Raw genomic sequence first — 57,671 nt, forward strand, 5'->3', positions numbered from 1 at the left:
TCGTCGTCGCCAGCAGCGCCGCCGCCCTCGTTCAGTGAGCGGACTTATAAATCCACCCCACCAAACAAGTCAACACACACACCGTCAAAAAACTGACATTTTTATCAAGACATTGATATCACTACATAGTTTCGTGGTGCGCAACGGAAATGGGGGAAAGGACAGTCTTTATGTCGCGACTGGCCCTGTTCCAGGAAACATGCAATAGGAACGGACGAGAGTTTCAGAAGACTTGGGGCGTCTCACGTCCCCTTATAAAGCGAAGAATTGGAGAGCCCGTGCGCATTCTCGATGAAGCCGTCATTCCCGAGCTGCCGAATTACTACCGTGGCAAGGTGCGGGAAAACTACGATCTGCCGGACGGCAACCGTATCATCATATCCACCGACCGCCTCAGCGCCTTCGACCGTATTCTCACCTGCATACCTTATAAGGGACAGGTCCTGACCCAGACGGCCCGCTACTGGTTCGAAAAGACAAAGGACATCTGCCCCAATCATGTGGTCAGCTATCCTGACCCAAATGTCGTCATCGGCAAAAGACTTGAGATATTGCCGGTCGAGGTGGTGGTTCGCGGTTATCTGGCCGGCACGACAGGCACGTCGATCCTGACCCTTTATAAGAAGGGCGAGCGGCAGATGTACGGCATGAGCCTTCCTGACGGGATGCAGGACAACCAGATTCTGCCCGAACCGGTGATCACGCCCACAAGCAAGGCCTTCGATGGCGGCCACGACGAGCCGCTGACACCGACCGAGATTGTGGAGAAGAAACTCCTGACACAGGAGCAATGGAACACGCTTTCCCGTTACGCGCTGGCGCTGTTCAAGCGCGGGCAGGAAATTGCCGCAAAGCAGGGCCTCATTCTCGTCGACACCAAATATGAATTCGGAACGGATGAAAACGGCACCATCATCCTGGCCGACGAGATCCACACACCTGATAGCAGCCGCTACTGGATGGCTGGCAGCTATGAGGAAAGCTTTCGCAACGGCACCCGGCCGGCGAGCTTCGACAAGGATTTCGTGAGAGCCTGGGTTGCCGAACGCTGCGACCCTTATAAGGATGACGTTCCCGAAATTCCGCAGGATCTCGTCTTGCAGACCTCGAAGGTCTATATTGATGCTTACGAACGCATCACCGGACAGAGCTTCGTTCCCGACGATAGCGGCGAGACGCCGCTTGCAAGAGTACGCCGGAATCTGGAGCCGTTCTTCCCCGGAGTCTGACCGTGAGCAAAATGATCGAACAGGCGAGAAAGGGCGACAGGAAGAGTGACCGTCCTGTCAGGCGCCGGCCTCGCCGTTCCGCCGAGGAAACCCGGCGGGACATTCTCGCCAAAGCGGAAGAGCTTTTCCGGGAGCGTGGTTTCAATGCGGTGGCGATTGCCGATATCGCCTCAGCGCTTGGCATGTCTCCCGCCAATGTCTTCAAGAATTTCAGCTCGAAGAACGCGCTCGTCGACGCCCTTGGCTTCGAACAGATCGGCGCTTTCGAACGGCAGATCTGTCCACTCGACAAAAGCCATGCACCGCTTTCCAGATTGCGCCATCTAGCGCGCAACCTGATGGAGCAGCACCACCAGGATCTCAATAAGAATCCCTACGTCTTCGAAATGATCCTGATGACCGCCAAGCAGGACATGAAGTGCGGAGACTATTATAAATCCGTCATCGTTAAATTGCTGGCCGAAATCATTCAGGACGGCGTCGAGGCCGGAATCTACACCGCCACCGATATCCCTCCTCTGGCGGAGACCGTGCTCCACGCGCTGACCAGCGTCATCCACCCCGTCCTCATTGCGCGGGAAGATATCGGCAATTTGGCAACACGTTGCGATCAACTCGTCGATTTAATCGACGCGGGATTGCGCAATCCGCTTGCTAAGTGACGATTCCCAATTTACGTCACCTTCTCGCAATTGCTTGCGAAGCGCAAAAGCCTGCGCTTCTATGCGCGTGGCGGTCCGGACAAAATGAGCGAATCGGGTCCCTTCCAAGGCCTTCGCCTGTCGTGTCTGTTTCCGGACGCGCATCCGCCGAGCGACATTGCGCTTATAGTTAAATGCGAGCGATACGCAGGGAAGAACAATGAGCCGACGTATTTTACCCCTATTTGCTTCTCTGTGTGTAACCGCGCTTCTGGCGGGCTGCAGCGATGGCGGCGAGAGCAGCCAGACCGCCGGCCAGACTGCCGAGCGTCCGCCGTCTCCGGTCAGCGTCATCCTGATGAAGACCAGCGAATATCCCCTGACCACCGTTCTGCCCGGCCGCGCCAGCGCGTTCCAGACAGCCGAAATCCGGCCGCGCGTCACCGGCATCATCCGCGAAATTCCTTTCAAGGAAGGCAGCGAGGTCAAGCAGGGCGACGTTCTCTACCAGATCGAGGACAATACCTATCTGGCGGAAGTGGCGCAGGCCAAGGCTAACGTGGCGAAGGCGGAAGCAAGCATTCCGAGCGCCCAGGCGAACCTTGCCCGTTACGAACGCCTGGTCAACAGCGGTGCGACGCAGATCGAATATGAAAATGCCAAGGTGACGCTGCTGCAGGCGCAAGCCGACGTGGCACAGACCAAGGCAGCGCTGGAAACGGCCGAGATCAATCTCGATCTCACCAAGGTCCGCGCCCCCTTCGACGGCATTACCAGCGCGACCGCCTTCAGCATCGGTAACGTGGTGACGGCGAACCAGACGACGGCGTTGACAACGCTGCGCCGCATCGATCCGATCTATATCGACCTGATGGAATCCAGCATCAATCTCCTGCGTCTGAAAAAGGCGATCTCGTCGGGTCAGCTTGGCGGCGACACGAAGGAGACCGGCATTCACCTGACGCTGGAAGACGGCACCGAATACAAGCATGACGGCAAGATTGATATGTCGGACATGGCGGTGAGCGAAACGACGGGTACCTTCTCCATCCGCGCCCTCTTCGACAACCCTGACGATCTTCTGCTTCCCGGCACCTATGTTCGCGCCACGCTGACGATCGGCAAGGAAAAAGGCTTCCGCATTCCGCAGCGCGCAGCGAGCCGGAACGCCAATGGCGAACTGACCGCAAAATTCGTGACCGCGGAAAACAAGGTGGAAACCCGCACCTTCCCGTCCAGCCAGCAGTCGGGCAACGCCTGGCTGGTGACGGAAAATGTCAAGGATGGCGACAAGCTCATCGTCGACGGCTTCCAGTGGATTGCCGACGGTGCAACGGTTGCGCCAGTTGAAGTGACCATTGACGATCGCGGTATCGTCGTTCTGCCGCAGCAAGCTCCGCCTGCCGCCGCCCCCTCGAAATAAGCATGAGCACGAAACCCCTTGGTCGAAGCTCGTAAAAGGTAAGGCAGGACTGCCATGGCCCATTTCTTCATCAGGCGCCCCGTGTTTGCATGGGTTATCGCCATCGTCATCATGCTGGGCGGCGCCCTTGCGATCTGGACGCTTTCCATTTCGCAATATCCCGATATTGCGCCGACAACGGTGCGTGTCAGTGCGACCTATAACGGCGCCAGCGCCGAAACCGTCGAGAAATCGGTGACGACCATCATCGAGGACGGCATGACCGGCCTCGACGACCTCACCTATATGACCTCGTCGTCCTCGACCGGCAGCGCCGAAGTGACGCTGACCTTCGGCAACAGCATCCTGCCAGACATTGCGCAGGTTCAGGTGCAGAACAAGCTGCAGCTTGTCCAGTCGCAATTGCCCGATACCGTGCAGCAGCGGGGTATCCAGGTCAGCCGCTCGACATCGAGTATCCTGATGGTTGGCGCGCTGATCTCGACCGACGGCAAGCGCAATTCGGCCGATCTCGGCGACGTATTCTCCTCGCGTGTCGAAGACCAGATCAAGCGCCTCGAAGGCGTGGGCAGCATCAACGTGTTCGGCTCCGAATATGCGATGCGTATCTGGCTGGATCCGTTCAAGCTCAACAAATACCAGCTGACCACCGCCGACGTCACCAGCGCCATCGAAAGCCAGAATACCCAGGTTTCGGTCGGCTCGCTCGGCGCCGTGCCCGCGGTCAAGGGCCAGCAGCTCAATGTGACGGTGACGGCGCAGAGCCAGCTCACCACGGTTGCCGATTTCGAATCGGTCATCCTGAAAGTCGAAAAGGATGGCGCGACGGTTCGCCTCAGCGACGTGGCGCGCATCGAAATCGGCCAGGAAACCTATGGCGGCGATTCCCGATCCAACGGCCGTCCGTCCGCCGGTTTCGCAGTCAACCTTGCCACGGGTGCAAACGCGCTCGACACGGCGGCACGTGTGAAAGCGGCTCTGACAAATGTCGAGGGTTCGCTGCCCGAGGGCGTTTCGATTGAATATCCCTATGACACGACGCCGTTTGTGAAGCTGTCGATCGAGAAAGTGGTGCATACGCTGATCGAGGCGATCATCCTCGTCTTCGTCGTGCTTCTGGTGTTCCTGCAGAATCTTAGAGCCACCTTCATTCCGATGATCGCCGTTCCGGTCGTGCTTCTCGGCACCTTCGGCGTTCTCGCGCTCACCGGGTATTCCATCAATACGCTCACCATGTTCGCCATGGTTCTCGCCATCGGCCTCCTCGTCGACGACGCCATCGTCGTTGTCGAAAACGTCGAGCGCATCATGTCGGAAGAGGGCTTGTCACCGGTCGAGGCGACCGAAAAGTCGATGGGCGAGATCACCGGTGCGATCATCGGCATCGCGCTCGTGCTCACCGCCGTGTTCATTCCGATGGCTTTCTTCGGCGGATCGACGGGCATCATCTACCGCCAGTTCTCGATCACCATCGTTTCGGCCATGCTGCTTTCGGCCGTTGTCGCGATCGTGCTGACGCCCGCGCTTTGCGCCACCATGCTGAAGCCGATCGATCATCACAAGAAGCAGCGCGGACCGGGCGCGTGGTTCAACCGCGGCTTCGGCAAGACGACGGATGGCTACGTGTCCTCCATCGGTTATCTGCTGAAACGGCCCCTGCGCGTGATGATCATCTTCGCGATCGTGATCGGCGGCTGCGCCTGGTTCTTTTCAAAGCTGCCAAGCTCTTTCCTGCCGCAGGAAGACCAGGGCGTGCTGCTGACGATCATCCAGACGCCGACCGGGTCGAATATCGAGCGAACCAACGAGGTGGTGAAGCAGGTCGAAAACTACTTCCGCGAAAAAGAAGCCAACAATGTCGAATCTGTTTTCGGCGTGCTCGGCTTCAGTTTCAGCGGTTCGGGCCAGAACAACGCTATCGTCTTCACCAAGCTCAAGGATTTCGCCGAAAGAACCGCGCCCGATCAGCATGCCGGCGCCATCGTGCAGCGTGCGATGGGCACCTTCTTCGGCTTCCGCGATGCTCAGGTGTTCCCGCTTCTGCCGCCGGCCATTCAGGGCATGGGCACATCGAGCGGTTTCTCGATGTATCTCGTGGATAGCGGCCGCAACGGCACCGAGGCATTGACCGCCACGTCCAAAGAGCTGATCGCGCTCGCGACCAGCAATCCGAAGATCAGCTCGCTTCGAAGCGACAGCCAGGACAATGAAACGCAGATGAAGATCGTTCTCGATCAGGAAAAGATGGGAGCCATGGGGGTCGATCTCTCCTCCGTGAACCTCATGCTGTCGACGATCTTTGCCGGCCGGGATGTCAATGACTTCACTCTGAACGGCGAGTTGAAGCCCGTTTATGTCCAGGGTGACGCACCCTACCGCATGCAGCCGGACGACCTGAAATTCTGGTACGCCCGCAATACCAACGGCGAGATGGTGCCTTTCTCTTCCTTCAGCGAAGTGAAATGGATCAATGCGCCGCCGTCTCTCGCCCGCTTCAACGGTACAGGCGCGATCTCGCTCGAAGGCACCGCCGGCGCAGGCGTTGCATCCGGTGATGCGATGGACGAGATGGAACGCCTGACGGCAAGCATGCCGGGCGGTTACACGGTGGCATGGCAGGGCATCTCCTATCAGGAACGCCTTTCCGGTTCACAGGCGCCCATGCTGTACGCGCTGTCGGTTCTCATCGTGTTCCTTTGCCTTGCCGCCCTCTATGAAAGCTGGTCGATCCCGTTCTCGGTCATCCTGGCCGTTCCGGTGGGCGTCCTTGGCGCCTTGACCGCGGCCCATTTCTTCGGCCAGACGAACGACGTCTACTTCAAGGTGGGCCTGCTGACGACCATCGGCCTCGCCGCGAAAAACGCGATCCTGATCGTCGAATTCGCCAAGGAGAGGCAGGAGCACGGGTTAAGTCTGGTGGAAGCGGCACTGGAGGCAGCGAAGCTGCGCCTGCGTCCGATCATCATGACATCGCTCGCCTTCATCCTGGGTGTCGTGCCTCTTGCGATCGCAACCGGAGCGGGTTCCGCCGCGCAAAATGCAATCGGTATCGGGGTGCTGGGTGGTATGCTTTCTGCAACACTCCTCGGAATTTTCTTCGTTCCGTCCTTTTTCGTCATCATTCGTCGCCTTTCAAGGCGTTAACAAAACAAAAATGGGCTGTGCCAACCGTTAATACGCTGCTAGAAATGTTGCCGATTTGGCAAATGCACGTTTCTACGGCATATCGATCGCGCAGCCCATTTGTCAGCAAGCCGCGCTCGGTAAGCCAACCAGAGAATTGGGAAAATTACATGCTGTCTATTCGCGCTACTATTCCCCTGACAATGCTGCTGCTTTCAGGCTGTGTTGTTGGACCCGACCACAAGACGCCGGAAATCCAATTGCCGGGAAAGTTTGCGGAAGCCGGAAAAACCAGTAATGGCGACATCAGCAGCGTTGCATGGTGGACGGCCTTTAACGACAACCGCCTGAACGGTTACGTCTCCACCGGCCTCGCGCAGAACCTCACCGTGATGCAGGCGATCGAACGCATCAATCAGGCGCAGGCCCAGGTGATCGTTGACGGCGCTGGCGGCCTGCCGAGCCTGACAGGCAGCGGTAGCCACACGACCAGCCAGACCAAGGGCAGCTACCGTGACGTTCCCGTCACCAACGTATCCAGCGGCAGCCTCAGCGTTTCGTGGTTCCTCGACCTCTTCGGTCGCTACCGCCGGGCGACGGAAAGCGCGGATGCATCGCTCGATGCCGCTTACTCCACCGTCGACGTGCAGCGCCTGACGCTGATTTCGTCCGTCGCCGCCGCCTATATCGACGTGCGCTATTATCAGGAGCGCCTGGCGATTGCCCGCCAGAACCTGGGTTCACGCCGCGAAACGCTCGATCTGACCAAGCTGCAGCTCGAAGCGGGTGCGGCCTCGCGTCTCGATGTCGTCCAGTCCGAAGGTCTGGTCAATTCCACGCTGTCGCAGATACCCGGCCTCGAAACCAGCTTCCGCAAGGCAGCGCACCGCATCGCGACCCTGCTTGGCATGCCGGCCTCGTCGCTCATCGCCGAGCTGCAGAAGGGCGCACGCCAGCCTGTTGCGCGCGCAGTTCCCCGCACCGGTATCCCGGCCGACCTGATCCGCAACCGTCCGGACATCCGCGTCGCTGAACGCAATCTCGCCGCTGCGGTCGCCACGATCGGTGTAACCGAGGCGCAGCTTTATCCAAGCATCGAGCTTGGTGGAGCGATCACGCCGAGCTACAATTTCCTGAGTGGCGGCGGCAGGGGAACTGCCAATAGCTGGTCCTTCGGTCCGAGCCTCACGCTCCCGATCCTCGATGGCGGCAGACTCCGCGCCAATGTCGACATCGCCAACTCACAGGCACGCGAACAATATCTCGTCTGGAAGGCGACCGTTCTCAATGCGGTGGAAGAAGTCGAAAACGCCCTGGCCGCCATCAATCGCGACCAGCGTACCGTTGACGCGCTGAGAAAGACCGTTGCCTCCTACCAGGAAGCGCTGCAGCTCTCCACCGCCAGCTATCGTGATGGCGCCTCGTCTCTGCTCGATGTTCTGGATGCCCAGCGCTCGGTATCGGATGCGCAGGCAAACCTTGCCACGGCGATCCAGACGACCGCGCAGGATTATGTCTCGCTTAACGTGGCTCTCGGTGGCGGTTATGCCGTTGGCCAGCCTGCCCCGAAGAAGTCCGCCGGCCCGACCGTGGCCGCCGCGAAGGGCATGTAAGCACGGCCCAAAATAGCAAACAAAAAGCCCGCGTCTTTCGATGCGGGCTTTTTGTTATTCAAGGCACAAAAAAGCACCGGTCACCCGGTGCTTTTTTTTCAGCCCGTCATCAGGCTCAGTTCTTGGCGCGCTCGACGTAGGAATTGTCTTCCGTCGCGATGACCACGCGAATGCCGGCATCGATATGCGGCGGCACCATGGTGCGGATGCCGTTGGAGAGGATAGCCGGCTTGTAGGAGGAAGAAGCCGTCTGGCCCTTCACGACCGGTTCGGTCTCCGTGATCTCAAGCGTGACGTGACGCGGCAGTTCAACGGCCAGCGGATTGCCTTCATGGATGGAAAGAATGCAGGTCATGCCTTCCTGGAGATAGGCCTTCTGATCGCCCATCGTCTCGGCATCAACAACGACCTGGTCGTAGTTCTCAGGGTTCATGAAGTGGAAGCCTTCGCCATCTTCATAAAGGAACTGGAAGTTCAGGTCTTCAACGAAAGCGCGCTCGACCTGCTCGGTGGTGCGCCAGCGCTCGGAGACCTTCACGCCGTCAACGATGCGGCGCATGTCCACCTGCGTGACCGGCGTGCCCTTGCCGGGGTGAAAGTTCTGCGCGGTGAGAACGACGTAAAGCTTGCCGTCCACGTCGAGAACATTGCCCTTGCGGACGGATGAGGCGATAACCTTGACCATATGACTTCCTTGTAACTCGATGAAATGCGTCGTAAAGGACTGCGCGGCAGCACCGGCCCCGGCAGACGTTTTGTCTTTTTTCTGGGGCGCAACTACCTTAAATCCGCACGAATTGCCAGCCTTCTACAGCAATTCCCGGAAGAGTGCCTAGCGGTTTTCCGCCCGGAATTGCTTTAAATGACGCGATCAGGCGTTTTGCGGACCATTTCTCCGCAATTGAGCGCCGCAGAGAAGACGGAAAAGAACTGAGAATGCGTGCAAGCAACGAGACAATGTCGCCATGGTGGACGCCTGACGTCCACGCGGACCGCCGCGCGTTTCTCATCGGGCGCAATGCGATCCAGTCGGCTTTTCGCAGCTATTTCGCCAGCGCCGATTTTCTTGAGGTCGATACCGCGACATTGCAGATCTCCCCCGGCAATGAGGCGCATCTGCATGCTTTCGCCACGCAAGGCCTGACGCCGGCCGGCGACGCCGCGCCGCTTTATCTGCACACCTCGCCGGAATTTGCCTGCAAGAAGCTGCTCGCCGCCGGTGAAAAACGCATCACCTGTTTTGCGCATGTTTACAGAAACCGGGAGAGAGGCCCCCTGCACCACCCGGAATTCACCATGCTGGAATGGTACCGGGTCGGCGAAACCTATGAGAGCCTGATGAAGGATAGCGCCAATCTTCTGGCGCTGGCAGCTGAAACCGCAAAGACGAAGAATTTCACCTATCGCGGCCGCAGCGTCGATCCATTCCTGGAGCCGGAACGAGTGAGCGTCGCCGAAGCCTTCGAGCGATATGCTAATGTCGACCTCTTGGCCACTATCAGCCGAAACCGCGAAACCGACAGCCGCCATCTTGCCGCGAGCCTCACCAATGCCGGCATTCGCGTGGCCGCTGACGATACCTGGGCGGATATGTTCAGCCGCGTCATCGTGGAGCGGGTGGAACCGGAGCTGGGTTTCGGCAGGGCAACCATTCTCGACGAATATCCGACCTGCGAAGCAGCCCTTGCCCGCAAGTCCCCCGGGGATGCGCGGGTGGCGGAGCGTTTCGAACTTTATGCCTGCGGCGTTGAACTCGCCAATGCCTTCGGCGAATTGACCGACGCCGCCGAGCAGAGACGGCGTTTCGAAATGGAAATGGCCGAGAAGCAGCGCATTTACGGCGAAACCTATCCGCTGGACGAGGATTTTCTGGCCGCGCTGGCAATCATGCCGCCGGCAAGCGGCATAGCACTCGGTTTCGACCGGCTGGTGATGCTGGCAACCGGCGCACCGCGTATCGATCTCGTCATGTGGGCTCCAGTCGCGGAATATGGACGATGACAGGGCTCGAGACGATCAAGACACCCGAAGCGCTTCTCGAAGCGGGGCTGATTGAAGCCGAAGCGCTGGAGAACCTGCGCGCGGTGACGCAGCGTTACGCGCTCGCCATCACGCCGTCGATTGCCGGGCTGATCGATAGCCGCGACCCGCAGGATCCCATTGCCCGGCAATTCGTGCCGGATGCGGCCGAACTCGTTCACCTTCCCGAAGAACGGGACGACCCGATTGGCGACGACGCGCACAGCCCCGTCCACGGCATCGTTCACCGTTATCCCGACCGGGTTCTTTTAAAGGCAGTACATGTCTGCCCCGTCTATTGCCGCTTCTGTTTCCGCCGGGAAATGGTCGGACCGCAGGGCAATGGCATGATGAGCCCGGCGGAACTTGACGCCGCATTCGACTATATAAAAGCGAACCCCGCCATCTGGGAGGTCATCCTGACCGGTGGCGATCCGCTGGTGCTTTCCCCGCGGCGCCTGTCTGACCTGATGACGCGCCTGAAAGACATACAGCATGTGAAGATCGTCCGGTTCCATACCCGCGTGCCGGTGGTCGATCCCGACCGTATCGACGCATCATTGATCGATGCGCTGAAGGCCAGCGGCAAAACCACCTATGTGGCCCTGCACGCCAATCATTCCCGAGAACTCAGCGAAACCGCAAGGCACGCTTCGGCACGCCTGATTGATGCCGGCATCGCCATGGTCAGCCAGACCGTGCTTTTGAAAGGCATCAATGACGACCCGGCAGTTCTTGCCGAGTTGATGCGCGCCTTTGTCGAGACCCGTATCAAGCCCTATTACCTGCATCATCCCGATCTTGCGCCCGGCACCAGCCATTTCCGGCTAACGATCGAAGAGGGCCAGCGAATCGTTTCGGCGTTACGCGGAAATGTCTCCGGTCTTTGCCAGCCGACCTATGTTCTCGACATTCCCGGCGGTCACGGCAAGGCTGCTATCGGCCGAAATGCGGCCGAAAAGACCCGCGATGGCTGTTATTCCGTTTCCGATTTCAACGGAAACGATCATATTTACCCACCGCCAGCCACCGGCGACGATTAAAAAATACATAAAAAGCCTGCTACACCGGGCTTTTCGCGGCGGCCTTGAACGAAAACAAAAATTTCACAATTCCGCCCCTCTCCTGTCATCATAAAGAAAAATATTCTACCTATAACAATCAGCATTGATTTTAGTGCTGGTCTGGATTATCAGTGTGGAACTGGAGAACAAGTCTCCTGATTCTGGGCCAACACCAATACAGGGAGTGTGTCATGTCAAAACATATCAACATTAACGCAATCCTTGGTCTTGAGTCCTGGAATGCTGGATTTAAATCCACGTGTTCCCGCTGCTGTCGAATGTGACCTGACGGTCTCAATTTCCTGAAAATCAGTTCGACAACATGCTGTGTTTATTAGCCACAGCGGGAGTATATCTATGCAGAAGCAAGTTATTGAATTCGCTGGCGAACCCGTCGGCATCGTCATCCCGGATAACGACCGGTTGAAGTTCATCGCGGTGAAGTTCCACGTTCACGACCTGGACGAACAGAAGTTCGACAGCGCCGACGACGTGCGGATTGCGATCCGCGATCTCGTGCGCAACCGGAATCTGGCCGCGGTCGCCTGATGCGGGAAAACTTTCGACCGCTCACACAACCGTCAAAACCAGAGCGCGCCAAATATCGGACCCTCAAAACGCGGGCCGATGGCGCGCTTTTCCTTTGCCTGACAGTCCGCCAGCCTGCAGTCGCGCTGGCCATGCATTGCGTATCAGAGCGCTCTACGCGGAGCTGAACTCAAAAAAGCTCCGGATCCGAACGGAATACTGGACGCTAAACGCAATGCTTCCTCAAGCCGCTACGTCACCTCACCCTTGCGCTCGTCACAAGAACCCAGCCGGGCCAAGTCTTTGGACCGAAAAAGCTCTTCCTGCCGTGTGCACGCATCTCTACCCTATTGCGGGCAGCAGGCGTTTGAGGCCGGATGGACGACAATCTTCAAAAGCCTTCAGAATGCGGTAAAAGTCAGCGTCGTCAGAGAGCGCACGATTCCTGGAATATTGACAATGTTCTGGTTGATGAACTTGCCGATATCTTCTTCCTGCGGCAGGTAGACTTTCAGCAGCAGATCATATTCACCGCTGGTGGAATAAAGCTCGGAAACCAGTTCCGTTTTATAGATGGCATCGGCGACATCATAGGTCTTGCCGGGCTCACATTGAAGCTGAACAAAAATGGGCTTCACGGACATCTCCCGTATTTGAACTTTCGGTGCATGGCTGCTCGTGCCACGCGTCATGGCGCACTATTGGCTGAGCTGCGTCCGTCTTGCAAGACCGGTCACCGGATTACGCCGAAAACTCGCCCGTCCTGCCGTTCGTCCCAATTGCGGCCTCGGAAACGATCCACCGGCGAAAACTCTCGAGCGGTGCATAACCGGCGCGATCCGGCATGCAGGCGAGATAATAGGCTTCCTCGCTCTCCACTTCGCCCGCGACAGCCGCGACCAGGCGACCGCTTCGCAGCTCCTCCTCGATCATGAAAGAAGGAATGAGCGACGCCCCGACGCCGGCGCTCGCCGCCTCGGCAATCGTCGTGAACTGATCAAAAAGCATGCCATGCACATTGTCGAAACGAACCTCGTGGCCGCGAAACCATTGTTCCCAGGCATCCGGCCGGGTCGTCATGTGCAGCAACGGCACCTGCAGCAGATCGTCAGGCCTTGAAAGTCCGTGTCGCTCCTTGAAGGCCGGGCTGCATACCGGAATGACCTTTTCATGCATCAGGAAAACCAGCTCGGTTCCCGGCCAATGCGGCAATCCGAAATGGATGGCCGCATCAACAGTGTCAGTGCGGAAATCGAACAGCGATGATCGCGTCAGAAGATTGACCGAAACGCCCGGGTGTCTGGCAATGAAATCGGGAAGACGCGGCACCAGCCAGCGCGTGCCGAAACTCGGCAGAATCCCGAGATTGAGCGTGCCGCCATCGGGATTGGCGCGCAGGTTGAGCGAGGCCGTAGATATACGCCGCAAGGCCTCGCGGATTTCCCGCGCATAACCTTCTCCAGCCCTTGTCAGCCGTATCGTCTGCCGCTCGCGCAGGAATAGCGCGATGCCAAGCTGCTCTTCAAGCGCCAGAATTTGGCGGCTGACCGCACCCTGCGTCAGCCCCAGCTCCCTCGCCGCGGCGGTGACGCTACCCGTGCGCGAAGCGGCTTCGAAAGCCGCCAGCAGCGAGAGCGACGGCAGAAAACGGCGGGGCGGCAGAACCATATTCCCTCACGGAATGAACTCTTGACGATATGTCGATATTCAACAGGCGCGACCGCTTGTAAAGTCTCATAAACAAGGGCTTGTCACTCATACGAAAAACAAATGAACTGGCCCGGAATATGGTGGAACGATGTATAACGACCCCCGCTCGCACGGCCTCTGGGAAAAGACCGCGCCGCAACCGCCCGTAACGCCTGCCCTGCAGGGCGCAGCAGTTGCCGATGTCGTCGTCGTCGGAGGTGGTTTCACTGGACAATCCGCCGCCCTTCATCTTGCCGAATGCGGTGTGGACGTCGTTCTTCTCGAAGCAAGGGAAATCGGCTTCGGCGGCGCCGGCCGCAATGTAGGCCTCATCAATGGCGGCATGTGGGTCATGCCGAAAGAACTGCCCGGCGTGCTGGGTTCGACTTACGGCGAACGGCTTCTCGATCTTCTGGGCAATGCGCCCCTCCTCGTTCGCGAGCTGGTGGAGAAACACGCAATTCCCTGCGAAATCGAAAAAAACGGCACGCTGCATTGCGCCGTCGGCGAAAAGGGGCTCGTCGAAATCCGCGAGCGCTGCGAACAATGGGCTGCAAGAGGCGCGCCCGTCCGCATTCTCGATGCCGAGGAGACAGCGAGACGCACCGGCAGCACGGCCTATTCCGGTGCGCTTCTGGATACACGCGCCGGCACGATCCAGCCGCTCGCTTATGTTCGAGGCCTTGCCGCAGCCGCCCGGAAAGCGGGTGCACGTCTGCACACCGAAAGCCCCGTGGTAGCGACCGAACGCAGCAATGGAAAATGGGTGGTGAAGACGCCGCAGGGGTCTGTAACCGCCAGCTGGATCGTTGTGGCCACAGAAGCCTACAGCACCGGACCGTGGCAGATAGTTCGCGATGAGCAGATCTACCTGCCCTATTTCAACTTCGCGACCAGACCACTCGGCGACAACCTGCAAAAAAGCATCCTGCCCGGCCGTGAGGGCTGCTGGGATACGAAGGAAATTCTCTCCTCCTTCCGCATGGACAAAGCGGGCCGGCTGGTCTTCGGCAGCGTCGGCGCCCTGCGCGGCACCGGGACCGCCATTCATCGCGCCTGGGCGAAACGCTCGCTGAAGCGGCTTTTCCCGCAGCTCGGCGATACGGAGTTCGAATGTGAATGGTATGGCCAGATCGGCATGACCGACAATGCCGTGCCACGGTTTCATAAATTCGCGGAGAACGTCGTCGGCTTTTCAGGTTATAACGGCCGCGGCATTGCGCCGGGCACGGCCTTCGGCAAGGTGATCGCGCAGCATATTCTCGGTGAGATTGCTGAAGCCGAATTGCCGCTGCCTGTGACGGAGCCGAAAGCGCAGGCTTTCCGGGCGGTGAAGGAAGCCTATTACGAGGCAGGCGCACAGATTGCCCATTTCGCCGGCGAGCGTTTTTGATCGGACTTACAGTGCACGACACAAACGTTCGGGGCCGATGCCTCATTGCGACGTTTGCCGTTTTCGGGTGTGCTCACCGTCCCTCATCCCTGTGCTTGTCACAGGAATACAGCCAACCCAAGTCCTTGGGCGGAAAAGACTCTCACGCTGCACAGACGCACATCTGCTGGATTCCTGTGACAAGCTCATGAATGAGGTAGGGGAAGCCCGCCACGGGCTTTTTCCTACCCCAGCGATATATCCTTGAAAATATAATGATTGCCCTATAGGCCTATCGATATATTCATAGGAATATATAGAACCGGGGGTAACATACCATGAGACTTTTGCGTCGCAGCTTTTTCAAAACCATCGCCGCAGCCACATCCCTCTGGATGGCGGCCTCCTTTGCGGCCGTTCCGGCCCATGCCGCCGAAAAAGTCACGGTGTTTGCCGCCGCGAGCATGAAAAACGCCCTCGACGCCATCAACGCCGAATGGGCGAAGGACAGCGGTAACGAGGTAACCGTTTCTTATGCCGCAAGCTCTGCGCTGGCCAAGCAGATCGAGCAGGGCGCACCGGCGGATATCTTCATTTCCGCCGACCTTGCATGGATGGACTATGTTGCCGACAAGAAGCTGATAAACGCTGACAGCCGCTCCAATCTTCTCGGCAACCGCATCGTTCTCGTCGCTCCCGCAGACAAGGCAAAGTCGGTCGAAATCAAACAGGGCTTCGATCTTGCGGCTCTGGTGGGCGACGGCCGTCTGGCGATGGGCGCGGTTGATTCCGTACCAGCGGGCAAATACGGCAAGGCCGCTCTGGAAAAACTCGGCGTCTGGTCGTCTGTCGAACAAAAGGTCGCCGGCGCGGAAAGCGTGCGTGCCGCGCTGCTGCTCGTCTCGCGCGGCGAAGCCCCCTATGGCATCGTCTACCAGACCGACGCCGCCGCCGATCCCGGCGTGAAGATCGTCGGCACCTTCCCGGAAGACAGCCATCCGCCGATCATCTATCCCGTCGCCGTTCTCGCGGAGGCAAAATCGCCGGCAGCAAAAGCCTATCTGGATTTCCTGAAATCCGAAAAGGCGACGCCTTTCTTCGAAAAGCAAGGCTTTACCGTTTTGAAATAAACTGCCTTTCGGGAGCCCAGCATATTGGCCGCGAGAGATGACGATTGCAGGATATGGCATTGCATTGGTGGACACTCAGCCCTGAAGAATGGACGGCAATCAGGCTCAGCCTGTGGGTGTCCTCCATCGCCATGCTTGCCAGCCTGCCTTTCGGCATTGCGATTGCCGTGGCGCTGGCGCGCGGCCGCTTCTGGGGCAAGTCGCTGCTCAACGGCATCGTCCACCTTCCGCTCATCCTGCCGCCCGTCGTCACCGGCTTTCTGCTGCTCGTCCTGTTCGGTCGCAGGGGGCCAATCGGGCAATTTCTCGATAGCTGGTTCGGCATCGTCTTTTCTTTCCGCTGGACAGGAGCCGCGCTCGCCTGCGCCGTCATGGCCTTTCCCCTGATGGTGCGTTCCATCCGCCTCTCCATCGAAGCGGTGGACCGCAAGCTGGAGGAAGCGGCGGGCACATTGGGGGCAAGCCCGTTCTGGGTGTTCCTCACTGTCACGCTTCCCCTGACATTGCCTGGCATCATCGCCGGCATGATCCTGGCTTTCGCCAAGGCCATGGGTGAATTCGGCGCGACCATCACCTTCGTTTCCAATATTCCCGGTGAAACCCAGACACTCTCCGCCGCCATCTATACCTTCACCCAGGTTCCGGGCGGGGATGCCGGCGCATTGCGGCTGACCATCGTTTCGGTCGTGATTTCCATGCTCGCCTTGCTTGTCTCGGAGTTTCTGGCCCGCATCATCGGCAAACGCGTGAGCATGGAATGACGCTTTCGGTCACCACCCGTCATCGCCTCGGCTCCTTCGAACTCGATGCGTCATTCATCTCCGAAGGCGGCGTCACCGCGCTGTTCGGGCGCTCCGGTTCCGGCAAGACCTCGATGATCCGTATCATAGCAGGCCTGCTGCGGCCGGATGAGGGACAGGTTTTGCTGGATGGGGAGGTGCTGGCCGATAGCGAAAAGCGACTGTTCGTGCCGGCCCATAAACGCCGTTTCGGTTATGTCTTTCAGGAAGCGCGGCTTTTCCCACATCTCAGCGTGGCGCAAAACCTGCACTACGGCAGCTGGTTCACCGCAGACAAAACGAAGGTCGCGCAGGAAGACCATATCATCGACATGCTCGGTATCGGCCATCTCTTGCAGCGACGTCCGAACAAACTCTCGGGCGGCGAAAAACAGCGCGTCGCCATCGGCCGCGCCCTGCTTTCTTCCCCCAGGCTGCTGCTGATGGACGAACCGCTCGCCTCGCTGGACGAGCAGCGGAAGGCCGAGATCATTCCCTATCTCGAACGGCTGCGCGACGAGACGAAAATCCCTGTTGTCTATGTCAGCCACTCCATTCAGGAGGTCGCCCGCCTCGCAGACCGCATCGTGGTGATGAAAGACGGCAAGGTGGAAGCGCAGGGAAAAGCAGCCGAGGTGCTGGCGAGACCGGATTTCAGCATGCATCTCGAACGGCGTGAGGCAGGCAGCATTCTTTCCGGGCACATTGAAAGCTTTGATGAGCGGCACGGACTTGCCGCCGTGAGGCTAAAGACCATGCTGCTCCATGTGCCGGCAAAAAGGGGAACATCCGACAGCCCGGCACGCGTGCTTATACCGGCGCGCGATGTGATGCTGGCAACCGTAAAGCCCGAAGGCTTGAGCGCCCTCAACATTCTCGAGGGCCGTGTTGCGACTGTTTCGGCCAGTGAAGACGGCATGGTCACGGTTCAGGTGGATTGTGGCGGTGACATCATCCAGTCGCGCATCACCGACCTCTCCCGCGAAAGGCTGCAGCTGGAACCCGGAAGACCGGTGCATGCGATCATAAAGTCGGCGGCTCTTGATCCCTATTGAGGGCCGCATCGGGATTGCGGCTGGCCTCCAGCCAGTCGATATCCGCGCGCAAAGCCTCGTTCATCCGCTTTTGCATGCCGCGATAGCGTTCCAGCAATTCGGCGCCGAAAGCGGTCAGCGCCGCACCGCCGCCCTGTTTGCCGCCGCGCTGTGATTCAATAACCGGTTGCCGGAACATATGGTTCAGCGCATCCACCAGCAGCCATGCGCGACGATAGGACATGTCCATCGCCCGCCCCGCGGCGGAGATGGAACCCGTTTCGGCAATCAGCTCCATCAATTCGATCTTGCCGTGCCCGAGACGCTCTCCGGGCGGAAAATCGATACGAAGAACAGGTTTCAGTGGAGGGAGGGCCTTACTCATCGTTCAAAGGCTCCGTCCATGAAGATCGCGATAGGCCTTTTGCGCTCCATCCACCGGCAGCGCCGTGGCCTCATAGACGCCACGCGCCACCGCGCGCGCCATCACGATGGTGGCAAGATGGCAAAGTTCGGCGAAATGAACGCCGCCCTCAAGCGGCTTTTCACCGGTTGAGGCCGCAAACATGGTGTCGCCGTCACTCGGCAGATGGGCGGGCAGAACGGCGCGCGCCAGCCCGTCATGCGCCATGATGGAAAGGCGATGCGCCTGCGCCTTGGTGAGCGCGGCATCCGTCACCACCGCACCGATGGTCGTTGCCGTGAGATTGACCCCCTTGAGCCGCAGCGCGGTGTGATCCGGCTCGAAATGAGCAGGAAAACCGCGATCGCCGTATTCACCCTGCACTTCAAAAGGCGCGGACCAGAAATGGCGGCTCGTTCCAACCGTTGCGGAGCCGAGCGCATTGACGGCAACGATGGCCGCCACCTTGTAACCGCCGGAACTGACGGCGCTTGCGGAGCCGAGCCCGCCCTTGAAGGTGGCGGTCGTCGCACCCGTTCCAGCCCCGGCTGTTCCAAGCTCGAAGGGCATCGCACGCGCCGCCTCGAAGGCTGCATATCCCATCTCGCGGTAGGGCGAATGCAGACCCCAATCCTTGTCACCGCCATTCAGCAGATCCATCAGGATCGCCTGCGGCACGATGGGAACGCGGGTGGACCCCACCTGCAGCCCCCGCCCGATCTCGCGCAACCCGGCCTGAACGCCGCCCGCCGCATCCAGCCCGAAGGCGGAACCACCTGACAGCACGAAGGCATCCACCGTTTCCACCGTCATCACCGGGTCGAGCAGGCCGGTATCACGCCCGCCCGGCGCACCGCCCAAAACAGAGCCGGAAGCAATGGCGGGCTTTTCGAAAACAATCGCCGTAACACCGGAGCCGAGGGAAAGATCGGTGACATTGCCGACCGAAACGCCGTCAATATCCGTCAGAAGATTGGTGAGTGCCGCCATGCCGTTTCCCTTTTTTCCCGGTATCCCGCCACCATCAGGCACTGTCAACGCAAAACGTGACGTGCCTGATGTCTACGACAAGCCGCGATCAGGAAAAAACAGCCGTGCCGATGACCGGCGTCGAGGGAACGGCCATGTCCCTCGGCTCCAGCGGCCTGGAGAGATATGCCTGATGGCCGGCCTCTATGGCGTGGGCGAAAGCCTCCGCCATGCCGACCGGATCCCCCGCGCCCGCAACCGCCGTGTTGAGCAGAACAGCATCGTAACCAAGCTCCATCACCGTGACCGCATGGGACGGGCGGCCGATACCGGCGTCAACAATCATCGGCACATCCGGAAAACGCGCCCGCATGGATTTCAGCGCCGTCAGATTGAGCGGCCCCATGGCGCTGCCGATTGGCGCGCACCAGGGCATCAGTACCCTGCAGCCTGCCTCCAGCAGCTTTTCGGCGACGACCAGATCGTCGGTCGTATAAGGAAAGACCTCGAAACCATCGTTACAGAGAATTTTCGCCGCTTCGACAAGCGCAAAGACATCGGGCTGCAACGTATCGTGATGACCGATGACCTCCAGCTTGATCCAGTTGGTGCGGAACACCTCGCGGGCCATCTTTGCCGTCAGCACCGCTTCCTTGACCGTATGGCACCCGGCCGTATTCGGCAGGATGTAGCGATCGAGCTCGCGGATAAGCTCGAAAAACTGACCGCCCTTCTTATTGCCGGCTGTTTCCCGGCGCAACGAAATCGTCAGAATATCCGTGTTGCTCGCCCGCACGGCATCGGCAAGCACGGCGGGGGACGGATACCGCGCCGTGCCGAGGAGAAGACGGGACGAGACTTCACGGCCATAAAGCGTCAGCATGTCTCAGCCTCCCTGCATCGGCGAGAGAATTTCGACACGGTCGAAAGCCTTCAGTTGATAGTCGGCGCGTTCTTCCGAATGCACCAGATCGCCATTGACCGCCGTTGCCAGCCACTCGCCTTCGTATTCGAGGCTGGCGAGCAGACCGGCCAGCGTCTCGGCGGCGAGATCAAGCTCGTTGCCATTTACCAGAAGTTTCATGATCCTGTTCCTTTTGAGAAAGAGTTTGGCAGACGATTTCAACCGCCTGACGCGCGATAGCCGGCGAGAGCAGAAAGCCATGCCGGTGTGCGCCGTTGATGAAAATGAGCCGGCCGTCTTGCGTGACTTTCGGCAGATTGTCGGGATAGGCGGGGCGCACGCCCGTGCCGGTCTCGATGATTTCCGCTTCCGCGAAAGCCGGATGCACCGCATAGGCGGCATTCAGGAATTCCATCATCGAACGGACAGAAATGTCGCCGGTATCCTCGGTCTCGATCATCGTCGCCCCCACCATGAAACGGCCGGGCTCGCGCGGCACGATGTAAAGCGGAATACGCGGATGCAGCAGCCGGACGGGACGGGACAAAGAAACTTCCGACGTGGAGAGATAGAGCATCTCTCCCCGCACGCCGCGAAGGTCGGAAATCTCTCCCACCGCAGCGGCGCCGGTGCAATCCACCACCCGGTCGAACGGTCGGTCATCCACCGGGATGCCCATGTGGAACCGCACACCCATGGTGCAAAGCCGCTCATGCAGCGATTTCAGTGCAAGGCGCGGATCGAGATGCCCCTCGCCCGGGAAATAAAGCCCGGAGCGAAACCGCCAGACAAGATCAGGCTCCAGAGCGGCGATCTCTCCCTCGTCCACCCAGCGATAGCCGCCGGTCCGCGATGCGAAACGCGAAAGCTCCGCTTTGTCGCGGGCGGGCGCGACAACCAGCGTGCCATGTCGGGCCACAAGGCCGGGGGTTGCCTCATCCCACCAGTCGAGCGCCGCCTGGCCGAGCGTCAGAACCGGCTCTTCCGCATTTTCACGCTCACACCAGGGCGCCAGCATGCCGCCCGCATACCAGGATGCGCCGCGAAAGGGTTCGGCATTGCGCTCGCAAACCTCGACGGTAACGCCGTTCCGCGCCAGTTCGAAGGCCGCCGTCAAACCGGCGACCCCCGTTCCCTTGACCAGAACGCGCATGCTATTCGGCATCCGCAGGCGTCGCGAGCGGCATATAAAGCTCCCCGCCTTCCTTGAAGCGCGCGGCCATGGCCTCCAGCCCCTCCTTCTGCGCCTCGGCGCGGATATCGTGGGAAATCCGCATCGAGCAGAATTTCGGCCCGCACATGGAGCAGAAATGCGCGACCTTGTGCGCCTCCTTCGGCAGCGTCTCGTCATGGAAGGACCGGGCCGTATCCGGATCGAGCGACAGGTTGAACTGGTCTTCCCAGCGGAACTCGAACCTTGCGCGCGACAGCGCATCGTCCCGCACTTGCGCTGCCGGATGGCCCTTGGCGAGATCGGCGGCGTGCGCCGCGATCTTATAGGTGATGACGCCCACCTTCACGTCGTTACGGTCAGGCAGTCCGAGATGTTCCTTGGGCGTGACGTAGCAAAGCATCGCCGTGCCGAACCAGCCGATCATCGCAGCACCAATGCCCGACGTGATGTGGTCGTAACCGGGTGCGATATCCGTGGTGAGCGGCCCGAGCGTATAGAAGGGCGCTTCGCCGCAGGTCTTCAACTGCTTGTCCATGTTCTCCTTGATCTTGTGCATCGGCACATGGCCGGGGCCTTCGATCATCACCTGGCAATCCTTAGCCCAGGCGATCTGCGTCAACTCGCCAAGCGTTTCCAGTTCCGCGAACTGCGCCGCGTCATTGGCGTCGGCAATCGAGCCGGGTCTAAGACCATCGCCCAGCGAGAAGGAAACGTCGTAAGCGCGGCAGATGTCGCAAATCTCGTCGAAATGCTCGTAGAGGAAACTTTCCTTGTGGTGATGCAGACACCACTTCGCCATGATCGATCCGCCGCGCGAGACGATGCCGGTGACGCGATTGACGGTGAGCGGGATGTAGTGCAGCCGGACGCCGGCATGGATGGTGAAGTAATCCACGCCCTGTTCCGCCTGTTCGATCAGCGTATCGCGAAACACCTCCCAGTTGAGATCCTCGGCAATGCCGTTGACCTTCTCCAGTGCCTGATAAAGCGGCACCGTGCCGATCGGTACCGGCGAATTGCGGATGATCCATTCGCGGATATTGTGGATGTTGCGCCCTGTCGAAAGGTCCATGACGGTATCGGCGCCCCAGCGGATCGCCCAGACCATCTTCTCCACCTCTTCCGCCATGGAGGAGGTGACGGCGGAATTGCCGATATTGGCGTTGATCTTCACCAGAAAATTGCGGCCGATGATCATCGGTTCAAGTTCCGGATGGTTGATGTTGGCGGGAATGATGGCGCGGCCCGACGCCACTTCCTGACGGACGAATTCCGCCGTGACGTAATCAGGGATATGCGCGCCGAAACTCTCGCCGTCACGCGCGAGCTTCTCCTTCGCTGCCTCGCGCCCGAGATTTTCGCGAATGGCGATGAATTCCATTTCCGGCGTGACAATACCTGCCCGCGCATAGGCAAGCTGGGTCACGGCTTTACCTGCCGTGGCTCTGAGCGGCTGGTGGCGCACGGAAAATTCGGGCGTCAGCCGTTCGCCGGTGGCAAAGCCGTTATCCTCCGGCTTGACGTGCCGGCCATCATAAGCCTCGACATCGCCCCGCGCTACGACCCACTCGTGACGCAGACGCGGCAGACCCTTTTCAATCAGAACGGGATGGGTAGGGTCGGTATAGGGACCGGAGGAATCATAGACCGTCACCGGCGGTTCGCCCGCCGTCGGATGGACGGCGATCTCGCGCATCGGTACGCGGATATGCGGATGTAAAATGCCTGATTTGTGGATTTTCGTGGAGGCGGCATGCGGCCCGGTGGTGACGGAAAGCGGGATATTCTTGGCAGCGATATTCATCTTGAGGCTCCAAAGCTTAACAGTGGAGACCCAGTTCGAGCCGGAATGATGGAAAATACCGAAGTGCCGAAACACGGCGTCATGCGCCCGTCCGACATCAGGTCTTTGCACCGTCCCTACGCCAGTATGAACTGGATCAGGTTCAACGGGTCACTGCGCATGAAAGCAGAATCTCAGCCCCTTGACGGGACACCCCTGGTGAATGACCCCAGCAAAAAACACCATCAGGCATTTGTCAAGGCCGACGATCCATGCTTGGCAAAGGTGCGGGAATGGCGCATGCTGCCGTTAGTTGTAATTAACCTAACGGTTTAGGCGAATATTATCGTTTGCAACGTAACGATAAGCACAAACCATCCTGATGTGAAATTTATGGGAGATACGTCGGAATGAATGCGACTATACGTGAAATACTGGCCAAATTCGGCCAGCTTCCAACCCCCGTCGATACGATTGCAGATGAAGCCGATCTTTACGCGGCGGGGCTTTCTTCCTTCGCATCGGTGCAATTGATGCTCGGCATCGAAGAAGCATTCGATATCGAATTCCCGGACAATCTGCTGAACCGCAAGTCCTTTGCCAGCATCAAGGCCATTGAAGACACCGTTAAGCTCATTCTGGATGGTAAAGAGGCAGCCTGATGAACGTCACCGTAGCGCCGCAGGATGAAACGCTGTCCGCGCGCGCGGGCCGTGTCGCAGCAATTGCCGCCAAACACGCAGATGAGGTGGATGTTACCGGCCGCTTTCCGCAGGAAGCCGTTGATACACTCAGGCAGGAACGCCTGCTCGGCATTCAGGTCCCCGCTTCGCTCGGTGGCGAAGGTACTTCCCTGCAGGAAATCGCCGATATCTGCGCCCGGCTCGGCCAGGCCTGTTCCGCAACCGCGATGATTTTCGCCATGCACCACATCAAGCTGTCCAGCCTTGTGGAACATGGCGAGGCGAGCGCATGGCATGCGGGCTTCATGAGCCGCGTCGCGGCGGAACAGCTGCTGCTCGGCTCAGCCACCACCGAAGGCGGCATCGGCGGCAATCTGCGCAACTCCATCTGCGCAATCGAGGTCGAAGGCGATTTCTGCCGGCTGGAAAAGGACGCCACCGTCATTTCCTATGGCAGCAATGCCGATGCGATCCTCATCACCTCGCGCACCCATAAGGATGCCGCGCCCGCCGATCAGGTGATGACCGTATTCCTGAAAAACCAGTACACGCTCGAAAAAACCCATGTCTGGGATACGCTCGGCATGCGCGGTACCTGTTCGGATGGTTTCCTGTTTCGCGGCGAAGCGCCGGCGGCACAGATCTTCCCGAAGCCTTTCGCGGAAATCGCAGCGCAATCCATGCTTGCAAGCTCGCATCTTCTCTGGAGCGCCGTCTGGTATGGCATCGCGTCGGATGCCGTGCTGCGCGCGCAGTCTTTCGTCAGAGCCGCAGCGCGCAAGTCGCCCGGCACGGCTCCTCCCGGCGCGATCCGCCTCGCGGAGGTTTCCACCAAGCTGCAGGTGGTGAAATCCAACATCATCGCCGGCATCAAGGCTTACGAGGATACCAAGAGCGACCCGGAAAAACTGATGTCGATGGCCTTTGCCGTCGCCATGAACAATGTGAAGATCTGCTCTTCGGAAACCATTCTTGAAATCATTGACCACGCCATGCTGGTCTGCGGCATCATGGGCTACAAGAACGGCACGCCCTACAGCCTCGGCCGGCACCTTCGCGACGCGCATTCTGCCCGTCTGATGATTTCCAACGACCGCATTCTCGGCAATTCCGCCAATCTCCTGCTGGTTCACAAGCAGGACACCAGCCTCTTGGGATAAGACCATGGACATGCAAACATCGTTTCTCGATCGACTGTTCGAAGAAGGCCTGCTGATTGAAACGGGTGTGGACGGTCTTTATGGACGCAGCGGCCAGTTCGAGGACGTGATTGCCGCATTCGAGCGGCTGATCGACCGCACGGGCGGCGCTGATGGCGCCGAAGCGATCCGTTTTCCGCCCGGCATCAACCGCGCCTACTTCGAAAAGAGCGGTTACATGAAGAGCTTCCCGCAGCTCGCCGGCACCGTCCACTCCTTCTGCGGCTGCGAACTCGACCATGTCAGCCTGCTGAAAACCATGGATGAGGGCGGTGACTGGACCAAGGACCAGAAAGCGACAGACATCGTGCTGACGCCGGCGGCCTGCTACCCGCTTTATCCGACGATTGCCAAGCGCGGCGCGCTACCTGCCGGCGGCGGTCTCTATGACATCCAGTCCTATTGCTTCCGCCATGAACCCTCCAAGGATCCGGCCCGCCAGCAGCTTTTCCGCATGCGCGAATATGTTTGCATGGGTACCGAGTCCGACGTCACCGAATTCCGCCAGACCTGGATGGATCGCGGCGTCGAGATGATGAAAGCAGTCGGGCTCGACGTCACCATCGATGTCGCCAACGATCCGTTCTTCGGCCGTGCCGGCAAGATGCTGGCCAACAACCAGCGCGACCAGAACCTGAAATTCGAACTGCTGATCCCGGTCACATCGACGACCAGCCCGACGGCCTGCATGAGCTTCAACTATCACCAGGATGCCTTCGGCCAGAAATGGGGTCTTAACCTCGACAATGGCGATGTCGCCCATACCGCCTGCGTTGGTTTCGGCCTTGAGCGCATCGCGCTCGCGCTGTTTGCGCATCATGGCCTCGACGTGAAGAAATGGCCTGCGAAGGTCGTGGAAACGCTCTGGGGCTGATCATTCATGCGGCAGATTTTTCCCGGTCTCGACCCCCAAAATTATGTGCAGCATCCGCTCCATTCCTCCGAGAGAATGTGGCCGGAAACGAATTGCTACATCGATTTGTGGATCGAGGTGCTGGCCTCGAAAGGCTTATCCCCGGAAGCCATGTTCGGTTTCACCCTGACACAGGATTTCGAAGGCGACCAGTTCACCTTCTTCAAGGTGCCGCTGGAAGATCTCGAAGCACTTTATGGCGTTCGCGCCACCGAACTTGCGATCTTCGACAGGGTGGAAAACCATATCGAGGCGCAGCTGGAACGCGGCCGCATCTGCCTGATCGAGATGGACAGCTTCTATATGCCCGATACCCATGGGGTGGGCTACCAGAAGGAACACGGCAAGACCACCATCGCCATCAACCGGCTCGACCTCGAAAACCGCGAACTCGACTATTTCCACAATGCCGGCTTCTTCCACCTTGCAGGCGAAGATTTTGACGGCCTGTTCCAGCATCATCTGGCCGAGAGCGACCCGCCGTTCCTGCCCTATACCGAATTTGCAAAATTCGCGGACGGCACCCCCTCGCCCGCACATATTCGCAAGACCGCCGAACGGCTCCTGAAGTTTCATTTTTCGCGACGACCCTCCGCCAACCCGGTCAGGGCTTTCGCAAGCGTCTTTCCGGCACAGGTGGAAAAGGTTGCCGACAGGCCCTTCGGCTTTTTTCACAAATATGCCTTCAACACGCTGCGTCAGCTCGGCGCCAATTTCGAACTCTTGGCAAGCCACCTCGAGTGGCTGGACAGGGATGGATTCGCTGAAGCGAGGGATCACGCGTTGCGCATATCCGAGGTCGCCAAGACGGTGCAGTTCCAGCTTGCCCGCGCTGTTACCCGGCGCAAGTTCGATGCGCTCGCGTCAGTACTCGATCCGGCGGCGGATGCATGGGATGACGTGATGGAAGCGCTTGCGGCCAAACTGTCTGATGCCAGCGAGGCAGCGTGAGGACCTATCTTCCGGGTGAAAGCGAGGAATTGCTGAGCGAAGGCTGGACGCTGACGCTGACGCCCGCCGATGCCTGCGAAACACCCTCCGATATTCCCGCATCGCTTGAAAGCCTTCACGTCTCCGTGCCCGGAACCGTGGCGCAGGCTCTGGAATCGGCCGAAAAGTTCGACCGCCTTGCTCCAGCGCCCCTCAATGACAGGGATGCCTGGTATCGGCTGACGATGATTTCCGATACGCGCGAACGCGCCACACTGCGCTTCGATGGTCTCTCCACCATTGCCGAAATCTTCTTCAACGGTGAGCTGATCGCCGCAAGCCAGAGCATGTTCGAAAGGCTGGAAGTGCCTGTCGAACTAACGGGCGCAGACGAACTTTCGATCTGCTTCCGGGCGCTTGCGCCGAGACTTGAAAAAACCGGGCCCCGCGCCCGCTGGCGGCCGCAAATGATGAATACGCAGGGCTTGCGGCTGATCCGCACCACTGCACTGGGTTACATGCCCGGATGGTGCCCGGAAATCCACGCCGCCGGCCCCTGGCGACCCATCAGCCTGATAAGGCAGGACGGAGTGCTCTGCACGCTCCGGTCTTCGCTGGACGGAGACGGAACGGGAACGGTCAGCATCGTGCTGCAAAGCAACCGCCCGATAAAATCGGCAAGGCTTGGCTGTGCCGGTTACAGCGCCGATCTTTCTCCGGACGAGGGCGGCAAGCTTTCCGGCGAATTGCGCATATCCGATGTCGAACAATGGTGGCCGCATACCCATGGCAGGCCGGCTCTGCATGAGGTCGTTCTCGAGCTGGACGGCACGCAACATCACCTTGGGCGCACGGGCTTCCGGCAAGTCGAGATCGATCACGGCGAAGACGGCAACGGTTTCGGCCTCAAGGTGAACGGTCAGCAGGTATTCTGCCGCGGCGCGGTATGGACGACGGCCGATATTGTGCGCCTGCCGGGAACGCGGCCGGACTATGAACCATGGCTTAGAAAAGCCGCTGAAGCGGGCATGAACATGATCCGCATCGGCGGCACCATGGCCTATGAGACGCCGGAATTCTTCGCGCTTTGCGACGAGCTTGGCATCATGGTCTGGCAGGATGCCATGCTCGCCAATTTCGATTACCCGGCAAAGGACGAGAGCCTGCGCCAGCATATCGTGACGGAAATCTCGCAGTTCCTGGAAGCGATCGCGCTTTCTCCATCGCTTGCCGTTTTCTGCGGCGGCAGTGAAATGTACCAGCAGGGCGCTATGCTCGGCCTGCCAGAGCAGATATGGAAGGGAACGCTTACCGAGGAAGTCCTGCCGGAACTCCTCGCCGAGAAGCGGCCAGATGCAGCCTATGTCGCCAATTCCCCTTCCGGCGGCGCATTGCCCTTCTTTCCCAACGTCGGGGTCGGCCATTATTACGGCGTGGGCGCCTATTGCCGCCCGCTGGAAGATGCGCGCCGCGCCAATCTGCGCTTTGCCGCCGAGTGCCTCGCCTTCGCCAATATTCCCGAACAGGAAACGCTGGACAGATATCTTCCCGGCGTCGCCGTGCACGATCCACGATGGAAAGCCCGCGCACCGCGCGATCGTGGCGCCTCCTGGGATTTCGAGGATGTTCGCGATCATTATCTGAAGCTGCTTTATGAGGTCGAACCGGATGTTCTGCGTCGCGAAGATGGCGGCCTTTATCTCGACATGTCCCGGGCCGCGACGGCCGAGGTCATGGAAGCGACTTTCGCCGAATGGCGGCGCAGCGGTTCCTCCTGTCAGGGCGCTATGGTCTGGACCCTGCAGGATCTCGTTCCCGGCGCAGGCTGGGGCATTATCGATGCGACCGGCAGGCCGAAATCCGTTTGGCATGCACTGAAAAGGGCGTTCCGTCCCATTCAGGTCGGCCTTTCAGATGAGGGCACGAACGGGCTGGATATCCATCTCATCAACGAGACCGGCGGCGGCTTTGAAGCCATGCTGGAACTGACCTGCCTGCGCGAAGGTGTGCAACCTGTCGTGCACGCCAAACGACCACTCACGCTTTTGCCGCGGCAGGGCCAGACGATTGCCGCAACAGATTTGTTCGGCGCTTTTTTCGATACGACCTATGCCTATCGTTTCGGCCCCCCGTCCCATGATGTAACGGTCGCCAGGCTTCGCGACGTTGCGACAGGACATGTCATCGCCGACGCGTTCCATTTCCCTCTCGGCCGTAAAAAGGCGCTGCATGCCGCGAACCTTCAGGTGGCGCTCAGCGAAACGAGCGGCAACTGGTCTCTTGAAATCGGCGCGGACCGGCTGGCGCAGTCTGTCCATGTCGAGGTGCAGGGTTACCACCCGGCAGAAAACTGGTTCCATCTCGGCCCTGGCGAGACCAGAAAAATCGGCCTTATGCCGGAGACTGCGATGACCGAAACCCCGCCTTCCGGAGAGGTCCTGTCACTGGGTTCCAGCCGGCGATTTTCCTTCTAGGGCAAGCCGCTTCACCGCATGAATGTACATCTTCCTGGCTTCAGGCGTTGAAAGATTGTGATCGGCATCAGGAATGATGGTCAGCGACACGTTCTGATAGGCTGATAGCCCTTCGCCATTGGCATCAAAATAATATTGGAAGTGCTCCAGACCATCATCGTTGTCGCTGTAGAGCAGATGGACGGCGGTATCATTCGCCTTCAATTTGTCGAACGCGCCATAAACGGCACGCCCTTCCTCGCTCCCCCTGCGGAACAGCCTCGCCGTTTTTGTCGAAAGCCTCTTGATCGTCGCCTTGACGATATTCAGTCCGGCACTTGCCACATCGACATCGCCGCTGATGAGACGCTTGAATGTCGCGCCCTGGCGAAAGCGCTGGCTGTATTCCCCGAAGGAACGCGGCCGTTTATGCAAGGCCTCATCCACCGAGCGGCCTTTGCGCCAATGGAAGACCACCGGATTGACCGCGACAACCGCACCGATCCGCTCATCGGCGATTGCGCCGTTGAAGGCGAGATAAGCGCCGCTGCACCGGCCCGCCGCAATGAAAGGCCCCTTGCCGCGCTTGCCGAGAAAATCGAGTGCGGCAGCCACGTCGTCATTCTGCGCGACATCGTAGAGAACCTGCTCAGGCACATTCTTGACCGGAGGGCTGTCGGCAATATTGGCCGCGTCGAAGCGAAGCGATGCCACACCCTCACGCGCCAATGCTCGGGCCATCTGAACGGAAAGCCTGCCCCAGCCCGCATGCCGGTCATAGGCAGCGCCAAGTAGAAGAACCGAAGAAACCACATCCCCATCATCTGGCCCGCAAAAAACGCCGAAAAGCCGTCCGCCATCTCCAAACTGCACCGGCTGCTCGACGAAACCGCGACCGCGCTGCGGAGCATTGAGGGTGAAATCCTCCAGAGGCATCGCCGCACTCTCGGCGTGGGTCTGAGAGAGAACCCAGTCGACCAGCCGATTGACCACATCGTCGGATATTTTCGAGAGCGTAGGACTGGAGACGAGATCGTCGTAACCTGAAAACTCCGCCTCCTCCACCTTAGCGCCGATCGTGGCTAGATGTTTGGCGAAATCGGCATCGGTCACGCGGCCCGGTCGGGAGAGAGCCAGAATGGTGCGCGCCGGAGCAGCCGCGAGATTGGAAAGATTGGTCTTCCTGATCGCATCCGCAACACCCGCAGGCATGGTCATGCCGGCAATCGATCCCGCTTCCATCATCCTCTGCGCGGGCCGAAGGCCTAAACCATCGTCGATCATCGACGACCACATCGCCAACTCACGCAGATAGGCGCGGCCGGAAACGACAGGCGCCAGAAACGCCATGGAACCCGCTTCGGCCACATCGGCAAACGCCTGTGCCGCTATCAGACAACCGAGGCCCTGAGCGACGACAACCACCTCAGTGCAGCCGGAAAGACGCTTCAGACAGTTGAGCGCTACGCGCACATCCGAAACCCAGTCCGCCGCGCGGCCCGCATCATCAGGGTCAAGCGCGTCACCCGCGCCGAGATAATCAAATCGAAGGCTAGCGACACCGCAGGCGGCCAGCCGCTCGGCCAGTACCCGTTGAAACTTGCGGCTGCAGAGCTCCTCCATGCCCCATGGGCTGACGAAAAGAACGGCATGGCCTTGCCTGACTTGCTTGTGCGCCGGATGGAAAATCCCGGTGAGCCCGTCAAAAGAAACCGGATGCGCAACCGCCCCATGCGAGGCAATGCCGGAAAGCGACAATGCATCAAGGGACGGATCGCTGCCTGCACGCTCTGAAATATCTATCGCCATCGACCTTGCCATCATTGCGCCAGTGTCTGGCTCAACCCTCGCGGGATCATTGCATCGAAGCGTCTTAACGCCTGATCTACAATAAAAACAACAATATTAGAGAAGTCTAAAAATATAGTCGCATTTATATCCCTTGTCGCCCACACGTTGCAAAAACAAAAGCGGGGGTGACGGAGAAGTCTCGGCAGGGCCGCTATTTTGCTCGAAACCGCTTGAATATACTGATAAATAGCGAGTCCCACACCTATTTGCAGGAGGAGGTTGCGCCACCCGGCCACCGGATCGTCTAGACACCGCGCAAACCAACACGCCGGGCCTCGCCCGCCAGGTCATAGAAGTTTTATATGGAACAAAGCCTTACGCGTTATATCTGGTCGCACACGAGGCGGCAGCAGCTTTTCATTCTGCTGATCGTGGCCCTCTCGATGATCCCCTATTTCCTCGCCTTCGATCTGCCCAAGCAGATCGTCAACGGCCCAATTCAGGGGGATGGTTTCGAAGGGGCGAATGCGACGCAGCTTTTCATGCATCTCACGGTCGATATTCCCTATTGGGGCACCGTGACATTATTCCCCGGGCTTGAGCTCAACCGCATGTCGATGCTGATGGCGCTCAGCCTGACGTTCCTTGCGCTTGTCGTCATCAACGGTCTTTTCAAATATTATATCAATACCTTCAAGGGTCGCCTCGGCGAACGACTTCTGCGGCGTATCCGCTTCGAGCTCATAGACAAGATTCTGCGGTTCCCACCCTCCCATTTCAAACGGGTCAAGGGCGCTGAAATCTCCAGCATGGTGAAGGACGAGGTTGAGCCGCTCGGCGGCTTTACCGGCGACGCCTTCGTGCAGCCGGCCCTTCTCGGCGGCCAGGCGCTCTCCGCGCTCTTCTTCATTCTCGTTCAGAATTTCTGGCTGGGCCTGATCGCAGCTTTCATGGCGGCAATCCAGGTGGGCATCATTCCCAAAATGCGCCGCCGCCTCATCGAGCTCGGCCGCCAGCGGCAGCTGAGCGCCCGCCAGCTTGCCGGACGCATCGGCGAAATGGTCGACGGTATCGGCACCATCCACGCCTATGACACCTCCAACTACGAGCGCGCGGATGCCTCGCATCGCCTCGGCGACATCTTCAAGATCCGCTACGATCTCTACCAGTGGAAGTTTCTGGTCAAATTCATCAATAACTTCCTCGCGCAGCTGACACCCTTCTTCTTTTATGCGCTCGGCGGTTATCTCACACTGAAGGGCAGTCTCGATGTCGGGCAGCTGGTCGCCGTCATCAATGCCTATAAGGAACTGCCGGGACCGCTGAAAGAACTGATCGACTGGGATCAGGCACGCCAGGACGTGCAGGTGAAATACGAGCAGGTCTTCGAGCAGTTCGATGCACCAAACATGATCGAAGAGAAGGTGCAGAAACTGTCTCCCGGCACCGTCGCGGCAATCAGCGCCCCGATCGTCGTCGCCAATCTGACGCTCGAGGATGATAGCGGCAGCCGGCTTCTGGAACAGGCATCGCTGAAAGTCGAGCCGGGTGAGGTGATCGCCATTGTCGGCGGCTCGGGCGCCGAGGCACTGGCGGATGCGATCGGCCGCACACTCTGGCCGACCTCGGGCAAGATCAGCATCAACGATGTCGACATATTGGAACTGCCGGAATCGCTCACCGGGCGGCGCATTTCCTATGTCTCCTCGGACAGCTACTTCTTCCATGCCAGCCTGAAGGACAATCTGCTTTACGGCCTCAAACACGCCCCGCTTGCCGACAGGGACTATGAGGGCGCGGCGCTGGAACACCGCAAGTGGGAAATCCGCGAAGCCAAAATGGCGGGAAATCCACTGATCGATATCAACAGCGAATGGATCGATTACGCTTCAAGCCCGGCCGGCGACGGCAGGCCGGAAAATCTTATCCAGGCCATTCTGGCCGTCCTCGACAGCGTGGAGCTCTCACAGGATATTCTGGAATTTGCGCTGCGTTCGTCGATCGATCCTTTGACCGACCTGCATCTTGCCGCCCGCATCGTGGAGTTGCGGCATGTCCTGCGGGCCGAACTGGAGAAGGAAAATCTGAGCGGCCTCATCGCACCCTTTGAACTGGAGAGCTACAACAGCGAGGCGACGGTCGGTGAAAACCTTCTGTTCGGCACCATGCGGGATTCGTCCCAGACGATCAGAATCGTCATCGAAAGCGACTATTTCCGCGCCCTGATGCGCGAAACCGGTCTCGTCAAAACCCTGTTCGAAATGGGTTACACGATTGCCGAAAACATCGTGGAAATCTTCGCCGACCTGCCGGGAGATCACCCCTTCTTCCAGCAGCTTACCTTCATGACCCCCGATGACATTCCAGTCTATCAGCAGATGCTGCAGCGGCTTCAGGGAAAGAGTTTCGACGAGGCCAATGAAAACGAAAAGCGCGCAATGCTGCGGCTCAGCTTCTTCTACATCGAGCCTCGCCAGCGTTTCGGCCTGCTGTCGCCGGAGATCATGAACCGGATCGTCGAAGTCCGACACATGTTCCATGAGAACCTGCCCGACAGCCTGAAAAACGTGATCGAAATCTACGATCCGACCAAATACATGAGCGCTACCAGCCTTCTGGACAACATCCTCTTCGGCAAGGTCGGCCATCGTTACACCGACGCCTCGCGGCGCATCACCCGCATCGTGGCCGATGTCATGCGCAAGCAGGGTGTCTATGAGCGCGTGCTGGCGGTGGGTCTGGACTTCAACCTCGGCGCCGGCGGCAAACGGCTTGGCCCGCTCCAGCGCCAGAAGCTCAATCTGGCACGGGCGCTGATCCGCAAATCCGATTATTACGTCTTCAACCGCCCTCTCCCCGGCCTCGATCCCCGACAGCAGGAGGAAATTGTTGAACGGGTCATCACACTCCTGAAACAGAACAACAATAACCCGTCGATCATATGGGTTCTGTCGAATGCGACGCTCTCTCGCATGTTCAAGCGAGTGATCGTTGTTCATCAGGGTCTGATCACCGCCGACGGAAGTTACGAGACTCTCGCCGAGGAAAACGGTACATTCAAGGACATGGTCGCAACATAAGTCCAAGAAGGTGACCGAGGTGGAACAAGAACAGGGTAAGTCAATGCTGTTTAAAGACGAAATTCAAATGCTGAAAAGGGTCCCTTTTTTTTCGGAAATGGAACCGTCAAAACTCAAACTACTCGCATTCGCGTCCGACCGAGTATCCTATCATGCTGGCGACATACTGTTTCATCAGGGAGACGTCGGCGATGCGGCCTATGTTCTCTTGACCGGAAAAGTCGATGTTCTCGTCGATTCCCCTTCGGGCACGCTGAAAGTGGCCGAAATGACCGGTAATGCCATTGTCGGCGAAATCGCAATCCTTTGCGATAGCGTCAGAACAGCGACCGTTCGCGCCTCCACCAATGTGGAAGCCCTGCGCATCGGCAAGGAACAGTTCTTCAAGCTCATGTCCGATTTCCCTGACATCACCATCAAGGTCATGCGTGTTCTCGCCGAACGCCTTACCCAGACGACGGCGGAACTGAGCAAAGCGCGAACGAGCGTCAGGACATAAACGGCAATTCCTTGCTACCGTGAATGGCGATATTGGAAAAATAAATGTCGTACTATTGCAATATAAATGAAATGCTGACTGAATAAGGGGTAAAGGCTTCCGCCAGAAACGAGCGGATATAAGAATCTATAGAGACAACGGGCTTCATGGGAGGAAAGCGTGCAAGATTCCGTTGTTATTGGGGTGTGTCATGGCGTTCGATTCCGACACAGCAAGTCGGGAAAGTAATAGAAATTTTCGGGTAAAGATCTGGGGTGCGCGGGGAACGCTTCCTGTTTCAGGTGAAAACTTCCGAAAATACGGCGGGAATACCATCTGCATCGAGGTAAGATGCGGCGATCACGTTCTTTTGTTCGATGCGGGTTCGGGCTTGCATCCCGCTGGCCTTGCCTTGCGGGCGGAAGGCATTACCGACGTCAACCTGTTCTTCTCGCATTGCCATTACGACCACATTGTCGGCTTCCCCTATTTCAAGCCCTTTTATAACAGCTCCAATGATGTCGCCATCTGGTCCGGCCACCTTGCCGGCACCATGACGACCCGGGAAATGCTCAGGGATTTCATGAGCCCGCCCTGGTTCCCCGTGCCGCTGGAGATCTGTTGTGCCAAGATCGCAACACGGGACTTCCTGCCCGGCGATGCGCTTGACGTGCATCCCGGCCTTTCGATCAGAACCGGAATGCTCAACCATCCCGGCAACGCCATCGGATACCGGCTGGACTGGGAAGGAAAATCCCTTGCCATCATCACCGACACCGAACATGAGCCGGGCAGCATCGACGAAACCGTGCTCGACCTGATCAGGGATGTCGATCTTTTCCTCTATGACGCCATGTTCACCGATGAGGAAATGGGCCTTTATCGCGGTTATGGCCATTCGTCCTGGCAACAGGCGATCCGCCTCGCCAAACTCGCTGGCGCAAAAAATGTTGGTTTCATCCACCACGCCCCCAGCCGCAGCGACGAGGAACTGGACAGCATCGAAAAACAGGCAAAAGCTCTGTTCAGCGGCGCGTTCGCGGCCATGGACGGCCAGATCATCGAACTCTGATCGCAACTTGGCTCCGGCGAAGATTTGATCTTGCCGACCGTTTTTTCGAAGTCCTGATTCAACATCTTTTGCACGCGGGCATTCGAACACGCACAATTGACTGTTTGCGATCAATTGCTCCACGATATTGCCACGAGACACCCTGCACTAAGGGGTGCCACCACATACTACATGATGATTCTGCGTCGATGACCACATGATGGGATTTGCATGATCCGTTTCTTTTCGGAGACCAATTTGAGACGCGCCCGGATTTTATCCGGTCTCATCATATTTGCTTTCGTATTTTCCCATCTTTTCAATCACTCCCTCGCGCTCATCTCCATCGATACCGCCGAACGGGCGCGAAAATGGTTCAGCCTGATCTGGCTCAATCCCGTCAGCAGCCTGCTTTTTTATGGGTCGGTTGTCGTGCATGTCTGCCTTGTTCTGCGCTCGCTTTATCAGCGCAGAACGCTGCGCATGCCGCTTCGCGAAGCGCTTCAGGTCATTTTCGGCCTGTCGATCCCGTTTCTGATCATCGGCCATGCCGTGAATATCCGCGTATCGCACATGCTCTATGGCATCGACGTCGGTTATTATTCGGTTATCCGCCGCCTGTGGATCAATAATCCTGTCAGCGGCGCATGGCAGAGCCTTGCATTGATCGTGATCTGGATCCACGGATGCATCGGCCTTTATTTCTGGCTGCGTTATCGCGACTGGTATCCGAAAATCGCCGGGCTCTTCATGACGGTGGCAGTGATGCTGCCGCTTCTGGCCTTGCTGGGTTTCAGCGATGCGGGCCGCTGGCTGGAGGAAGTCGATCGGAAATACGCGCTTCCTCCCGGGCTCTCGGATTACGCCATCCAGAGAGACGAGCTCCCGCTGCAAAGGGAGATGGAAACGCGAATCCGGTTCATTACCAGCACGACCGAAGCGCTTTTTGCCGGCGCGGTCATGCTGGTCTTCGTATTGCGCGGCGTGCGCAGCTTCCGGCAACGGTTGACCGCCATCGAAATCCACTATGAACAGGGCGCACAAGCACGCATCCCGGCCGGCTTCAGCATTCTCGAAGCCAGCAGGCTCGCGGGCATCCCGCACTACTCCGTCTGTGGCGGCAAGGGACGCTGCTCAACCTGTCGCGTCAAGGTTCTGAACAGCAAGGGCCCGCTTCCGCCACCCGGGGAGATAGAGCAGACCACCTTGAGGCGCATCCATGCCGATTCGGATGTGCGGCTCGGTTGTCAGCTGCGCCCTACGAGCGATCTCAACATCGCGCTTCTCGTTTCACCGCCCCAGCAGAGCGATCTGCCCGCGGATGCACAGCCGGCCCGACCCGGCCGTGAAGAAGAAATCGCCATCCTCTTCTGCGATCTGCGTAACTTCACCACGCTGTCCGAAGCGAAGCTGCCCTATGATGTCGTCTTCCTTCTCAACCGCTATTTCACCATCGTCGGCCAAGCCGTCGAACACGCCGGAGGTCATCTCGACAAATTCATTGGCGATGGCGCCATGGCCCTTTTTGGACTTGGCGAGGATGCGGACCGTGCCTGTCGCAACGCCATGAAGGCAGCCGCAACCATATTGCGGGATATCGCCATCCTGAACGAGGGGTTGGAGAAACAATTCGCCGTCCGCCTGGAAGTGGTGGTCGGCATTCACTCCGGCCCGAGCATCGTCGGTGTGATGGGATATGGCGCGGCAAAAACCCTGACGGCCATAGGCGATACCGTCAACGTGGCAAGCAGGCTCGAATCCAAGGCCAAGGAGTTCGGCGCCGCCATCGTCGTTTCCGAACCGGCCATCATTCAGGCGGGACAGGAGATTGCCGATCTCAGGAGCGAAGAAATCGCCATTCGCGGCCGAAACTCGCAGATGAGGGTCTTCCTGCTCTCGAAGGAAGAGAGCGAGCGCTATTTATGAAGTAGCCCCGACAAACCTGTCGGGGCGTCCGATCTCAAATCTTGCGATAGAGAAAATAACGGTCCGTCGGCACACTTGCCGGCACCGGCAGCGGCTTCAGCATGGGATGATCCAGAGGCAGCCCGCTGACCGCGAGGCCGCCTTTTGCCAGCATGCCCGCAGCAAGATCGGGCAACCATGTAAGGGTAACCGCATCCTTTTCCGGATAGCCCGTGCCGATATCGGCATGCACGAAAGCCGCTTCCGTGCCGATGAAAGCCGGAGCGGTTTGCGATATTTCGCCGATCACCAGATCCTCCTGCGCCGGAACCGAGGAGGCATGTGCACCCATGGCCCTGTCGAAAGCGATGATGCGGCGGTTGGGGAACAGCTCTCGCAGGTGATTGAAGGTGCGCCCGTTTCCAAGGCCGATTTCCATAAGCGCCCCTTCACCCGGCAGATCGAGATTGGCCGCGACATGGTTGAGGATATCCCGCTGCGCGGTCAACCGGCGAATGAAACTATCGAGTCTGCTCATTTTATCAGGCCTTGATGATGTGTTTTGCGGCTATATCCCGACGCGCGAAAACATTGCGTGTGTCGATGATAAGCGGCGCCCATTCGCTTAGAGCGGCATAATCCACATTGTCATGGTCAGTCGCAACGAGAACGGCGTCGAAGGCGCCGATCGCCTGCCTGTCCCACGGCACGGATTTCATGCCCATGAGGTGGCTATATTCCCGTGTTTTCGGGATTTCAGCCACGTAGGGATCGAAATAGGCCGCTTCGCCGCCGCGCTCCTGAATAAGCTCGATGAGCTTCAGTGAGGGGCTTTCGCGAATGTCAGGCACGTTCTTTTTGTAGGCGAGACCGACAACCAGCACCTTTGAGCGGCTGAGCGCCTTGCCGGAATGAATATCGAGCGCTTCGGCAACGCGCCCGATGACATGCCGCGGCATGCCGGTGTTGATTTCACCGGCCAGTTCGATGAACCGCGTCGGCAACTCATATTCCCGCGATTTCCATGTGAGGTAGAACGGGTCGATCGGTATGCAATGGCCGCCAAGACCCGGACCGGGATAAAACGGCATGAAACCGAACGGCTTGGTTTTCGCCGCATCGATCACTTCCCATATGTCGATACCCATCGCCTCGTAGACGACCTTGAGTTCGTTGACGAGTGCGATATTGACGGCACGGAAGACGTTTTCGGTGATTTTCACCGCTTCCGCCGTGGCATTGGTCGAAACCGGAACGATTTTTTTGACCACCGAACCGTAAAAAGCCTCCATCAGCTTTCCAGCGGCCTCACCATCGCCAGCAACAACCTTCGGAATGGTTGAGGTCTCGAAATCGCGGTTGCCGGGATCTTCCCGCTCGGGCGAAAAGCCAAGGAAGAAATCGACGCCGGAGACAAGCCCGGTGCTTTCCAGAATGGTCTTCACCACCCCGTCGGTGGTGCCGGGATAGGTGGTCGATTCCAGAACCACGATCTGCCCCTTGCGCAGATGCGCGGCAATATCCCGGCAGGTCTTTTCGACATAGGAGAGATCCGGCTCGCGATATTTGGTCAGGGGTGTGGGCACGCAGATGGCGATGACATCACATTCGGCCAGCCTGGAGAAATCCGAGGTGGCGACAAAGCCGTCATCCTGCCTCACACTTGCCAGCACCTCGTCCGAAACGGCCTCGATATAGCTGCGTCCGGCCTCGATCGCGGTAATTTTACCGGGATCGATATCGAAACCGACAACCTTGAAACCGCCCTTGGCGATCGTCATGGCAAGCGGCAGACCGACATAGCCGAGGCCGATCACCCCCGCTTTGGCGCTTCTGTTTTCAATGCTGGAAAGCAGGTTCTGGGAAATGTCTGGGGAAGTCAAAGCGTGTCACGCTCCGCGCATGTGCAAAAGATGCCTTTCAGTTGGGCAAGAATGACTGACCTGTCAAGGCTCGGGCCTTTCAAATTCCGGTTGACGCCCAAGCCGCCGGCAACGCACAACCATCGCCATGAAGATCGCCTTTTATGCGCCGCTCAAATCACCCAACCATCCCGTTCCCTCCGGCGACCGGCTGATGGCCCGCCTGCTGATGCAGGCGATGACGATGGGGGGCCATGAGGTTTCAGTCGCCTCCGAACTGCGCGGCTTCCTGAAACAGCCGGATGAACCCGCGCGGACTTCGCTTGCCGAAACGGCTGAGCGCGAAATCGAGACCATCACGCAGCGCTGGCAGCTGGAGGGCGCACCGGACCTCTGGTTTTGTTATCACCCCTATTACAAGGCCCTCGATTTGCTTGGGCCGGAACTGGCCAGACGTTTCGATATTCCCTACGTCACCGCCGAGGCATCCTATTCGCCCAAGCGCAACGGGATGGGCTGGCAGGTGGTTCAAGACCGGTTGCTGGCCGCATTGAATGTCGCATCGATCAATATCTGCCTCACTGCGCGGGATCGCGAGGGGCTTGTGCGGGCCTCGCCCGCCCTTCGATGGGCCATGTTACCGCCCTTTATCGATGCCGAGGCCTTTCTCAAAAACACACCCAATCCGACCCCGGCAAAGTTGATTGCCGTCGCCATGATGCGGGCGGGTGACAAGCTCGACAGCTATCGCGCCCTTGCCGAAGCGCTCGCCCTTTTGCCGCAGGATATCAACTGGACGCTGGATATCGTCGGCGATGGGCCGGAACGCGCGGCCGTACAAGCCATGTTCAGCGCTTTTCCGGATCAGCGCCTTGTCTGGCACGGGGAAAAAACCGCGTCCGAGATCGCCATGCTTCTTTCGAAAGCGTCGCTCTATGTCTGGCCGGGCCATGGCGAGGCCTATGGTCTCGCCTATCTCGAAGCGCAGGCCGCCGGCCTGCCCGTCGTGGCCGAAAAGGTGGCGGGTGTTCCCGAAGTGGTAAAATCCGGCACCACAGGATTACTGACACCGGAGAATGATACAGCCGCCTATGCCGACGCGATTAAAACCCTGATCGGTGATGACAACAGGCGTGAAGAACTGGCAAGGGCGGCCCGGCAATTCGTCAGGAACGAACGGTCTTTGGAAAACGCCGCAAAAGAGCTGAACCATATCCTGCTGCAAGCAAAGGCGCGAAGATCATGAGTCTGGAAACACTCGTTGCGGCACTGGACGAATGTGAGCGGCGCGGCATAAAGGCCGATCTCTGGCTCAGGGACGACGATGCGGTGGAGCCGACACCGGCCCTCGACACGCTACTCGATCTTTGCGCCGGCTTTTCCGCTCCGGTCACGCTCGCGGTCATTCCCGAGATGACGACAGACAGGCTCGCACAGCATCTGGATACGTCTGATATCGCCCAGGTCGCCGTCCATGGCTGGTCCCATGCGAATTATGCCGGGGAGAAAGAAAAGAAGCAGGAGCTCGGATCACATCGCGATCCGGCCATCGTTCTCGATGAGTTGCAATCCGGGCTGGATAAACTCCACGACCTGCATGGTGGGCGCTTGGTACCTATGCTCGTGCCGCCATGGAACCGCATAGATGCCGGTATCGTGAAGGAGTTGGCCGGCCTCGGATATCGCGCCTTGTCCGTTTTCGGCCCGGAGAAAAGCACCCTGCCGCCCTGCCTGAACACCCATGTCGACGTGATCGACTGGCACGGCAGCCGCGGTGGCCGTGACGACGGCATCCTGTTTTCCGAGACCGCCGCCCGCATCCTGAGGGCCGCCGAAAATGGCGGCGTCACAGGCGTCCTTACCCATCATCTCGTGCATGACGACAATGTCTGGCGCTTCCTGAGACGGCTTTTCGAAGTGACCGCCGAACATCCCGCCGCCCGCTGGCGTTCTTCCAAGGACCTTGTCGACGAAATCTCACCATGATTTCCAGGCGATCAGCAACCCGCCCGCCTCAGTGGAAAGTTTCCGCCTGACCACTTCCACCTCATCGAAAGCTGCGCGGTCGGGAAGAGACGCGGCGACGAACGACGCCGGCGCGAGGCTGATGCTTCCGGCCCGGGCGATAACGGTGAATATCAAAGGACCAGTCGACCACCAGGCAGGCGCGCGCGGCATGTCTTCGATGATCCCGGGAAAGGCCTCCAGCATCTTGCCAAAGACCGGATGTCCGGCAGGCGCAGCGATGAAGGAATTGGCAAGCAGCATGCTGCCCTGCCCCGTGTCACGCGGCGTTTTTTCGTCAAACACTGTCAGCCCCGCCAAGGGCAGGAATGTATCGAAGCTCACATCGTCCCGCGCCGGATACCAGTCACAATCGAGATAGATGCCGCCAAATCGCTCCAGCAGGATATAACGGGCCACATCCACCGCGCCCGGATAATCGCCTTTGTCCAGCATGGTTTTGAAGATGCCGTTCGAAAACACGCCTTCCCGCTCAAGATCAGCCTCCCGCCAGAGGCGATAGTCGTAACGATGGTTCGAAGCGTGGGCGGCCCATGCCTCAACCGATACCGGCGGGGCTTTTTCCCCGATCCATATCTGGTGGATAAGCCTTGGCACGTCTTCACGGCTTTTGAGACTGATGATGCGACGTTCTTCCGTGGAAAACCGCGCATATTTCTGCAGCACCTGTGGCGGCGGAACCAGCGTATATTGATAGCCGATCCTGGCGACCATATCGCCCTCGGCCTTGGCGAGACGCAGCCGCGCGGCATGCAGTCTGCGCGGCAGACCGAGCACCGTCCGTTCGCCCATCAGATGTCCGTCTTTTGCTGCAACCAGCGATAAGAGAAGCGCGTCGGCTTCCACATATCGGCCGTCATTTTGCAACTGCCGGGCTTTATCGAGCTCAGCGTCATAATATTTCTTGTCGGACATGGATCCTCATTCAAAAGCACCCGTTAACATATCACGAAACAGGAGCTGTCAGGCAAGCCGCCCTATTTCGGAAGCCGGCTTTGAATTTGCTAAACAATTCGATGTTTCAGAGGCATAGACAGACAACAAACCCTGCGATAACGTGGATTTAAGCCCTCCTGAGCAATTGTCACAACGTAACAATAAAGAGACGGCAAGGAACCCTTTGGCATGAGCGCAGGCGCAGATTTGCTCCGTATTGAAAATCTGCGGGTTTCGTTTTCTCTGATGGGCGGCACCATCGATGCCGTCAGGGGTACCAGCCTTCGCATTCTTCCGGGAAAAGTCACTGCTCTCGTTGGCGAGTCCGGCTCGGGAAAGTCCGTCATCGGCCAGACCATCATGGGCATTCATCCCAAGACGGCGCGCGTGAACGGCCGCGTGTTGTTCACCGATCCGGAAAATGCCGCAGCCGGCCCTATCGATATGCTGCAATTGCCTAAGGACGGGCGGGAAATCCGTTCAATACGCGGAAACCGCATCGGCCTGATTTTTCAGGAGCCTATGACGTCCTTCTCGCCGCTGCATACGATCGGCAACCAGATCGATGAGGCGCTCAGAATCCACAGCATCCTGTCGCCGGCCGAACGTGCGGAAAAAATGTATGAAACGCTCGATCTCGTTGGGTTTTCCAAACCCAAGAAGGTCGTGAACATGTATCCCTTCGAATTGTCGGGCGGCATGCGCCAGCGTGCCATGATCGCCATGGCGCTGATCTGTCGCCCCGCGCTCCTGATCGCCGACGAGCCGACGACGGCGCTTGATGTGACGATACAGGCGCAGATCCTGAAGCTCCTGCGCGATCTCCAGAGCCGGCTGAACATGAGCATGCTGCTCATCACCCACGATCTCGGCGTAGTGGCCAATATCGCCGACGAGGTCGCCGTGATCTATCAGGGCGAGATCATGGAGGCGGGCACGGTCGACGACATTTTCAAGGCGCCAAGCCATCCCTATCTCAAAGGCTTGATGGCCGCCGTACCGCATTTCGACATGAAGCCCGGCGAAAGGCTGAAGGCGCTGCGCGAAATCAACATTGACCACGAAAGCCTGGTCGGCAAAAAGACCGCCGCGGTCAATAAAACTCCCGGCCCGCTTCTGACCGTGGACAATATCAGCAAGACCTTCACAACCCGCAAATCCAGCTGGTTCCGCAAGGGTGACGCCAACGCCACCAAAGCGGTCAACAGCGTCAGTTTTGAAATCCGCCGAGGAGAATGCCTCGGCCTGGTCGGCGAAAGCGGCAGCGGCAAAACCACCGTCAGCAAAATCCTCATGCGCGCCGTGCGCCCGGATGAAGGCTCGGTGACCTTTCACCGGCCGCAGGGCGATATCGATGTCCTCAATGCGAAGGACGGCGACCTCAAGGAGCTGCGGTCGAAGATACAGATGGTCTTCCAGGACCCGATATCGTCGCTGTCTCCACGTATGACGGTGGGCAATATTCTGAGCGAGCCGCTCGAAATCCACGGACGGGGCGATGCGAAATACCGCGCGGAGAAAGTCCGCAATCTCGTCAGGGCTATCGGGCTTGGAGAAAGCGCGCTTAATCGTTATCCGCACAGTTTTTCGGGCGGCCAAAGGCAGCGTATCGGTATCGCCAGAGCCCTGGCGCTCGGACCCGAACTGCTGATCTGCGATGAACCCGTTTCCGCCCTCGATGTCTCCGTGCAGGCGCAAATCCTCAATCTGCTCAAGGATTTGCAAAAAGACCTCGGGCTTACCTATCTCTTCATCTCGCACAATCTGGCGGTGGTGGATTACATGGCCGACCGCGTGGCCGTGATGTGCGAGGGCCGCATCGTCGAGCTGGCGCCGCGGGAAATCATGATGCGCGCTCCCGTGCATCCCTATACCAAATCGCTGCTGGCGGCTGTACCTTTCCCCGATCTCGACCGGCCGCTCGATTTCCGCACCATCGGCAAGATCAGCGCGACGGGCAAATTCGACTGGGGCAAGCAGTTCCGCGATGAGGGTGATGGCGACATGATCTCCGCCGATCTGGGCGACGGCCATTTCGTTCTCGCAAACGGCAACGCCGATATCCGGGAGCTTCGCCCTTGATCACGCGCCGCACCACCCTTGCCCTGTTGGCCTCCGTTTTCCTGCCGGCCTATGCGCGAGCCGCCTATACCGACCCCGCCTATTTCAAGGAAAAACGGGAAAAGGGCGAATTGCCCGACGTAGCCGAACGGCTGCCGAAAAACCCGCGCGTCATCGACATGAAAGCGCTTGGCCGTGAGCCAGGAAAACATGGCGGCTCGGTGCGCATGCTCATTGGCGGCCAGCGTGATATCAGGCTGATGCCGATCAGCAGCTATGCCCGCCTCGTCGGTTATGACGAAAAATTCGAGCTTCATCCGGATATTCTGGAAAGCTACGACGTTCAGGACGAACGCATCTTCACCTTCAAGCTGCGCGAGGGCCACAAATGGTCCGATGGCAGCGACTTCACCTCTGAGGATTTCCGCTATTTCTGGGAGGATGTCGCCCTCAACAAGGAAATCCACAAGGGCGGTCCTCCGATCGAACTTCTGGTCAACAACAAACCACCCCTGATCGAGGTCATTGACCTGCTGACGGTACGTTACAGCTGGGACGGCCCCAACCCGGATTTTCTGGCCAAGCTCGCAGCCGCCTCGCCGGCGCGGCTGTTCCTTCCCGCCGCCTACATGAAGCAGTTCCACGTCAAATATCAGACTGCGGAAAACCTCGCCAAACTCATCAAGAAAAACAAGGCGGATGACTGGAGCGGGCTGCATATCAAGATGTCGCGGCAGGTGCGCCCGGAAAATCCTGCTTTGCCGACACTGGATGCCTGGCGAAACACAACCGCGCCGCCAGCCGAACAGTTCGTGTTCGAACGCAACCCCTATTATCATCGCGTCGATGAAAACGGCCTGCAACTGCCCTATCTCGACCGGTTCCTGCTGAACGTCACCTCGTCCGATATCATCTCGGCCAAGACGGCCTCCGGCGACAGCGATCTGCAATATTTTGGCCTCGATTTCGCCGACTACACCTTTTTGAAGGATGCGGAAAAGCGTTTTCCTCTGAAGGTGAACCTCTACAAGCGCTCCCAGGGTTCACGCATCGCGCTTCTGCCCAACCTGAATTGCGCCGATCCGGTCTGGCGCAGCGCTTTTCAGGACGTACGCGTGCGCCGTGCTTTGTCCCTTGCGATCAACCGGCACGAAATCAACATGGTCTGTTTTTACGGGCTGGCGAAGGAGAGCGCCGATACCGTTCTGCCGGAAAGCCCGCTTTACCGGCAGGAATTTGCGGACGCCTGGAGCGCCTTCGACCGCGCAACCGCCAACAGGCTGCTCGATGAAGCCGGTCTCGACAGGCGCGACAGCGCTGGCCTCCGGCTCCTGCCGGATGGGCGTCCGGCCTATATCATCGTCGAGACGACAGGCGAAAGCACGCTCGAAACCGACGTGATGGAGCTGGTGACGGATCACTGGCGGCATATCGGCATTGCTGTTTCCGTGCGCCCCACCCAGCGCGATGTCTTCCGCAAACGCGCCATGGGCGGCGAGGTGCTGATGTCGGTATGGATGGGCATGGACAATGGTGTGCCGACACCTGATATGCTGCCTTCCGGCCTTGCGCCCACCGGTGACGACCAGCTGCAATGGCCAGTCTGGGGCATCCATTATCTTTCCGGCGGCCGCGAGGGCAAGGAACCTGACCTGCCGGAAGCGGCGCACCTGCTCGATCTCCTGAAAAAATGGCGCAGAAGCGTCACCGAGGAAGAACGTCAGGCCATCTGGCTGGAGATGCTCGGGATTTATACGCAGCAGGTGTTTTCCATCGGTATCGTCAACGGCGCGCTGCAACCCGTCGTCCATGTCAAACGCATGCGAAACGTGCCGGACAAGGCGCTTTTCGGTTACGAACCCACATCTTATCTCGGCGTCTACATGCCGGATGCCTTCTGGTATGACGGAGACGCCTGATATGCTGCGGTATATTTTAAAGCGCATCCTCGTCATGATCCCCACGCTGATCCTGATCTCGATGCTGGTCTTCACCATCATCGAACTGCCGCCGGGCGACTATTTCGAAAGCTACGTCGCAGAGCTGCGTGCCATGGGCGAAACGGCGAACCTTGCCGAAATCGAGGAGTTGCGCGTCCGCTATGGCTTCGATCAACCGGCACCGATCCGCTATTTCCGCTGGGCGACCGGCATGCTCGTCGGTGATTTCGGTTATTCCTTCGAATATCAGCTGCCGGTCAGCGATGTGGTTGGAGACCGCCTGTGGCTGACGGTTCTGGTGTCCTTCGTCACCATCATCGTCACCTGGATCCTCGCTTTTCCAATCGGCATCTATTCCGCCACGCACAAATACAGCTGGGGTGACTACGGGCTCACCTTCCTCGGCCTGCTCGGCATCGCCATTCCCAATTTCATGCTGGCGTTGATCCTGATGTATTTCGCCAATATCTGGTTCGGCATCTCCATCGGCCACCTGATGGACCGGGAATATCTGAGCCAGGCGATGAGCTGGGCGAAGCTCAAATCGATCCTCGAACATATCTGGATTCCCGTCCTCATCATCGGAACAGCGGGTACGGCCGGCATGATACGCCGCCTGCGCGCCAATCTGCTCGACGAATTGCAGAAGCAGTATGTGGTGACGGCCCGGGCCAAGGGGCTTCATCCCTTCAAGGTGCTGACCAAATATCCGCTGCGCATGGCGCTGAATTTCTTCATCTCGGATATCGGCTCGATCCTGCCTGCGATCATATCAGGCGCGGAAATCACCGCCGTCGTCCTGTCGCTCGAAACCACCGGCCCCATGCTCATCAGAGCGCTGCAGAGCCAGGACATGTATCTGGCCGGTTCGTTCCTGATGTTCCTTGCTTTCCTGACGGTGATCGGCGTTCTGGTGTCGGATATCGCCCTTGCCATACTCGACCCGCGAATCCGCTTCGGAGGTGGTAACGTCAAATGACTTCATCCATTCCGAACCCCGGCGAAGCGCTGCCCCACTATGTCTCGACCGCGCCCTTCGACCCGTCGCTGATCGAACCCAACACGTCAGGAATGGCGGCCTTCAGCAAGGCCTCGCAGCTGCGTCTCATGTGGTGGCAGTTCCGTCAGCACAAGATCGCGGTCTGGTCCGGCGCTTTTCTGGTGGTGCTTTACCTTTCGATCCTGATCAGCGAATTCCTCGCGCCCTATAACCTCCATACCCGCAATATCGAGCACATCTACGCGCCACCGCAGGCCATTCACCTGTTCAATGACGGAAAATTTGTCGGCCCCTTCGTTTACGGCCGGGAAATGACGCTCGACATGGACAATCTGAGACGGGTCTATCGGGACGTGCCGACGGATATCCAGCCGCTGCGTTTCTTCTGCAAGGGCGATACCTATCACTTCTGGGGCCTGTTCGAGGGCAGAACCCATCTCGTTTGCCCGGCCGAAGGCGGTGAAATGTTCCTGCTCGGCACGGATCGTCTCGGCCGTGACGTACTCTCCCGTATCATCTATGGCGCCCGTATTTCGCTGACCATCGGCCTTCTCGGCGTCGCCATGAGCTTCGTTCTCGGCATTGTGATCGGTGGTCTGGCGGGTTATCGCGGCGGCACCTTCGATCTGATTGTCCAGCGTGTGATTGAAGTCCTGCAATCCATCCCGAGCATTCCGCTGTGGCTGGCGCTTGCGGCCATCATGCCGGTGACGTGGAGCCCCATCCTCGTCTATCTCGGCATCACCATCATTCTCGGCATGCTGGACTGGACGGGGCTGGCGCGCGCCGTGCGCTCAAAACTGCTGGCGCTTCGCGAAGAAGACTATGTTTTGTCTGCACAATTGATGGGCGCGGGCACGCCGCGCATCATCGGCAGACACCTTATTCCCGGCTTTATGTCACACCTGATCGCCTCTGCCACATTGACAATTCCAGGCATGATCCTGGGCGAGACCGCACTGAGCTTTCTCGGGCTTGGTCTCAGACCACCGATCACAAGTTGGGGAATTCTGCTCACAGAGGCGCGCAGCGTCAGCGTCATTGCGCTATATCCGTGGCTTCTCATACCGACGATCCCGGTCGTTCTCGTCATTCTGGCCTTTAATTTCTTCGGTGACGGACTACGTGATGCTGCGGACCCCTTCAAATAAAATGGAATACGTCTTGATACACTGCCCTTCCGACGCCGCCTTCATCGTGAAAGGCAAAAAGAGGTCTGGCCCATGAGCTCCCGTTTGAACGACGCGCGCATTCTCATGTACAGCCATGATTCCTTCGGCCTCGGCCATCTGCGGCGGTGTCGCACGATTGCGCATGCTCTGGTGGAGGATTATCGCGGCCTCAACGTCCTCATCATTTCAGGTGCGACGATTGCCGGCGCCTTCGATTATCGCGCCCGCGTCGATTTCGTGAAAATCCCGAGCGTCATCAAACTGCGCAACGGTGAATATACCTCGATGGACAGGCATATCGATCTTCAGGAAACGCTGAAGATGCGCCGCTCCATCATCTATCACACCGCTGAAAGCTTCCAGCCGGATATCTTCATCGTCGACAAGGAGCCCATGGGCCTGCGCGGCGAGGTGGAGGAAACGCTCGCTTATCTCAAGGGACAGGGCACCAAGCTCGTCATCGGCCTGCGCGATGTCATGGATGCGCCGCAGCTGCTTGAAGCCGAGTGGAAGCGTAACAATGTCATGACCAAGATCGGCCAATTCTATGACCATGTCTGGATCTATGGCCCGCCAGATTTCCATGATCCGCTGACGGGGCTCGATGTTCCGCACACCGTTCGCGACAAGATGGATTTCGTCGGTTTCCTGCAAAGGTCCAAGACGCAGGCAGAAACCGTATCGCACCGGCCGGAAGGCGACTATCTTCTCGTCACTACCGGCGGCGGCGGCGATGGCAGCGAATTGATCGATGACGTCATCAACGCCTATCGCCATGACAGCGAACTGACGCATAAGGCGCTGGTGGTGCTCGGCCCCTATATGCCGGCGGATCAGCGTCAGCGCTTCATGAACAGCGTCGCCGATATTCCGCATATCGAGATCATCGAGTTTGACAATCGCATGGAAGATCTCGTCGCCGGCGCGCAGGCCGTCGTCTCCATGGGCGGTTACAACACCGTCTGCGAGATATTGTCCTTCGACAAACCCGCCCTCGTCGTGCCGCGCACCGTGCCGCGCGAAGAGCAGCTTATCCGCGCCAGCCGCGCCTCGGAACTTGGCCTTTTCGACATGCTTCTGCCGGAGGATGCGGAGAACCCCGCAAAAATGGCCGCGGCTCTAAAAGCCCTGCCAAACCGCGCGCCCCCTTCCGTCAATGCGCGCGGACTGAAGCTGGATGGTCTGGAAAACATTTCGCGCCGGATCGCTGAATGGCTGCCGCCCGAGGGCGACAAGGCGCCGATCACGCTGACCGCGTGACCGGTTCCCCAACAAACATCACTTCAAAAGAGACACGCGCAACGTGACCGATACAAAAAAAATCGTGGTGCTCCTCAAGGGCTATCCGCGCCTGTCCGAGACATTCATCGCTCAGGAGCTTCTCGGGCTGGAAAAGGCCGGCCTGAAGCTTGAACTCATGTCGATGCGCCGGCCCACGGACAAGAAGCGCCATCCGGTTCACGATGAAATCCGCGCGCCCGTTACCTATTTGCCGGAGTATCTGCACGAGGAACCGCTGCGCGTTCTGAGGGCGCTATGGGCCTGCCGCAAAAAGCCGGGCTTCACCAAAGCGCTTCGCCAGTTTTTCAGCGACCTGCCGCATGATCTCAGCCGCAACCGCTTCCGCCGTTTCGGGCAGGCTGCCGTGCTCTCACATGAATGGCCTGCGGATGCGGAATGGCTACATGTCCACTTCATCCACACGCCCGCCTCGGTCGCCGCCTATACCCATCTCATGACAGGCACGCCCTGGACGATCTCGGCGCACGCGAAGGACATCTGGACCTCGAACGACCGCGACCTTGCCGCCAAGCTGCAAAGCGCCCGCTGGGCCGTGACCTGCACCGCCGGAGGCTTTCAGCATCTGCAGACACTTTCCGGAGCCAGGAAGAATGTGCATCTGAGCTATCATGGCCTCGATCTCACCCGCTTCCCGCATTTCGAGACACCGCGTCCGGTAAGGGACGGATCGAACGCCGATGATCCTGTCAGGATTTTAAGCGTCGGCCGAGCCGTCAAGAAAAAGGGCATCGATATTCTGCTGCGCGCGCTCGCCTCGCTTCCCCAGAATATCCATTGGCGTTTCACCCATATCGGCGGCGGCGATGAACTGGCCGCACTGAAGAAACTTGCCGACGAACTCTGCATTGCCGACAGGATCGTCTGGACCGGGGCGATGGACCAGAAACAGGTATTGGAAAACTACCGGGAAGCAGACCTCTTCGCCCTTGCCTGCCGCATCACCAGCGATGGCGACCGCGACGGCCTTCCCAATGTGCTGGTCGAGGCTGCGAGCCAGGCTTTGACCTGCATCTCCACCAACATATCAGGCATTCCGGAGTTCTTCGTCAGTGGTGAAAACGGCCTATTGACGGAACCGGAAAATCCGGCCGCCTTCGCAGAGGCGCTACGCATGGCCATCACCGATCCGCAATTGCGCCAGCGTCTTGGCAGTGCAGCCGAAAACCGTGTGCGCACCGCCTTCGACCATCGCACCAGCATTGCCGAACTGACGGCCCTGTTCGAGACCGAGTGGGAAAAAACGCCATGACCGATACGGAAAAACGCCCCTGCGTCTTCTTTTACGTCCAGCACCTTCTCGGTATCGGCCATATCGCCCGCGCCAGCCGCATTGCCAAAGCCCTTCAGGCGGACGGTTTTGATGTGGTTCTGGTGACGGGCGGCACTCCGGTCCCGGGCTTTCCGGGCGAGGGCATCCGCCATGTCGAATTGCCGCCCATCGCCGTTAGCGACGGCAACTTTGCCGGCCTGGTCGACAGTTCCGGCAAACCGGTGGATGACGACTTCAAGAGGCTTAGAACCGATATGCTGATCGGGGCCTATCACGGCGCCAAACCCGATATCGTTATCATCGAGGCTTTCCCTTTCGGTCGCAGGCAGGTGCGTTTTGAATTGCTGCCGCTGCTGGACGAGATTGAGGACAGCGAACCGCGCCCGCTCGTCATGGCGTCGCTGCGCGATATTCTTCAGGAAAAAACCAAACCGGGACGGGACGAAGAGACCGTGTCGCTGGTGAAGAAACATTTCGATGCGGTGCTCGTCCATGGCGATCCGGATTTCGCCCGGCTGGAAGACACCTTTCCCCTCGCCGGTGAAATCAGCCAGCGCATCGTCTATACCGGGCTCGTCGCCCCCCTTCCGCCGCCGGAACCGGAGGAGAAATTCGACATCGTGGTTTCCGCAGGCGGCGGCGCCGTAGGGGCAACACTCATACGGGCTGCTATCGAGGCCGCCCCTCTGCTTGGTGGCATCAAGAACTGGTGCCTCGTAACCGGTCCAAACATGCCGCAAGCGGATTTCGATGCGATCTCGGCGCAGGCGGCCGAGAATGTGTCCGTCTTCCGTTTCCGTAAGGATTTCGCAAGTTTGCTCGCCGGGGCACGGCTTTCGGTTTCACAGGCCGGTTATAATACCGTCTGCGATATTCTTCAGGCCAGATGCCGCTCGCTTCTCATCCCGTTCGCAGCCGGGGGCGAAACCGAACAGAGCGCCCGTGCCGAACGACTGGCGCGGCTGGGGCTGGCGCATGTGCTGGAGGAGAAGGATATTTCGGCGCAACCGATGGCCGATGCCATCAAGGCAGCACTGGCCTTGCCAGCACCCGGCACGATCACGCTCGACCTCGACGGCGCGGCCGGAACGGCTAGAGCGCTGCGCCGCCTTTATGATGAGCGGTGAGGATCGTCTTCAACTCGCGAACCGCCGCCTCATCTGTAACCTTGCGCCCTGCGCCGGTGAAACCGAGCTTCGCCACCCTGCTTTCCAGATCAAAGGATGGAACGGCGGAACAGGATGCGTGGATTTCCGTGATCGGAAAGCGATCCAGCAATGTCTGAACGCTCTGCGGACGCACGCCGGCGCCGGGCATGATGATGATCCGGCCTGTCGCCATCTCGGACAGGTGCGCCAGAGCCTCCATCCCCTCAAGCGCCGAACGCGCGCCACCGGAAGTGAGAATTCTTGGAAATCCCAACGCGATGGCGGCTTCCAGCGCCTCTTCCATGTCAGGCACGACATCGAAAGCCCGATGCAGCGTCACATCCAGCCCGTCGGCATGATTGCGCAGCTCTTCAAGCAAGCCAATATCGAGCGAACCATCGCCACGCGACGCGCCGAGCACCACGCCGGAAAGGCCTGCAGCACGCGCCGCATCGATGTCGCGTTTCATGACATCCGCTTCGTCGCGTGTGAACACGAAATCACCGGCGCGCGGCCTGATCATGACGCTCACCGGCAGCCCACAGGACGCCGCGCGTTGCATGAAACCCGCCGATGGCGTCACACCGCCGCCCGACAGCGCCGCACAGAGCTCGATGCGATCGGCCCCGCCGCTGACCGCCGCTTCCAGACCGGCGACATCGTCCACACAAATCTCGAGAATCATCGTAACCTCTTTCATTTGGGTGGCCGTTACCTGCGGCGGCCCTTTCCATCAAGCGCGTAAAGCATATAAACGCCGCCGAGCCCCACGATTGCTCCCAATATGGAAGTTCCCGAATAGCTGGAGACCAGGGTTCCAACGGCAAAAATCAGCGCACCCAGACCAGCACCGAGAAAGATATTGACGGCAATCAGCGAGCTTCCGAGCCCCGGCCGATCAGCGATCAGTTCCTGCAGGTAGGTAATGGGAATGCTGATGATCGCGGCGGCACCCAGCGCACTGATAACCGTCTGCGCGTAGATATGCCACGGCGCGGAAGCAAGCCCCTGCAGGATGAGATAGATGGCATAAAGTCCCGCTCCCGCCGCAAGTGTCAGTGTTTGCGGAACCTTCTTCTCGATCCAGCCCCAGAGGAGAATGAAGACGATTTCCAGCGCAGCGACGATACCCGCAACAATACCGATATCCGCCACCGTGCCCTTGGCCTGTCCGGTTATGATAAGCGAGCGCACGGAATCGTTGAGATGCAGCATCGAGCAGATGAGCGCGATGGCGATGATCCGGAGCAGCACCCGCCGTGACCCGATTTCCGCAAGCGAGGCGCGCAGGCCGAACCGCGCTTCGGTATTTGCCGATGCCGGCGTGGCGGCCCGCGGCAGGCAGAAGGCGACGAGCAGAAAACAGACAAGCGCGCAGATGCCCGAAAACAGGAAAGCCATCAGCATATTGCCGGAATTCACCAGAAAAACACCGACAATACCAGGCACCAGCACCCAGGAGAGCGAGATGGTTGCCCGCATGATCGAGTTCACCGCGATCATTTCACCTGTCGAAAGGTTGCGCGCATCCGCACGCACATGCGCGAAGATCAACGAATTCATCGCTCCGAAAATCGGCAGAAGCACCAGCTTCGCGGCGACAAATGCCGTGGCGTTACCGGCCAGATAAACCAGCAGATAACCGCTGACGCCGAAGAGCGCGATATAGAGCATTGGCTTGCGATATTCGCCCAGCCTGTCGGCGACGATGCCCATCAACACGCTGGCGCTGACATTGATGACAGCGGCAAACAGCATCAACAGCGAATAGACGCTGTTGCTCAGCCCGATTTCGCGAATGCCGATGACCGCCTGATAGGGGGCGGTCGCCGCATTCGAAAACCCGAAAAACAGGATGGCGAGCGCCCCGATGCGGATCGACGGATTGTTGATGACGATGGAAAGAGCCGACGGCATGGAGATTCGCCTGAGATGATCCGGCACCGCCGGATCGCTGGGTAAAAGCTACCGGACCGCTGTCATCGCCAGCGGGCCGAAAGGATGGGTTTGGGGGTATAGTCGAAATGCGGCTTCCATGGGTAGAAATCGCCATCCCGGCGGCGATTGGGAAGGTTTTCGATATCCTGATTGATAACCCCTTCCGTCAGCGCCATGAGGTTGGGATTGGCGATCGGTGCAAGCTCCGGCGAAAGATAACCTGACTTGACGACCAGCAGCCGCACGCCCTTTGGATCGAAGCCGAGACGGGTGAAATCGGAAATCATGTGATAAGGCCTGCGCCGCGCCGCCAGAATGACCGTGATGCCACCGATGGCGACCACCGCCTGCCGCTGGTCCGCAGCACCAGAATCGTCCAATTTCAGGACCTCGGCTTCGACAGTGACCGATGGGCTTTGCGGATCGAGACTGCCGCCAATCTTCAGGGAAAGTGTTGCACCTTCGCCGGCCGCAAAACAGGCTTCGACCGCCGGCCTGTCGGTGATGCCGCCCAGCAACGCACCCTGCCAGTTGCGCGCAATCAGTGCGGCCAGAACATCGGCGCGATCGCCAACCCCACCACCGGTCGGATTGTCTCCCGAGTCGGCCAGGATGATCGGTCGCGTTGCGGTGTTTTCGGCAATATCCACAATGGCCTCAAGCGGCTCGGTCACGGGGCCGAAACGAAAGTCCTGCCGGGCATTCCAGTAGGATTGCGCGATCTCGCTCGCGACCGCCTGTGCAGCCGCTTTGTCCGTTCCCGTCACCACGGCGCAGGCCGTTGCACGGGGTTCGTCCGCCCAGACGTAGCCGATCATGAAATTCGCATCCCAAATGCCGGGCCGCACATCATGATCCGGCAGAACCGCATAAAGGCTTTTGGCAGGCTCATCCTCCGTCGAGGTCTTTTCACCCGGCAGCAGAACGGGGATTTTTGCCCATGCCACGCCGGGTCTTTCTCCCGTCTTCAGCGCCTTCAGCAGCATCGCCCAAGCCCGTACCATCGTCTCGCGCACATCGATATGCGGCGCCGTTCGGTAGCCGGCAAATATGTCGAGCTGATCGATGATCGTCTGGCTGACATTGCCATGCAGATCATAGCTCGCGGAAACGATCACATCCGGTCCCACCACGGCGCGGGCGCTGGAAATCCAGTCACCTTCCGCATCCTCCATACCCTCGACATTCATCGCTCCATGCATGGCGAGATAAAGCCCGTCGAGCGGCAGCGCGGCCTTCAGGCGCTCGAGGAATTCCCGCTTGAACGCGTCATAGGTCGCGCGCGACACAGGGCCGCCCGGCACCGCCCGCGCATGCAGAAGCGGCAGTACGTCCACCCTGCCCTCACCGAGGAAATTGAAATACTCGGCCTCCAGCAGTTCGACGCCGCGAAAGACACGAAAATCTTCCTGCCCCATCAGCACCGGCGAATAGGTGCTGCATTCGGTATGAATTCCACCAACGGCAATACGCATGTCTGTTTCCCCTCAATAAACCGGGCTCAAGGGGACGATGGCGGAAAAACGCAACCAGTCCTTCTGCGCTTTTGGTGTCCACGCCGCCTCGGCAATGGCCGGCAGCCTCGGGAAAACCAGATGGTTGAAATAGGCACGGTTGAGGAAGTGTTCTGACCAGATGCAGGCCTGAACGCCCTTCATCCGCTCCTTCAACTCCTCGGGAAATTCGCCGACGGCTTCATAGGCATAGGTATGCGAAGGCGGAACGGTGCCGGCCCAGCTTGCGCCCGGCTCCTGCCAGGCTTCATCCTGCACCATGTCCAGATAATAGGCCTGACCCGGCGTCATCACCACATCGTAGCCCTGGCGCGCAAGCTCAAGTCCGACTTCCGGCTTCTGCCATGCCATCAGCAACGTTCCGGCCGGATCGACGCCGCCGCCATGGGAAACCTCATCCCAGCCGGCAAGCTGGCGGCCGCGCTCGTGCAACATCCCCTGAATACGTTTCATGAAATAGGACTGGATGCCGAAGGTGCCATCCAGCCCCTCCTTTTCCATCAGCGCCTTGGCAAGCGGCGAGGCGAGCCAGGACCCATCCGCAACCTCGTCGCCGCCGATATGGATCAGCCGCGACGGAAAGAGCTCAACCATCTCGTCGAATATCTTACCGAGGAATTCATAGGTCGGCTCGATGGCCGGGTTGAGCGCGTTGTTCGGATATCCCTGCACAGAGCGATAGCTGTCCGGTGCCTCCTGCCCATCCGTCAGTTCCGGATAGGCGACAAGAGCCGCCGTGCTGTGGCCGGGAATATCGACTTCCGGCACGATTTCGACATTCAACGCGGCCGCATGCGCAACGACCATGCGCACCTCATCCTGCGTGTAATAGCCGGACACCGGTTCGGCCCCGTTACCGAGCTGCGGCAGAAGTGGCGCATCCGGACCGCGTGTCGCGCCGACTGTGGTCAGCAGCGGATAGGCCTTGATTTCAAGACGCCACGCCTCATCATCCGTCAGGTGCCAGTGGAACCGGTTCATGCGCAGCCATGCGAGAACATCGATCAGCCGCACGACATCATCAGTCGGATAGAATTGCCGCGAGACATCCAGATGGCAGCCGCGCCAGCTATAACGCGGCGCATCGCTGATGGTGCCGGCAACAGGGAAACGGAACTTGGGATCGATGCGCGCGCCATGCAGCAGCTGCGCCAGAACCGTCAAGCCATATTGCAGACCGGCAGCGGCCGAATATTCCACAACGACCGCGTCTTTCGAAAAGGTGATGCGATAGCCTTCGGCTTCCAGACCGCTATGCTGCTTGAAACGAAGCGGTTTTCCCTCATGAACCGGCGCGAGGCTGAAGGGCACGTGCCCGACGGCAAAAAGCCTGCGGAACAACGAAAGCACGGTTTCCACCGCAAGCACCTCTTCCGCGCCTGCATCTTCCGTGGGGAAGAGCGCGACGGGGAAGCCTTCGCCCGGTTCCGCATCGATTTCGGCAGGCCAGGGCTGGATGGAAAAGGGCAGGTCGAGCTTGCCTTCAGGAAGCAGCACCGGTGCCGGCTCGCTGTGACGCCCATCCAGCATCAGGTCACCGACATCGACAGCGCGATGCGTTCCGTCGGCAAGGCTGACATAGGCGGATTTCGCGCCATCCGTGCGATGCCTTGCGGGCCGCAGCAGGCCATCGACGGTGAAGCGCCAGGATTTGCCGGGCTCCAGCACGAAGCCCGCCGGCGGTGCTAATTCATGGAAATTGGCGTTGCGGCGCAGGTAAACGGCATTGCCGCACACCGGCTTGTCCACCGTCCGCGTCAGCGACGTGTAAACGATACGGAAATCCTTCAGCGGTGCGCCGGAAAGATTGACGAGAGTGAAGGTAAAGCCGCCGGATGCGGACTCTGCGAGCGGATGCCAAGAATTTTCAAGACGATATTGTGCGAGCGCCATGATGCTCCCCTTTATTGCGCATTGGAACCGGTGAGACGGTTTTAATCAGTAGTGTTCGGATTGCGAGAAAGTCCGGGCAAGCGGTGCCTGCCCCGCCGTGAGACCACAATCAACCGGCAAGCACACGCCGCTGATGGCGGCGGCCTGCGGGCCGGCCAAGAAAGCAACCGCATTGGCCACATCTTCAGGTCGCACGATCCGCTGCAGCGGATACCAGTGCTTCGCCTCCTCGAAGACCTGAGGATTGACG

The 57,671-nt window shown here is 59.1% G+C and carries 48 protein-coding genes and 1 riboswitch (1 of these 49 running past the window's edge); of the genes, 30 read left to right on the forward strand and 18 right to left on the reverse strand.

The genetic code is table 11. The annotated features are described in order from the left end of the window. The first annotated feature begins 278 nt into the window (after window positions 1-278). The 5 genes from V6S97_RS21820 (at window position 279) to V6S97_RS21840 (ending at window position 8,029) form a co-directional block, all read left to right on the forward strand. Window positions 279-1,229: a phosphoribosylaminoimidazolesuccinocarboxamide synthase gene (locus V6S97_RS21820; RefSeq protein ID WP_003510435.1), complete on the forward strand. Its 951-nt coding sequence runs from the start codon at window positions 279-281 to the stop codon at window positions 1,227-1,229. A 2-nt stretch (window positions 1,230-1,231) separates the two neighbouring features. After that, window positions 1,232-1,891 carry a TetR/AcrR family transcriptional regulator gene (locus tag V6S97_RS21825; protein WP_035213668.1) on the forward strand — a complete coding sequence of 220 codons (660 nt, stop codon included), beginning with the start codon at window positions 1,232-1,234 and terminating at the stop codon, window positions 1,889-1,891. Window positions 1,892-2,090: 199 nt separating this feature from the next. Further along, the gene (locus tag V6S97_RS21830) at window positions 2,091-3,293 is read left to right on the forward strand and encodes an efflux RND transporter periplasmic adaptor subunit (RefSeq protein WP_003510438.1); all 1,203 of its coding nucleotides are present in this window, start codon (window positions 2,091-2,093) and stop codon (window positions 3,291-3,293) included. 54 nt (window positions 3,294-3,347) lie between these two features. Beyond that, window positions 3,348-6,437: an efflux RND transporter permease subunit gene (locus tag V6S97_RS21835; RefSeq protein ID WP_334427743.1), complete on the forward strand. Its 3,090-nt coding sequence runs from the start codon at window positions 3,348-3,350 to the stop codon at window positions 6,435-6,437. 149 nt (window positions 6,438-6,586) lie between these two features. Continuing rightward, the gene (locus tag V6S97_RS21840; RefSeq protein WP_334427744.1) at window positions 6,587-8,029 is read left to right on the forward strand and encodes an efflux transporter outer membrane subunit; all 1,443 of its coding nucleotides are present in this window, start codon (window positions 6,587-6,589) and stop codon (window positions 8,027-8,029) included. A 115-nt stretch (window positions 8,030-8,144) separates the two neighbouring features. On the opposite strand, the gene efp is transcribed toward V6S97_RS21840, so the two are convergent. Then, entirely contained in the window at window positions 8,145-8,714 is a 570-nt protein-coding gene (efp, locus tag V6S97_RS21845) for an elongation factor P (RefSeq protein ID WP_003504809.1), read from the reverse strand. Window positions 8,715-8,965: 251 nt separating this feature from the next. Here efp and epmA point away from each other — a divergent pair, with 251 nt between their 5' ends. The 3 genes from epmA to V6S97_RS21860 all read left to right on the forward strand — a co-directional run bounded on the left by epmA (window position 8,966) and on the right by V6S97_RS21860 (window position 11,661). Then, window positions 8,966-10,030 carry an EF-P lysine aminoacylase EpmA gene (gene epmA / locus V6S97_RS21850; protein WP_334427746.1) on the forward strand — a complete coding sequence of 355 codons (1,065 nt, stop codon included), beginning with the start codon at window positions 8,966-8,968 and terminating at the stop codon, window positions 10,028-10,030. Further along, complete coding sequence (locus V6S97_RS21855; RefSeq protein ID WP_087745029.1) at window positions 10,027-11,091, forward strand: lysine-2,3-aminomutase-like protein; 1,065 nt, start codon at window positions 10,027-10,029, stop codon at window positions 11,089-11,091. Before epmA ends, V6S97_RS21855 begins: the two co-directional genes overlap by 4 nt. A 378-nt stretch (window positions 11,092-11,469) precedes the next feature. Then, on the forward strand, window positions 11,470-11,661 hold the full coding sequence (locus V6S97_RS21860) for a hypothetical protein (protein ID WP_003492264.1): 192 nt from the start codon (window positions 11,470-11,472) through the stop codon (window positions 11,659-11,661). A 380-nt stretch (window positions 11,662-12,041) separates the two neighbouring features. Here the strand turns inward: V6S97_RS21860 and V6S97_RS21865 are convergent, their stop codons facing one another. Then, window positions 12,042-12,278: an Lrp/AsnC ligand binding domain-containing protein gene (locus tag V6S97_RS21865; RefSeq protein ID WP_003504815.1), complete on the reverse strand. Its 237-nt coding sequence runs from the start codon at window positions 12,276-12,278 to the stop codon at window positions 12,042-12,044. Between the two features lie 103 nt (window positions 12,279-12,381). Continuing rightward, window positions 12,382-13,308: a LysR family transcriptional regulator gene (locus tag V6S97_RS21870; RefSeq protein ID WP_003504817.1), complete on the reverse strand. Its 927-nt coding sequence runs from the start codon at window positions 13,306-13,308 to the stop codon at window positions 12,382-12,384. Between the two features lie 130 nt (window positions 13,309-13,438). On the opposite strand from V6S97_RS21870, the gene V6S97_RS21875 reads away from it, so the two are divergent. The 4 genes from V6S97_RS21875 to modC all read left to right on the forward strand — a co-directional run bounded on the left by V6S97_RS21875 (window position 13,439) and on the right by modC (window position 17,665). Beyond that, window positions 13,439-14,722, forward strand: a complete 1,284-nt coding sequence (locus tag V6S97_RS21875) for an NAD(P)/FAD-dependent oxidoreductase (RefSeq protein WP_003504818.1) — start codon at window positions 13,439-13,441, stop codon at window positions 14,720-14,722. A 317-nt stretch (window positions 14,723-15,039) separates the two neighbouring features. Continuing rightward, window positions 15,040-15,831: a molybdate ABC transporter substrate-binding protein gene (gene modA / locus V6S97_RS21880; protein ID WP_003504820.1), complete on the forward strand. Its 792-nt coding sequence runs from the start codon at window positions 15,040-15,042 to the stop codon at window positions 15,829-15,831. A 53-nt stretch (window positions 15,832-15,884) separates the two neighbouring features. Next, window positions 15,885-16,592: a molybdate ABC transporter permease subunit gene (gene modB / locus V6S97_RS21885; protein WP_020813444.1), complete on the forward strand. Its 708-nt coding sequence runs from the start codon at window positions 15,885-15,887 to the stop codon at window positions 16,590-16,592. Further along, window positions 16,589-17,665 carry a molybdenum ABC transporter ATP-binding protein gene (modC, locus tag V6S97_RS21890; protein ID WP_099085857.1) on the forward strand — a complete coding sequence of 359 codons (1,077 nt, stop codon included), beginning with the start codon at window positions 16,589-16,591 and terminating at the stop codon, window positions 17,663-17,665. Before modB ends, modC begins: the two co-directional genes overlap by 4 nt. Here modC and V6S97_RS21895 read toward each other — a convergent pair. The 6 genes from V6S97_RS21895 to thiC all read right to left on the reverse strand — a co-directional run bounded on the left by V6S97_RS21895 (window position 17,634) and on the right by thiC (window position 22,898). Beyond that, the gene (locus V6S97_RS21895; RefSeq protein ID WP_087745042.1) at window positions 17,634-18,029 is read right to left on the reverse strand and encodes a winged helix-turn-helix domain-containing protein; all 396 of its coding nucleotides are present in this window, start codon (window positions 18,027-18,029) and stop codon (window positions 17,634-17,636) included. The two genes, modC and V6S97_RS21895, sit on opposite strands and share 32 nt — an antisense overlap. Before the next feature lie 3 nt (window positions 18,030-18,032). Beyond that, window positions 18,033-19,037, reverse strand: coding sequence for a P1 family peptidase (locus V6S97_RS21900; protein WP_087745044.1), 1,005 nt, complete (start codon window positions 19,035-19,037; stop codon window positions 18,033-18,035). Window positions 19,038-19,125: 88 nt separating this feature from the next. Next, on the reverse strand, window positions 19,126-19,899 hold the full coding sequence (locus tag V6S97_RS21905; protein WP_087745046.1) for a thiazole synthase: 774 nt from the start codon (window positions 19,897-19,899) through the stop codon (window positions 19,126-19,128). 3 nt (window positions 19,900-19,902) lie between these two features. Beyond that, the gene (thiS, locus tag V6S97_RS21910) at window positions 19,903-20,100 is read right to left on the reverse strand and encodes a sulfur carrier protein ThiS (RefSeq protein ID WP_099085856.1); all 198 of its coding nucleotides are present in this window, start codon (window positions 20,098-20,100) and stop codon (window positions 19,903-19,905) included. Continuing rightward, window positions 20,069-21,073: a glycine oxidase ThiO gene (thiO, locus tag V6S97_RS21915; protein ID WP_087745050.1), complete on the reverse strand. Its 1,005-nt coding sequence runs from the start codon at window positions 21,071-21,073 to the stop codon at window positions 20,069-20,071. The genes thiS and thiO overlap by 32 nt, the downstream gene beginning before the upstream one ends. 1 nt (window position 21,074) lies before the next feature. Further along, entirely contained in the window at window positions 21,075-22,898 is a 1,824-nt protein-coding gene (gene thiC / locus V6S97_RS21920) for a phosphomethylpyrimidine synthase ThiC (protein ID WP_020813439.1), read from the reverse strand. Between the two features lie 95 nt (window positions 22,899-22,993). Further along, window positions 22,994-23,105: riboswitch (TPP riboswitch) on the reverse strand. 182 nt (window positions 23,106-23,287) lie between these two features. On the opposite strand from thiC, the gene V6S97_RS21925 reads away from it, so the two are divergent. From V6S97_RS21925 to V6S97_RS21945, 5 genes are read left to right on the forward strand one after another with little or no spacing between them, the layout of a single operon-like run. After that, window positions 23,288-23,539 (forward strand): acyl carrier protein, encoded by a 252-nt coding sequence (locus V6S97_RS21925; protein WP_003504852.1) that lies wholly within the window; start codon window positions 23,288-23,290, stop codon window positions 23,537-23,539. Then, window positions 23,539-24,720, forward strand: coding sequence for an acyl-CoA dehydrogenase family protein (locus V6S97_RS21930; RefSeq protein WP_020813437.1), 1,182 nt, complete (start codon window positions 23,539-23,541; stop codon window positions 24,718-24,720). The genes V6S97_RS21925 and V6S97_RS21930 overlap by 1 nt, the downstream gene beginning before the upstream one ends. Before the next feature lie 4 nt (window positions 24,721-24,724). Beyond that, window positions 24,725-25,633 carry an amino acid--[acyl-carrier-protein] ligase gene (locus V6S97_RS21935; protein WP_003504856.1) on the forward strand — a complete coding sequence of 303 codons (909 nt, stop codon included), beginning with the start codon at window positions 24,725-24,727 and terminating at the stop codon, window positions 25,631-25,633. A 6-nt stretch (window positions 25,634-25,639) separates the two neighbouring features. Further along, complete coding sequence (locus V6S97_RS21940) at window positions 25,640-26,623, forward strand: DUF1839 family protein (RefSeq protein ID WP_128286847.1); 984 nt, start codon at window positions 25,640-25,642, stop codon at window positions 26,621-26,623. After that, on the forward strand, window positions 26,620-29,076 hold the full coding sequence (locus tag V6S97_RS21945; RefSeq protein WP_087745054.1) for a glycoside hydrolase family 2 protein: 2,457 nt from the start codon (window positions 26,620-26,622) through the stop codon (window positions 29,074-29,076). The genes V6S97_RS21940 and V6S97_RS21945 overlap by 4 nt, the downstream gene beginning before the upstream one ends. Here V6S97_RS21945 and V6S97_RS21950 read toward each other — a convergent pair. Continuing rightward, complete coding sequence (locus V6S97_RS21950) at window positions 29,044-30,864, reverse strand: alpha/beta fold hydrolase (RefSeq protein WP_174035354.1); 1,821 nt, start codon at window positions 30,862-30,864, stop codon at window positions 29,044-29,046. The two genes, V6S97_RS21945 and V6S97_RS21950, sit on opposite strands and share 33 nt — an antisense overlap. A 344-nt stretch (window positions 30,865-31,208) precedes the next feature. Here V6S97_RS21950 and V6S97_RS21955 point away from each other — a divergent pair, with 344 nt between their 5' ends. From V6S97_RS21955 to V6S97_RS21970, 4 genes are all read left to right on the forward strand, one after another. After that, window positions 31,209-33,926 (forward strand): ABC transporter ATP-binding protein, encoded by a 2,718-nt coding sequence (locus tag V6S97_RS21955; RefSeq protein ID WP_334427747.1) that lies wholly within the window; start codon window positions 31,209-31,211, stop codon window positions 33,924-33,926. Between the two features lie 43 nt (window positions 33,927-33,969). Then, the gene (locus V6S97_RS21960) at window positions 33,970-34,425 is read left to right on the forward strand and encodes a cyclic nucleotide-binding domain-containing protein (RefSeq protein ID WP_003504866.1); all 456 of its coding nucleotides are present in this window, start codon (window positions 33,970-33,972) and stop codon (window positions 34,423-34,425) included. A gap of 190 nt (window positions 34,426-34,615) precedes the next feature. Further along, window positions 34,616-35,476, forward strand: a complete 861-nt coding sequence (locus V6S97_RS21965) for an MBL fold metallo-hydrolase (RefSeq protein ID WP_050816427.1) — start codon at window positions 34,616-34,618, stop codon at window positions 35,474-35,476. Between the two features lie 210 nt (window positions 35,477-35,686). Then, window positions 35,687-37,381, forward strand: coding sequence for an adenylate/guanylate cyclase domain-containing protein (locus V6S97_RS21970; protein ID WP_003504871.1), 1,695 nt, complete (start codon window positions 35,687-35,689; stop codon window positions 37,379-37,381). 34 nt (window positions 37,382-37,415) lie between these two features. Here the strand turns inward: V6S97_RS21970 and V6S97_RS21975 are convergent, their stop codons facing one another. Then, on the reverse strand, window positions 37,416-37,898 hold the full coding sequence (locus tag V6S97_RS21975; protein WP_003504873.1) for a class I SAM-dependent methyltransferase: 483 nt from the start codon (window positions 37,896-37,898) through the stop codon (window positions 37,416-37,418). A gap of 4 nt (window positions 37,899-37,902) precedes the next feature. Beyond that, window positions 37,903-39,243, reverse strand: a complete 1,341-nt coding sequence (locus V6S97_RS21980) for a nucleotide sugar dehydrogenase (RefSeq protein WP_334427748.1) — start codon at window positions 39,241-39,243, stop codon at window positions 37,903-37,905. Window positions 39,244-39,370: 127 nt separating this feature from the next. Here V6S97_RS21980 and V6S97_RS21985 point away from each other — a divergent pair, with 127 nt between their 5' ends. Together V6S97_RS21985 and V6S97_RS21990 are read left to right on the forward strand one after the other, a co-directional pair. Further along, window positions 39,371-40,468 (forward strand): glycosyltransferase family 4 protein, encoded by a 1,098-nt coding sequence (locus V6S97_RS21985; protein WP_334427749.1) that lies wholly within the window; start codon window positions 39,371-39,373, stop codon window positions 40,466-40,468. Continuing rightward, complete coding sequence (locus V6S97_RS21990; RefSeq protein ID WP_111780536.1) at window positions 40,465-41,208, forward strand: polysaccharide deacetylase family protein; 744 nt, start codon at window positions 40,465-40,467, stop codon at window positions 41,206-41,208. The genes V6S97_RS21985 and V6S97_RS21990 overlap by 4 nt, the downstream gene beginning before the upstream one ends. Here V6S97_RS21990 and V6S97_RS21995 read toward each other — a convergent pair. Then, window positions 41,200-42,162 (reverse strand): glycosyltransferase family 32 protein, encoded by a 963-nt coding sequence (locus V6S97_RS21995; protein ID WP_161974140.1) that lies wholly within the window; start codon window positions 42,160-42,162, stop codon window positions 41,200-41,202. The genes V6S97_RS21990 and V6S97_RS21995 overlap by 9 nt on opposite strands. 210 nt (window positions 42,163-42,372) lie before the next feature. Here V6S97_RS21995 and V6S97_RS22000 point away from each other — a divergent pair, with 210 nt between their 5' ends. The 7 genes from V6S97_RS22000 to V6S97_RS22030 all read left to right on the forward strand — a co-directional run bounded on the left by V6S97_RS22000 (window position 42,373) and on the right by V6S97_RS22030 (window position 52,055). Then, entirely contained in the window at window positions 42,373-44,265 is a 1,893-nt protein-coding gene (locus tag V6S97_RS22000; protein WP_112356296.1) for an ABC transporter ATP-binding protein, read from the forward strand. Beyond that, the gene (locus V6S97_RS22005; protein ID WP_060725431.1) at window positions 44,262-46,163 is read left to right on the forward strand and encodes an ABC transporter substrate-binding protein; all 1,902 of its coding nucleotides are present in this window, start codon (window positions 44,262-44,264) and stop codon (window positions 46,161-46,163) included. Before V6S97_RS22000 ends, V6S97_RS22005 begins: the two co-directional genes overlap by 4 nt. Before the next feature lies 1 nt (window position 46,164). Next, complete coding sequence (locus V6S97_RS22010) at window positions 46,165-47,163, forward strand: ABC transporter permease (RefSeq protein ID WP_003504887.1); 999 nt, start codon at window positions 46,165-46,167, stop codon at window positions 47,161-47,163. After that, entirely contained in the window at window positions 47,160-48,335 is a 1,176-nt protein-coding gene (locus V6S97_RS22015; protein WP_111793058.1) for an ABC transporter permease, read from the forward strand. Before V6S97_RS22010 ends, V6S97_RS22015 begins: the two co-directional genes overlap by 4 nt. A 72-nt stretch (window positions 48,336-48,407) precedes the next feature. Next, window positions 48,408-49,616, forward strand: coding sequence for a glycosyltransferase family protein (locus V6S97_RS22020; protein ID WP_003504889.1), 1,209 nt, complete (start codon window positions 48,408-48,410; stop codon window positions 49,614-49,616). Window positions 49,617-49,659: 43 nt separating this feature from the next. After that, window positions 49,660-50,907 (forward strand): glycosyltransferase, encoded by a 1,248-nt coding sequence (locus tag V6S97_RS22025; RefSeq protein WP_060725430.1) that lies wholly within the window; start codon window positions 49,660-49,662, stop codon window positions 50,905-50,907. Further along, the gene (locus V6S97_RS22030; protein WP_080866455.1) at window positions 50,904-52,055 is read left to right on the forward strand and encodes a glycosyltransferase family protein; all 1,152 of its coding nucleotides are present in this window, start codon (window positions 50,904-50,906) and stop codon (window positions 52,053-52,055) included. The genes V6S97_RS22025 and V6S97_RS22030 overlap by 4 nt, the downstream gene beginning before the upstream one ends. Here V6S97_RS22030 and V6S97_RS22035 read toward each other — a convergent pair. The 5 genes from V6S97_RS22035 to V6S97_RS22055 form a co-directional block, all read right to left on the reverse strand. Continuing rightward, window positions 52,021-52,761 carry a copper homeostasis protein CutC gene (locus V6S97_RS22035; RefSeq protein ID WP_080866635.1) on the reverse strand — a complete coding sequence of 247 codons (741 nt, stop codon included), beginning with the start codon at window positions 52,759-52,761 and terminating at the stop codon, window positions 52,021-52,023. The two genes, V6S97_RS22030 and V6S97_RS22035, sit on opposite strands and share 35 nt — an antisense overlap. Window positions 52,762-52,787: 26 nt before the next feature. After that, window positions 52,788-53,993 (reverse strand): MFS transporter, encoded by a 1,206-nt coding sequence (locus V6S97_RS22040; RefSeq protein WP_020808536.1) that lies wholly within the window; start codon window positions 53,991-53,993, stop codon window positions 52,788-52,790. A gap of 62 nt (window positions 53,994-54,055) precedes the next feature. Further along, entirely contained in the window at window positions 54,056-55,489 is a 1,434-nt protein-coding gene (locus V6S97_RS22045) for a M81 family metallopeptidase (protein WP_080866456.1), read from the reverse strand. Window positions 55,490-55,501: 12 nt separating this feature from the next. Beyond that, window positions 55,502-57,421, reverse strand: a complete 1,920-nt coding sequence (locus V6S97_RS22050) for a beta-N-acetylhexosaminidase (protein WP_111794307.1) — start codon at window positions 57,419-57,421, stop codon at window positions 55,502-55,504. 45 nt (window positions 57,422-57,466) lie between these two features. Beyond that, window positions 57,467-57,671, reverse strand: partial view of an SDR family oxidoreductase gene (locus tag V6S97_RS22055; protein WP_003504903.1) — the 3' end only. 578 nt of this gene lie beyond the right edge of the window; the window shows 205 of its 783 coding nt (coding positions 579-783); its start codon lies beyond the right edge, outside the window — the gene reads right to left on this strand; it ends in the stop codon at window positions 57,467-57,469.

The sequence above is a fragment of the Agrobacterium sp. CCNWLW155 genome, from assembly GCF_036888815.1.
GTDB lineage: Bacteria > Pseudomonadota > Alphaproteobacteria > Rhizobiales > Rhizobiaceae > Agrobacterium > Agrobacterium radiobacter.

Excerpts from the sequence above, each read along its gene's own strand:
- V6S97_RS21840 (WP_334427744.1), top strand. The coding sequence starts at position 6,587 with ATGCTGTCTATTCGCGCTACTATTCCCCTGACAATGCTGCTGCTTTCA.
- V6S97_RS22040 (WP_020808536.1), bottom strand. The coding sequence starts at position 53,993 with ATGCCGTCGGCTCTTTCCATCGTCATCAACAATCCGTCGATCCGCATC.
- V6S97_RS22015 (WP_111793058.1), top strand. The coding sequence starts at position 47,160 with ATGACTTCATCCATTCCGAACCCCGGCGAAGCGCTGCCCCACTATGTC.
- thiC (WP_020813439.1), bottom strand. The coding sequence starts at position 22,898 with ATGAATATCGCTGCCAAGAATATCCCGCTTTCCGTCACCACCGGGCCG.
- thiO (WP_087745050.1), bottom strand. The coding sequence starts at position 21,073 with ATGCGCGTTCTGGTCAAGGGAACGGGGGTCGCCGGTTTGACGGCGGCC.
- V6S97_RS21985 (WP_334427749.1), top strand. The coding sequence starts at position 39,371 with ATGAAGATCGCCTTTTATGCGCCGCTCAAATCACCCAACCATCCCGTT.
- modC (WP_099085857.1), top strand. The coding sequence starts at position 16,589 with ATGACGCTTTCGGTCACCACCCGTCATCGCCTCGGCTCCTTCGAACTC.
- V6S97_RS22010 (WP_003504887.1), top strand. The coding sequence starts at position 46,165 with ATGCTGCGGTATATTTTAAAGCGCATCCTCGTCATGATCCCCACGCTG.
- V6S97_RS22030 (WP_080866455.1), top strand. The coding sequence starts at position 50,904 with ATGACCGATACGGAAAAACGCCCCTGCGTCTTCTTTTACGTCCAGCAC.
- V6S97_RS21970 (WP_003504871.1), top strand. The coding sequence starts at position 35,687 with ATGATCCGTTTCTTTTCGGAGACCAATTTGAGACGCGCCCGGATTTTA.
- V6S97_RS21830 (WP_003510438.1), top strand. The coding sequence starts at position 2,091 with ATGAGCCGACGTATTTTACCCCTATTTGCTTCTCTGTGTGTAACCGCG.
- V6S97_RS21960 (WP_003504866.1), top strand. The coding sequence starts at position 33,970 with ATGCTGTTTAAAGACGAAATTCAAATGCTGAAAAGGGTCCCTTTTTTT.
- V6S97_RS21995 (WP_161974140.1), bottom strand. The coding sequence starts at position 42,162 with ATGTCCGACAAGAAATATTATGACGCTGAGCTCGATAAAGCCCGGCAG.
- V6S97_RS21975 (WP_003504873.1), bottom strand. The coding sequence starts at position 37,898 with ATGAGCAGACTCGATAGTTTCATTCGCCGGTTGACCGCGCAGCGGGAT.
- V6S97_RS21940 (WP_128286847.1), top strand. The coding sequence starts at position 25,640 with ATGCGGCAGATTTTTCCCGGTCTCGACCCCCAAAATTATGTGCAGCAT.
- V6S97_RS21835 (WP_334427743.1), top strand. The coding sequence starts at position 3,348 with ATGGCCCATTTCTTCATCAGGCGCCCCGTGTTTGCATGGGTTATCGCC.
- V6S97_RS21965 (WP_050816427.1), top strand. The coding sequence starts at position 34,616 with ATGGCGTTCGATTCCGACACAGCAAGTCGGGAAAGTAATAGAAATTTT.
- V6S97_RS21905 (WP_087745046.1), bottom strand. The coding sequence starts at position 19,899 with ATGCTGACGCTTTATGGCCGTGAAGTCTCGTCCCGTCTTCTCCTCGGC.
- V6S97_RS21930 (WP_020813437.1), top strand. The coding sequence starts at position 23,539 with ATGAACGTCACCGTAGCGCCGCAGGATGAAACGCTGTCCGCGCGCGCG.
- V6S97_RS21955 (WP_334427747.1), top strand. The coding sequence starts at position 31,209 with ATGGAACAAAGCCTTACGCGTTATATCTGGTCGCACACGAGGCGGCAG.
- V6S97_RS21950 (WP_174035354.1), bottom strand. The coding sequence starts at position 30,864 with ATGGCGATAGATATTTCAGAGCGTGCAGGCAGCGATCCGTCCCTTGAT.
- V6S97_RS22020 (WP_003504889.1), top strand. The coding sequence starts at position 48,408 with ATGAGCTCCCGTTTGAACGACGCGCGCATTCTCATGTACAGCCATGAT.
- epmA (WP_334427746.1), top strand. The coding sequence starts at position 8,966 with ATGCGTGCAAGCAACGAGACAATGTCGCCATGGTGGACGCCTGACGTC.
- V6S97_RS21990 (WP_111780536.1), top strand. The coding sequence starts at position 40,465 with ATGAGTCTGGAAACACTCGTTGCGGCACTGGACGAATGTGAGCGGCGC.
- V6S97_RS22045 (WP_080866456.1), bottom strand. The coding sequence starts at position 55,489 with ATGCGTATTGCCGTTGGTGGAATTCATACCGAATGCAGCACCTATTCG.
- thiS (WP_099085856.1), bottom strand. The coding sequence starts at position 20,100 with ATGAAACTTCTGGTAAATGGCAACGAGCTTGATCTCGCCGCCGAGACG.
- V6S97_RS22050 (WP_111794307.1), bottom strand. The coding sequence starts at position 57,421 with ATGGCGCTCGCACAATATCGTCTTGAAAATTCTTGGCATCCGCTCGCA.
- V6S97_RS21870 (WP_003504817.1), bottom strand. The coding sequence starts at position 13,308 with ATGGTTCTGCCGCCCCGCCGTTTTCTGCCGTCGCTCTCGCTGCTGGCG.
- V6S97_RS22000 (WP_112356296.1), top strand. The coding sequence starts at position 42,373 with ATGAGCGCAGGCGCAGATTTGCTCCGTATTGAAAATCTGCGGGTTTCG.
- V6S97_RS21895 (WP_087745042.1), bottom strand. The coding sequence starts at position 18,029 with ATGAGTAAGGCCCTCCCTCCACTGAAACCTGTTCTTCGTATCGATTTT.
- V6S97_RS21875 (WP_003504818.1), top strand. The coding sequence starts at position 13,439 with ATGTATAACGACCCCCGCTCGCACGGCCTCTGGGAAAAGACCGCGCCG.
- modA (WP_003504820.1), top strand. The coding sequence starts at position 15,040 with ATGAGACTTTTGCGTCGCAGCTTTTTCAAAACCATCGCCGCAGCCACA.
- V6S97_RS22035 (WP_080866635.1), bottom strand. The coding sequence starts at position 52,761 with ATGATTCTCGAGATTTGTGTGGACGATGTCGCCGGTCTGGAAGCGGCG.
- V6S97_RS21925 (WP_003504852.1), top strand. The coding sequence starts at position 23,288 with ATGAATGCGACTATACGTGAAATACTGGCCAAATTCGGCCAGCTTCCA.
- V6S97_RS21900 (WP_087745044.1), bottom strand. The coding sequence starts at position 19,037 with ATGGCGGCACTCACCAATCTTCTGACGGATATTGACGGCGTTTCGGTC.
- modB (WP_020813444.1), top strand. The coding sequence starts at position 15,885 with ATGGCATTGCATTGGTGGACACTCAGCCCTGAAGAATGGACGGCAATC.
- efp (WP_003504809.1), bottom strand. The coding sequence starts at position 8,714 with ATGGTCAAGGTTATCGCCTCATCCGTCCGCAAGGGCAATGTTCTCGAC.
- V6S97_RS21860 (WP_003492264.1), top strand. The coding sequence starts at position 11,470 with ATGCAGAAGCAAGTTATTGAATTCGCTGGCGAACCCGTCGGCATCGTC.
- V6S97_RS21935 (WP_003504856.1), top strand. The coding sequence starts at position 24,725 with ATGGACATGCAAACATCGTTTCTCGATCGACTGTTCGAAGAAGGCCTG.
- V6S97_RS21855 (WP_087745029.1), top strand. The coding sequence starts at position 10,027 with ATGACAGGGCTCGAGACGATCAAGACACCCGAAGCGCTTCTCGAAGCG.